Origin of the sequence: Pseudomonas sp. GM25 (assembly GCF_000282255.1) — a bacterium.
GTDB classification, from domain to species: domain Bacteria; phylum Pseudomonadota; class Gammaproteobacteria; order Pseudomonadales; family Pseudomonadaceae; genus Aquipseudomonas; species Aquipseudomonas aphyarum.
On sequence record NZ_AKJQ01000051.1, the window covers coordinates 1 to 56,774 of the forward strand.

General features: G+C 59.6%; 53 protein-coding genes and 1 pseudogene (1 of these 54 running past the window's edge). 37 read left to right on the top strand and 17 right to left on the bottom strand.

All coding sequences use genetic code 11. From position 1 onward, the window contains the following. Positions 1–55: 55 nt before the first annotated feature. From PMI24_RS20965 to PMI24_RS20995, 7 genes are all read left to right on the top strand, one after another. Complete coding sequence (locus PMI24_RS20965) at positions 56–982, top strand: carbohydrate ABC transporter permease (protein ID WP_039768250.1); 927 nt, start codon at positions 56–58, stop codon at positions 980–982. Between the two features lie 8 nt (positions 983–990). Further along, positions 991–1,821, top strand: coding sequence for a carbohydrate ABC transporter permease (locus tag PMI24_RS20970; RefSeq protein WP_007957423.1), 831 nt, complete (start codon positions 991–993; stop codon positions 1,819–1,821). A 23-nt stretch (positions 1,822–1,844) separates the two neighbouring features. Next, entirely contained in the window at positions 1,845–2,948 is a 1,104-nt protein-coding gene (locus PMI24_RS20975; protein WP_007957424.1) for an ABC transporter ATP-binding protein, read from the top strand. 16 nt (positions 2,949–2,964) lie between these two features. Next, positions 2,965–4,440, top strand: a complete 1,476-nt coding sequence (locus PMI24_RS20980; RefSeq protein ID WP_007957425.1) for a mannitol dehydrogenase family protein — start codon at positions 2,965–2,967, stop codon at positions 4,438–4,440. Between the two features lie 123 nt (positions 4,441–4,563). Further along, entirely contained in the window at positions 4,564–6,060 is a 1,497-nt protein-coding gene (xylB, locus tag PMI24_RS20985) for a xylulokinase (RefSeq protein ID WP_007957426.1), read from the top strand. Positions 6,061–6,073: 13 nt separating this feature from the next. Further along, positions 6,074–7,012 (top strand): carbohydrate kinase family protein, encoded by a 939-nt coding sequence (locus tag PMI24_RS20990; RefSeq protein WP_007957428.1) that lies wholly within the window; start codon positions 6,074–6,076, stop codon positions 7,010–7,012. Between the two features lie 44 nt (positions 7,013–7,056). Beyond that, the gene (locus PMI24_RS20995) at positions 7,057–7,677 is read left to right on the top strand and encodes a transglycosylase SLT domain-containing protein (RefSeq protein ID WP_007957430.1); all 621 of its coding nucleotides are present in this window, start codon (positions 7,057–7,059) and stop codon (positions 7,675–7,677) included. A gap of 60 nt (positions 7,678–7,737) precedes the next feature. Here the strand turns inward: PMI24_RS20995 and PMI24_RS21000 are convergent, their stop codons facing one another. Continuing rightward, positions 7,738–9,039, bottom strand: coding sequence for an OprD family porin (locus PMI24_RS21000; protein ID WP_007957432.1), 1,302 nt, complete (start codon positions 9,037–9,039; stop codon positions 7,738–7,740). Positions 9,040–9,400: 361 nt separating this feature from the next. Between PMI24_RS21000 and PMI24_RS21005 the strand changes: the two genes are divergently transcribed. The 5 genes from PMI24_RS21005 (at position 9,401) to PMI24_RS29830 (ending at position 16,271) form a co-directional block, all read left to right on the top strand. After that, positions 9,401–11,473 (top strand): type VI secretion system Vgr family protein, encoded by a 2,073-nt coding sequence (locus tag PMI24_RS21005; protein WP_007957433.1) that lies wholly within the window; start codon positions 9,401–9,403, stop codon positions 11,471–11,473. Further along, complete coding sequence (locus tag PMI24_RS21010; protein WP_007957434.1) at positions 11,470–12,318, top strand: DUF4123 domain-containing protein; 849 nt, start codon at positions 11,470–11,472, stop codon at positions 12,316–12,318. The genes PMI24_RS21005 and PMI24_RS21010 overlap by 4 nt, the downstream gene beginning before the upstream one ends. Then, on the top strand, positions 12,315–13,175 hold the full coding sequence (locus tag PMI24_RS28965) for a hypothetical protein (RefSeq protein ID WP_007957435.1): 861 nt from the start codon (positions 12,315–12,317) through the stop codon (positions 13,173–13,175). Before PMI24_RS21010 ends, PMI24_RS28965 begins: the two co-directional genes overlap by 4 nt. Beyond that, positions 13,168–14,037, top strand: coding sequence for a hypothetical protein (locus PMI24_RS28970; protein WP_007957436.1), 870 nt, complete (start codon positions 13,168–13,170; stop codon positions 14,035–14,037). The genes PMI24_RS28965 and PMI24_RS28970 overlap by 8 nt, the downstream gene beginning before the upstream one ends. Positions 14,038–14,981: 944 nt before the next feature. Continuing rightward, the gene (locus PMI24_RS29830) at positions 14,982–16,271 is read left to right on the top strand and encodes a lipase family protein (protein ID WP_431768363.1); all 1,290 of its coding nucleotides are present in this window, start codon (positions 14,982–14,984) and stop codon (positions 16,269–16,271) included. Positions 16,272–16,330: 59 nt separating this feature from the next. Here PMI24_RS29830 and PMI24_RS21020 read toward each other — a convergent pair whose 3' ends face one another. Beyond that, positions 16,331–16,627 (bottom strand): hypothetical protein, encoded by a 297-nt coding sequence (locus PMI24_RS21020; protein WP_007957438.1) that lies wholly within the window; start codon positions 16,625–16,627, stop codon positions 16,331–16,333. A 485-nt stretch (positions 16,628–17,112) separates the two neighbouring features. Between PMI24_RS21020 and PMI24_RS21025 the strand changes: the two genes are divergently transcribed. Both PMI24_RS21025 and PMI24_RS21030 read left to right on the top strand, forming a co-directional pair. Next, positions 17,113–17,382, top strand: a complete 270-nt coding sequence (locus PMI24_RS21025; RefSeq protein ID WP_007957439.1) for a DUF2790 domain-containing protein — start codon at positions 17,113–17,115, stop codon at positions 17,380–17,382. Between the two features lie 90 nt (positions 17,383–17,472). Beyond that, on the top strand, positions 17,473–17,871 hold the full coding sequence (locus tag PMI24_RS21030; protein WP_007957440.1) for a hypothetical protein: 399 nt from the start codon (positions 17,473–17,475) through the stop codon (positions 17,869–17,871). Here PMI24_RS21030 and PMI24_RS21035 read toward each other — a convergent pair. Beyond that, on the bottom strand, positions 17,868–18,134 hold the full coding sequence (locus PMI24_RS21035) for a DUF1652 domain-containing protein (RefSeq protein WP_007957441.1): 267 nt from the start codon (positions 18,132–18,134) through the stop codon (positions 17,868–17,870). The two genes, PMI24_RS21030 and PMI24_RS21035, sit on opposite strands and share 4 nt — an antisense overlap. A 371-nt stretch (positions 18,135–18,505) precedes the next feature. Between PMI24_RS21035 and eco the strand changes: the two genes are divergently transcribed. Then, positions 18,506–18,991 (top strand): serine protease inhibitor ecotin, encoded by a 486-nt coding sequence (eco, locus tag PMI24_RS21040; protein WP_007957442.1) that lies wholly within the window; start codon positions 18,506–18,508, stop codon positions 18,989–18,991. A gap of 26 nt (positions 18,992–19,017) precedes the next feature. Here eco and ilvA read toward each other — a convergent pair. Then, a pseudogene (gene ilvA, locus PMI24_RS21045) lies at positions 19,018–20,007 on the bottom strand (threonine ammonia-lyase, biosynthetic); the annotation flags it as partial. A 252-nt stretch (positions 20,008–20,259) separates the two neighbouring features. Here ilvA and PMI24_RS21050 point away from each other — a divergent pair. Further along, on the top strand, positions 20,260–20,598 hold the full coding sequence (locus tag PMI24_RS21050) for a DUF2834 domain-containing protein (protein WP_045121837.1): 339 nt from the start codon (positions 20,260–20,262) through the stop codon (positions 20,596–20,598). Here PMI24_RS21050 and PMI24_RS21055 read toward each other — a convergent pair. Together PMI24_RS21055 and PMI24_RS21060 are read right to left on the bottom strand one after the other, a co-directional pair. Then, positions 20,579–21,502, bottom strand: a complete 924-nt coding sequence (locus PMI24_RS21055) for a magnesium transporter CorA family protein (protein WP_007957448.1) — start codon at positions 21,500–21,502, stop codon at positions 20,579–20,581. The two genes, PMI24_RS21050 and PMI24_RS21055, sit on opposite strands and share 20 nt — an antisense overlap. A 7-nt stretch (positions 21,503–21,509) precedes the next feature. Next, complete coding sequence (locus PMI24_RS21060) at positions 21,510–23,084, bottom strand: RimK family protein (RefSeq protein WP_007957450.1); 1,575 nt, start codon at positions 23,082–23,084, stop codon at positions 21,510–21,512. A gap of 92 nt (positions 23,085–23,176) precedes the next feature. On the opposite strand from PMI24_RS21060, the gene PMI24_RS21065 reads away from it, so the two are divergent. Beyond that, positions 23,177–24,280 (top strand): GNAT family N-acetyltransferase/peptidase C39 family protein, encoded by a 1,104-nt coding sequence (locus PMI24_RS21065; RefSeq protein WP_007957451.1) that lies wholly within the window; start codon positions 23,177–23,179, stop codon positions 24,278–24,280. Positions 24,281–24,285: 5 nt separating this feature from the next. Here the strand turns inward: PMI24_RS21065 and PMI24_RS21070 are convergent, their stop codons facing one another. Then, a complete protein-coding gene (locus PMI24_RS21070; protein ID WP_007957452.1) occupies positions 24,286–25,431 on the bottom strand; it encodes a PQQ-dependent sugar dehydrogenase in 1,146 nt (381 codons plus the stop codon). Between the two features lie 50 nt (positions 25,432–25,481). Beyond that, positions 25,482–25,823 (bottom strand): hypothetical protein, encoded by a 342-nt coding sequence (locus tag PMI24_RS21075; protein WP_007957453.1) that lies wholly within the window; start codon positions 25,821–25,823, stop codon positions 25,482–25,484. A gap of 207 nt (positions 25,824–26,030) precedes the next feature. Between PMI24_RS21075 and ku the strand changes: the two genes are divergently transcribed. Continuing rightward, positions 26,031–26,891, top strand: a complete 861-nt coding sequence (ku, locus tag PMI24_RS21080) for a non-homologous end joining protein Ku (protein ID WP_007957454.1) — start codon at positions 26,031–26,033, stop codon at positions 26,889–26,891. 42 nt (positions 26,892–26,933) lie between these two features. Here ku and lpxO read toward each other — a convergent pair whose 3' ends face one another. After that, entirely contained in the window at positions 26,934–27,833 is a 900-nt protein-coding gene (gene lpxO, locus PMI24_RS21085) for a lipid A hydroxylase LpxO (RefSeq protein WP_007957455.1), read from the bottom strand. Positions 27,834–28,223: 390 nt separating this feature from the next. On the opposite strand from lpxO, the gene PMI24_RS21090 reads away from it, so the two are divergent. Continuing rightward, the gene (locus PMI24_RS21090) at positions 28,224–29,810 is read left to right on the top strand and encodes an ABC-F family ATPase (protein WP_045121838.1); all 1,587 of its coding nucleotides are present in this window, start codon (positions 28,224–28,226) and stop codon (positions 29,808–29,810) included. 145 nt (positions 29,811–29,955) lie between these two features. Further along, complete coding sequence (locus PMI24_RS21095) at positions 29,956–31,143, top strand: MFS transporter (protein ID WP_007957458.1); 1,188 nt, start codon at positions 29,956–29,958, stop codon at positions 31,141–31,143. Between the two features lie 4 nt (positions 31,144–31,147). Here PMI24_RS21095 and PMI24_RS21100 read toward each other — a convergent pair whose 3' ends face one another. Both PMI24_RS21100 and PMI24_RS21105 read right to left on the bottom strand, forming a co-directional pair. Continuing rightward, entirely contained in the window at positions 31,148–32,185 is a 1,038-nt protein-coding gene (locus PMI24_RS21100; protein WP_007957461.1) for an alpha/beta hydrolase family protein, read from the bottom strand. Between the two features lie 236 nt (positions 32,186–32,421). Then, complete coding sequence (locus PMI24_RS21105) at positions 32,422–33,033, bottom strand: FMN-dependent NADH-azoreductase (RefSeq protein WP_007957463.1); 612 nt, start codon at positions 33,031–33,033, stop codon at positions 32,422–32,424. 127 nt (positions 33,034–33,160) lie between these two features. Between PMI24_RS21105 and PMI24_RS21110 the strand changes: the two genes are divergently transcribed. Both PMI24_RS21110 and PMI24_RS21115 read left to right on the top strand, forming a co-directional pair. Continuing rightward, on the top strand, positions 33,161–34,069 hold the full coding sequence (locus tag PMI24_RS21110) for a LysR substrate-binding domain-containing protein (RefSeq protein ID WP_007957466.1): 909 nt from the start codon (positions 33,161–33,163) through the stop codon (positions 34,067–34,069). After that, positions 34,066–34,425 (top strand): MmcQ/YjbR family DNA-binding protein, encoded by a 360-nt coding sequence (locus PMI24_RS21115; protein ID WP_007957467.1) that lies wholly within the window; start codon positions 34,066–34,068, stop codon positions 34,423–34,425. Before PMI24_RS21110 ends, PMI24_RS21115 begins: the two co-directional genes overlap by 4 nt. On the opposite strand, the gene PMI24_RS21120 is transcribed toward PMI24_RS21115, so the two are convergent. Together PMI24_RS21120 and PMI24_RS21125 are read right to left on the bottom strand one after the other, a co-directional pair. Beyond that, the gene (locus tag PMI24_RS21120; protein ID WP_007957468.1) at positions 34,422–34,850 is read right to left on the bottom strand and encodes a DUF1294 domain-containing protein; all 429 of its coding nucleotides are present in this window, start codon (positions 34,848–34,850) and stop codon (positions 34,422–34,424) included. The two genes, PMI24_RS21115 and PMI24_RS21120, sit on opposite strands and share 4 nt — an antisense overlap. Further along, complete coding sequence (locus PMI24_RS21125; protein ID WP_045121839.1) at positions 34,847–35,677, bottom strand: undecaprenyl-diphosphate phosphatase; 831 nt, start codon at positions 35,675–35,677, stop codon at positions 34,847–34,849. Before PMI24_RS21125 ends, PMI24_RS21120 begins: the two co-directional genes overlap by 4 nt. Before the next feature lie 304 nt (positions 35,678–35,981). On the opposite strand from PMI24_RS21125, the gene PMI24_RS21130 reads away from it, so the two are divergent. The 9 genes from PMI24_RS21130 to PMI24_RS21170 all read left to right on the top strand — a co-directional run bounded on the left by PMI24_RS21130 (position 35,982) and on the right by PMI24_RS21170 (position 44,138). Next, positions 35,982–37,616: a methyl-accepting chemotaxis protein gene (locus PMI24_RS21130; RefSeq protein WP_007957470.1), complete on the top strand. Its 1,635-nt coding sequence runs from the start codon at positions 35,982–35,984 to the stop codon at positions 37,614–37,616. 82 nt (positions 37,617–37,698) lie between these two features. Further along, on the top strand, positions 37,699–38,262 hold the full coding sequence (pnuC, locus tag PMI24_RS21135; protein WP_007957471.1) for a nicotinamide riboside transporter PnuC: 564 nt from the start codon (positions 37,699–37,701) through the stop codon (positions 38,260–38,262). Next, complete coding sequence (locus PMI24_RS21140; RefSeq protein WP_007957472.1) at positions 38,259–38,783, top strand: AAA family ATPase; 525 nt, start codon at positions 38,259–38,261, stop codon at positions 38,781–38,783. Before pnuC ends, PMI24_RS21140 begins: the two co-directional genes overlap by 4 nt. Before the next feature lie 357 nt (positions 38,784–39,140). Then, entirely contained in the window at positions 39,141–39,590 is a 450-nt protein-coding gene (locus PMI24_RS21145; RefSeq protein WP_007957473.1) for a hypothetical protein, read from the top strand. A 1-nt stretch (position 39,591) separates the two neighbouring features. After that, entirely contained in the window at positions 39,592–40,164 is a 573-nt protein-coding gene (locus PMI24_RS21150; protein WP_007957475.1) for a hypothetical protein, read from the top strand. A gap of 68 nt (positions 40,165–40,232) precedes the next feature. After that, a complete protein-coding gene (locus PMI24_RS21155) occupies positions 40,233–41,255 on the top strand; it encodes a hypothetical protein (protein ID WP_007957476.1) in 1,023 nt (340 codons plus the stop codon). 62 nt (positions 41,256–41,317) lie between these two features. Next, positions 41,318–41,998: a C39 family peptidase gene (locus tag PMI24_RS21160; RefSeq protein WP_007957477.1), complete on the top strand. Its 681-nt coding sequence runs from the start codon at positions 41,318–41,320 to the stop codon at positions 41,996–41,998. Positions 41,999–42,041: 43 nt separating this feature from the next. Then, the gene (locus tag PMI24_RS21165) at positions 42,042–42,788 is read left to right on the top strand and encodes a hypothetical protein (protein ID WP_007957478.1); all 747 of its coding nucleotides are present in this window, start codon (positions 42,042–42,044) and stop codon (positions 42,786–42,788) included. Positions 42,789–42,833: 45 nt separating this feature from the next. Beyond that, on the top strand, positions 42,834–44,138 hold the full coding sequence (locus PMI24_RS21170; RefSeq protein ID WP_007957479.1) for a transporter: 1,305 nt from the start codon (positions 42,834–42,836) through the stop codon (positions 44,136–44,138). Positions 44,139–44,220: 82 nt separating this feature from the next. On the opposite strand, the gene PMI24_RS21175 is transcribed toward PMI24_RS21170, so the two are convergent. Further along, the gene (locus PMI24_RS21175) at positions 44,221–45,546 is read right to left on the bottom strand and encodes a sigma-54 dependent transcriptional regulator (protein WP_007957480.1); all 1,326 of its coding nucleotides are present in this window, start codon (positions 45,544–45,546) and stop codon (positions 44,221–44,223) included. 345 nt (positions 45,547–45,891) lie between these two features. Between PMI24_RS21175 and PMI24_RS21180 the strand changes: the two genes are divergently transcribed. The 3 genes from PMI24_RS21180 to nhaB all read left to right on the top strand — a co-directional run bounded on the left by PMI24_RS21180 (position 45,892) and on the right by nhaB (position 49,310). Then, entirely contained in the window at positions 45,892–46,158 is a 267-nt protein-coding gene (locus PMI24_RS21180; RefSeq protein WP_007957481.1) for a hypothetical protein, read from the top strand. 285 nt (positions 46,159–46,443) lie between these two features. Next, positions 46,444–47,733, top strand: a complete 1,290-nt coding sequence (locus PMI24_RS21185; protein WP_007957483.1) for a hypothetical protein — start codon at positions 46,444–46,446, stop codon at positions 47,731–47,733. A 74-nt stretch (positions 47,734–47,807) separates the two neighbouring features. After that, positions 47,808–49,310, top strand: coding sequence for a sodium/proton antiporter NhaB (nhaB, locus tag PMI24_RS21190; RefSeq protein ID WP_007957501.1), 1,503 nt, complete (start codon positions 47,808–47,810; stop codon positions 49,308–49,310). A gap of 44 nt (positions 49,311–49,354) precedes the next feature. Here the strand turns inward: nhaB and PMI24_RS21195 are convergent, their stop codons facing one another. From PMI24_RS21195 to gnd, 3 genes are read right to left on the bottom strand one after another with little or no spacing between them, the layout of a single operon-like run. Continuing rightward, positions 49,355–50,164 (bottom strand): Cof-type HAD-IIB family hydrolase, encoded by an 810-nt coding sequence (locus PMI24_RS21195; protein ID WP_007957505.1) that lies wholly within the window; start codon positions 50,162–50,164, stop codon positions 49,355–49,357. After that, positions 50,161–51,684 carry a glucose-6-phosphate dehydrogenase gene (gene zwf / locus PMI24_RS21200; protein WP_007957506.1) on the bottom strand — a complete coding sequence of 508 codons (1,524 nt, stop codon included), beginning with the start codon at positions 51,682–51,684 and terminating at the stop codon, positions 50,161–50,163. Before zwf ends, PMI24_RS21195 begins: the two co-directional genes overlap by 4 nt. Continuing rightward, positions 51,681–52,661, bottom strand: a complete 981-nt coding sequence (gene gnd, locus PMI24_RS21205; protein WP_007957507.1) for a phosphogluconate dehydrogenase (NAD(+)-dependent, decarboxylating) — start codon at positions 52,659–52,661, stop codon at positions 51,681–51,683. Before gnd ends, zwf begins: the two co-directional genes overlap by 4 nt. A gap of 272 nt (positions 52,662–52,933) precedes the next feature. Between gnd and PMI24_RS21210 the strand changes: the two genes are divergently transcribed. The 3 genes from PMI24_RS21210 to PMI24_RS21220 all read left to right on the top strand — a co-directional run. Next, on the top strand, positions 52,934–53,116 hold the full coding sequence (locus tag PMI24_RS21210; protein ID WP_007957508.1) for a DUF6026 family protein: 183 nt from the start codon (positions 52,934–52,936) through the stop codon (positions 53,114–53,116). A gap of 212 nt (positions 53,117–53,328) precedes the next feature. After that, entirely contained in the window at positions 53,329–55,080 is a 1,752-nt protein-coding gene (locus PMI24_RS21215; RefSeq protein WP_007957509.1) for a phosphoethanolamine transferase CptA, read from the top strand. A 144-nt stretch (positions 55,081–55,224) separates the two neighbouring features. Beyond that, positions 55,225–56,774, top strand: partial view of a TonB-dependent siderophore receptor gene (locus PMI24_RS21220; protein ID WP_007957510.1) — the 5' portion only. Its footprint extends 697 nt past the window's final position; the window shows 1,550 of its 2,247 coding nt (coding positions 1–1,550); its start codon is at positions 55,225–55,227; its stop codon lies off the right edge, out of view.

The following is a 56,774-nucleotide window of genomic DNA, read 5'->3' on the forward strand; positions in this document are numbered from 1 at the left end:
AAGCTCGCTCCCACCGGGGATCTCCATAGGTCTGTATGACTCGGTTGTGATCACCATGAATACTTCAACTGCCAAAGCCCACATCGACCTGTCGCAACCCCGGCGCAAAAGCCGTGTGGCCAATCCCGGCTGGTTTCTGGTCAGCCCTTCGGTGGCCCTGTTGCTGCTGTGGATGATCGTGCCGCTGGGCATGACCGTCTATTTCTCGATGATCCGCTACAACCTGCTCGACCCGGGCACCAACGAATTCGTCGGGCTGGAAAACTTCACCTACTTCCTGACCGACTCCGGCTTCATGCCCGGCGCCACCAACACTTTGCTGCTGGTGGGCAGCGTGCTGCTGATCAGCGTGGTGTTCGGCGTATTGATCAGTGCGCTGCTGGAGGCCAGCGAGTTCTTCGGTCGCGGCATCGTGCGGGTGATGCTGATTTCGCCGTTCTTCATCATGCCCACGGTCGGTGCACTGATCTGGAAGAACCTGATTTTCCATCCGGTGTCCGGGATCCTCGCCTACATCTGGAAACTGTTCGGTGCGCAGCCGGTGGACTGGCTGGCCCACTACCCGCTGCTGTCGATCATCATCATTGTGTCGTGGCAATGGCTGCCCTTCGCGATCCTGATCCTGATGACCGCCATGCAGTCCCTCGACCAGGAACAGAAAGAAGCCGCCCGCCTCGACGGCGCCGGCCCGATCGCGATCTTCTGGCACCTGACTTTGCCGCACCTGGCACGGCCGATTGCCGTGGTCGTGATGATTGAAACCATCTTCCTGCTGTCGGTGTTCGCCGAAATCTTCACCACCACCAACGGCGGCCCCGGCTACGCGTCGACCAACCTCGCCTACCTGATCTACAACCAGGCGCTGGTGCAGTTCGACGTCGGCATGGCCTCGGCCGGCGGCCTGATTGCCGTGGTCATCGCCAACATCGCCGCGATCATTCTGGTGCGGATGATCGGCAAAAACCTGACTGACAAAGCCTGAGGCCTGCCATGACTCTTCAACAATCCCGCCGGCTTCAAAGCCTGCTGCTCGGCACGCTGGCCTGGGCCATCGCGATCATCATTTTCTTCCCGATCTTCTGGATGGTGCTGACCAGTTTCAAGACCGAAATCGACGCCTTCGCCACGCCGCCGCAGTTCATCTTCACGCCGACGCTGGAGAACTACCTGCACATCAACGAGCGCAGCGACTACTTCAGCTTCGCCTGGAACTCGGTGGTGATTTCCTTCAGCGCCACGGCTCTTTGCCTGCTGATTGCGGTGCCGGCGGCCTACTCGATGGCGTTCTACGAAACCCAACGCACCAAGGGCACGCTGCTGTGGATGCTTTCCACCAAGATGCTGCCGCCGGTGGGCGTGCTGATGCCGATCTACCTGCTGGCCAAGAGTTTCGGCCTGCTCGACACGCGCATCGCGCTGATCGTGATCTACACGCTGATCAACCTGCCGATCGTGGTCTGGATGGTTTACACCTACTTCAAGGACATCCCCAAAGACATCCTCGAAGCCGCCCGCCTCGACGGCGCCACCCTCGCCCAGGAAATGCTCCGCGTGCTGCTGCCGATCGCCAAGGGCGGCCTCGCGTCGACCGTGCTGCTGTCGCTGATCCTGTGCTGGAACGAGGCGTTCTGGTCGCTGAACCTGACCTCGTCCAAAGCCGCGCCGCTGACCGCGTTGATCGCCTCCTACTCAAGCCCTGAAGGATTGTTCTGGGCCAAGTTGTCGGCCGTCTCGACCCTGGCCTGCGCGCCGATCCTGATCTTTGGCTGGATCAGCCAGAAACAACTGGTTCGCGGCCTGTCGTTCGGCGCCGTCAAATAAGAATTCGCATGAGGAGCGCCACCATGGCCAACCTGAAAATCAAGAATCTGCAAAAAGGCTTCGAAGGTTTTTCCATCATCAAGGGCATCGACCTTGAGGTGAACGACAAGGAATTCGTGGTGTTCGTCGGCCCGTCGGGCTGCGGCAAATCCACCCTGCTGCGACTGATCGCCGGCCTTGAAGAAGTCAGCGGCGGCACCATCGAACTGGACGGACGCGACATCACCGAAGTCAGCCCGGCCAAGCGCGATCTGGCGATGGTGTTCCAGACCTACGCGCTGTACCCGCACATGACCGTGAAGAAAAACATGTCGTTCGCTCTCGATCTGGCCGGCGTTCCGAAGGCCGAAGTCGAGAAAAAAGTCGGTGAAGCGGCGCGCATTCTGGAACTGGGCCCGATGCTCGAGCGCAAGCCGAAACAACTCTCCGGCGGACAGCGTCAGCGTGTGGCCATCGGCCGGGCAATCGTGCGCAACCCGAAAATCTTCCTGTTCGACGAGCCGCTGTCCAACCTCGACGCCGCCCTGCGGGTGCAGATGCGTCTGGAGCTGCTGCGCCTGCACAAGGATCTGAAAGCGACGATGATCTACGTGACCCACGATCAGGTCGAAGCCATGACCATGGCCGACAAGGTTGTGGTGCTCAATGGCGGCAAGATCGAGCAGGTCGGCTCGCCGCTGGACCTTTATCACAACCCTGCCAACCTGTTCGTCGCCGGTTTCCTCGGCACGCCGAAAATGGGCTTCCTCAAGGGCCAGATCACGCGAATCGATGGCGCGAGCTGCGAAGTCTCGCTGGACGCCGGCACCCGCATCACCCTGCCGTTCAATGCGTCGAACCTGAGCGTCGGCAGCGCCGTGACCCTGGGCATTCGCCCGGAACATCTGGAACTGGCGCAAGCGGGCGACTGCACCCTGCAAGTCACCGCCGACGTCAGCGAGCGGCTGGGCAGCGACACCTTCTGCCACGTCAAGACCAACGCCGGCGAAGCCCTGACCATGCGCGTGCGCGGTGATCTGGCGAGCCGTTATGGCGAACAACTGAACCTGCACCTGGACGCTGCCCACTGCCATCTGTTCGATGCCGACGGCGTGGCGCTGACTCGCCCGCTGCGCGCAGCCGCCTGATTTCGAGACTGACCCGATGAAACTGAACAAGCAAAACCTCAACCGCCTCGCCGCCGAAGTGAAACTGCCGGCCTACAGCCTCAGCGACACCCGCCAGGGCATCGCCCACATTGGCGTCGGCGGTTTCCATCGCGCGCATCAGGCGTATTACACCGATGCGTTGATGAACACCGGCGAAGCGTTGGACTGGGCCATTTGCGGCGTCGGCCTGCGCGCCGAGGACCGCCGTGCCCGGGACGACCTCAAGGAGCAGGACTACCTGTTCACCCTGTTTGAACTCGGCGACAGCGACGACACCGAAGTCCGCGTCATCGGCGCGATCCGCGACATGCTGCTGGCCGAGGACAGCGCCCAGGTGCTGATCGACAAACTCGCCGACCCGCAGATCCGCATCGTCTCGCTGACCATCACCGAGGGCGGTTATTGCATCGACGACAGCAACGGCGAGTTCATGGCGCACCTGCCGCAGATTCAGCACGACCTGACGTATCCGCAACAGCCGAAAACCGTCTTCGGTTTCCTCTGTGCCGCACTGGCCCGACGGCGTGCGGCGGGCATTCCGGCGTTTACCGTGATGTCCTGCGATAACCTGCCACACAACGGCGCCGTCACTCGCAAGGCACTGCTGGCCTTTACCGCGCTGCTGGATCCGGACTTGCGCGAGTGGATCGACACCAACGTCAGTTTCCCCAACGCCATGGTCGACCGCATCACGCCGATGACCAGCACCGCGCATCGCCTGCAACTGGCGGACAAACACGCCGTCGACGACGCCTGGCCGGTGGTCTGCGAGCCGTTCGTGCAATGGGTGCTGGAAGACAACTTCGTCAACGGCCGACCGGCCTGGGAAAAGGTCGGCGTGCAGTTCACCGACGATGTTTCGCCCTACGAAGAGATGAAGATCAAACTGCTCAACGGCAGCCATCTGGCCCTGACTTATCTGGGCTTTTTGAAGGGTTACCGCTTCGTTCACGAGACCATGAACGACCCGCTGTTCGTGCGCTACATGCGCGCTTACATGGACTTGGACGTGACCCCGCAACTGGCGCCGGTGCCGGGGATCGACCTGACCGAGTACAAGGACACGCTGGTGGCGCGGTTCTCCAATCAGGCGATTGCCGATCAGCTGGAGCGGGTTTGCTCGGATGGTTCTTCGAAGTTTCCCAAGTTCACCATTCCGACGATCAATCGGTTGATTGCCGATGGGCAGGAGACCAAACGGGCAGCGTTGGTGGTGGCGGCCTGGGCGCTTTACTTGAAGGGTGTGGATGAGAATGGCGACACTTATTCGATTCCGGATCCTCGGGCGGCGTTCTGTCAGGCGTTGGTGGCGGAGGATGCGCTGATTACTGAGCGGTTGTTGGGGGTTGAGGAGATTTTCGGCGTGGCGATACCGCGTTCGCCTGAGTTTGTTGCGGCGTTCGAGTGGTGTCTGAACAGCTTGCGCGAAGACGGCGTGACACGAACTCTGGAAAAAATTCTCGTCGCCTGATCGTTCCCACGCTCTGCGTGGGAATGCAGCCCGGGACGCTCCGCGTCCCATTCAACAGCGGACGCAGAGCGTCCATTGAGGCATTCCCACGCGGAGCATGGGAACGATCTTTGTGGAGAGCATATGACAACCCGGCAACTCTTCCTCGGCATCGACTGCGGCACCCAAGGCACCAAAGCCATCATCCTCGACGCCACCAGCGGTCAGGTGTTGGGCCACGGCGCCGCCGCCCACACGATGATCAGCGGCGCCAACGGTCGTCGCGAGCAAGACACCGCGCAATGGCTGGAAGCCTTCGCCCTCGCCACCCGCCGCGCTTTATTGGCGGCAAATGTCGACGGCCAGTCGATCCTCGGAATAGGCGTTTCCGGCCAGCAACACGGCCTGGTGCTGCTCGACGATCAAGGCCAGGTCCTGCGCCCGGCCAAGCTCTGGTGCGACACCGAAACCACGCCTGAAAACGATCGCCTGCTGACTCACCTGGGCGGTGAACAAGGCTCGCTGGAACGCCTCGGCGTGGTCATCGCGCCGGGCTACACCGTGTCCAAACTGTTGTGGACCAAGGAACAGCATCCGGACGTGTTCGCCCGCATCGCACGAATCCTGCTGCCCCACGACTACCTGAATTTCTGGCTCACCGGCCGTGCGTGCAGCGAATACGGCGATGCGTCCGGCACCGGCTATTTCAACGTGCGCACCCGCCAATGGGATCTGCAGTTGCTGCGTGACATCGATGCCAGCGGCCGTCTGCAATCCGCGCTGCCCGAACTGATCGACGCCCATCAAGCGGTGGGCACGATCCTGCCCGCAATCGCCGAACAACTGGGCCTCAACCCCAACGCACTGGTGTCCAGCGGTGGCGGCGACAACATGATGGGCGCCATCGGCACCGGCAATATTCAACCGGGCGCGATCACCATGAGCCTTGGCTCTTCCGGCACGGTGTACGCCTACGCCGAGGCGCCGAAGGTCAGCCCGGATGCGTCGGTCGCGACCTTCTGTTCGTCGAGCGGCGGCTGGCTGCCGTTGATCTGCACCATGAACCTGACCAACGCCACTGGTGCGATCCGCGAACTGTTCGACCTCGATCTCGACGCCTTCAACGCCTTGGTAGCCAAAGCCCCGATCGGCGCCGAGGGTGTCAGCATGCTGCCATTCCTCAACGGCGAACGCGTGCCTCCCCTGCCCCACGCCACCGGCAGCCTGCATGGCCTGACGATCGATAACCTGACGCAAGCCAATCTGTGCCGCGCTGCCGTCGAGGGCACCACCTTCGGCCTGCGTTATGGACTGGATCTGTTGCGCCAGAATGGTTTACAAAGCCGCAGCATTTGCCTGATCGGCGGCGGTTCGAAAAGCGCGGTGTGGCGGCAGATCGTCGCCGACATCATGAACACCCCGGTGATCTGCACCGAGCAAAGCGAAGCCGCTGCGCTGGGCGCGGCGATTCAGGCAGCGTGGTGCAAGTCGTGGTCGAACGGCCACGAAGACACCCTGGCCGACTTGTGCCAGCGCTGCGTGAAGCTCGACCTGAACAGTGAAACCCTGCCGGTTGCCGCCAATGTCGCGGCTTTCCAGCAGGCCTATGAACGCTATCGACTGCATGTCGCAACCTTATAAAGAGCAAACAACTATGTACCTGGTGTGTGGCGAAGCGCTGTTCGATTTTTTCAGCGAAGACGATGCCGGCGGACAGGCATCGAAAGTCAATTTCAAGGCGATTGCCGGTGGCTCGCCGTTCAACGTGGCGGTGGGTTTGCGCCGGCTGGGCGTGGATTCGGCGCTGTTTGGCGGGTTGTCCACCGACTACCTCGGCCGGCGCTTGCAGCAAGTGCTGCAGGATGAAGGCGTACGCCCGGACTATCTGGTGGATTTCGCTGCGCCGACTACCCTGGCGATGGTCGCGGTGGGCGCCAATGGCTCGCCGCATTACAGCTTCCGTGGCGAAGGCTGCGCTGATCGCCAGTTGAGCCTGGCGCACCTGCCAACGTTGGGCCCTGAAGTGCGTGGTTTGCACTTCGGTTCCTTCTCGCTGGTGGTGCAACCGATTGCTGACACCTTGCTTGCGCTGGTGCAGCGTGAAAGCGGCAAACGCCTGATCAGCCTCGACCCGAACGTGCGCCTCAACCCCGAGCCGAACATCGACCTGTGGCGCGAGCGAATCGCTACGCTGGTGCCGTTGGCGGACTTGATCAAAGTCAGCGACGAAGACTTGAGCCTGCTGTACCCCGAGCAGGATCCGGCGCGCGTCATCGAAGGCTGGCTGCAGCATCGCTGCCAGGTGGTGTTCCTGACCCGTGGCGGTGAAGGCGCGACCGTGTTCAGCCGCGTCCACGGTTCATGGTCGGTGCCGGCAAGCTCGGTGAAGATTGCCGATACCGTCGGCGCCGGCGATACCTTCCAGGCCGCGTTGATCACCTGGCTGACCGAGCATGAGCTGGATTCGGTGGAAGGCGTGCAGTACCTGAGCCGCGAACAGATCGACGGCATGCTCAGGTTTGCCGTACAGGCCGCCGCCCTTACATGCAGTAAAACAGGTCCGGATTTGCCTTATCGCCACCAGTTGACCTGACCGCGTAGACTGGCGCCCTTTTTTGCACGACGGGATGACGGCTTTTGAATTCGGGGCGCACGGTTGGACTGGTGGTATTGGCGGCACTGTTGACCGGTTGCGGAACATCGCCGCTGCGTTCGCCGGAAAACCTCTGCGAGATTTTCCGCGAAAAAAGTGATTGGTACGACGCGGCGCAAGTCACGCAAAAACGCTGGGGCGTACCGATCCAGGTGCCGTTCGCGATCATGTATCAGGAGTCAGGCTACCGCTACGACGCCAAGACGCCGCGCAAATACCTGCTATGGGTGATTCCGTGGGGTCGCGTCACGACGGCCTCGGGTTATGCGCAGGCCAAGGATGAAGTCTGGTCCGACTACCAGAAAAGCACCGGCCGATATGGCGCCGATCGCGAAGACTTCGACGACGCCATCGACTTCGTCGGCTGGTACATGGACAAGACGACCTCGATCAACGGCGTGTACAAGTACGACGCCTACAACCAGTACCTCAACTACCACGAAGGCTGGGGCGGTTTTCGCCAGAAGACCTACGCCAGCAAGGCGTGGCTGCCGCCGGTGGCGCGCAAGGTGCAGAATCGCTCGGACATGTACGGTCAGCAATACGCGGCGTGCAAGGATGATCTGAATCGCGGGTTCTGGAGCCGGTTCTGGCATTGGCTCTGATCGCAGGCCAAAAAAAACCATCACGAGTTAACTCGCGATGGTTTTTTTTTCGGCCCGGATTTACAACACCGAAAAGTTGTAACTCACAATCAACCGGGTCTCATCCACATCCCGGGCAAACTTCTCGTAGTTGGTGCGGTACGTAGCATTACGCAACCGCAGGCTGACATCCTTGAACGTCCCGCTCTGGATTACGTACTTCAGCTCGCTGTCGCGTTCCCACTCTTTGCCTTCCTGATCGCTGCCCGGGACCTTGATGTGATCGCCGTTCACATAACGGGTCAGGAAACTCAGGCCATTGATGCCGATCGCCTTGAAGTCATAGTCATAACGCAGCTGCCAGGAACGTTCCTGGGCGGCGGCGAAGTCGTTGACCTGCACGTAGTTCACCAAGTACGGGTTGCTGCCATCCAGATACGGCATCGAGTTGTCACCGTTCATACGCTGCCAGCCAGCGCTGAAAGTGTGACCGCTGATGCCGTAGGACAGCATGCCGCTCAAGGCGCGGTTGTCGATGGAACCGGCTTTTGCATCACCGCTGTCGGCGCTTTTCAGCAAACGCAGATCGGCTTTCAACACACCGTCACCCAGAGGCTGATTGGCCAAAAGACCCACGAAGTGCTGGCGATAGATGTCTTCCAGCTCGGCGTAGTGGTACTGCGCGGTCAGGCGATCGTTGATCTTGTAGTCGAAGCCGTACATGTCGAAATGATCGGCGGTGGTGTTGCACGCATAACGCTTGTTCTTGCAGTGCACGCGGATGTCTTGCGAATCGGTCGAATCCCGCGCGGTGTACTTGTCCAGACGCGCGGCCATGAAGGTCAGATCCTTAACCTCTTTGGAGGTCAGCATCGCGCCGTTGAACATGGTCGGCAGCAGGCGGCCGTCGTTGTACTTGAGCAGCGGCAGATCCGGCAGCAGCGCGCCGTATTTAAGCACCGTATCGGAGACTTTGACCTTGGCGGTCAGGCCCATTTTCGCGTACTGACCTTTCGAACCGCGCGGGTTCTCGCCGCTGGACGGCAGCAGGCCGCTGTTGCTGCGATCCGGGCTGGAATCGAGCTGGAAACCCGCCATGCCCAGCGCATCGATCCCGAAACCGACGGTGCCTTCGGTGTAACCCGATTGCAGATTGAGAATGAAGCCCTGCGCCGACTCTTCGCGCTTGGACGCGCCCTGATCACTGGAGGTGTGCCCGTCACGGAAGTCGCGGTTGAAGTACACCGTGCGCGACTCGATCTTCGCCGTGGTGTCTTCGAAAAAGCCGCTGGCCTGGACCTGCGCGGTAAAACCGGCGCACAGCACAAAGGCTCCGAAGCCAAGCGACTGGCGCGGGGTGATGAGGGGAAATGGGGGACGCATTGAAAACTCCAACAGAACAACGATTGCGCAGAGGCGCAAACAACCAGAAATAGCTCCCGTCCCGGGTCGATAAAGAACCGGGAGGCAGTGAACACGCGGGGTGAGCGGCAATGATGGCAGATGGCTTTGACGTGCTACAGACGACTTTAGTCTGAAACTGACTGGTTGTTCCCGGATGCCGGATGCGGCGTTCGCGGCAGATCGGTCCATCCGCAAGTACCGGTTTTACTGGGCCAAACCGTGTGTCTAAGGGTTTTCCCTATGGGCTCGGACCACTGCCTCTACGGCATTTGCGCCTTGAACGAGGCGGTTTAATCCTGCACCATCCGCCCACGCTAATCCAAAGGACGGAAATAAAGGCATGCTGGACGCCAACGCTACCCACATTACCCTCACGCTCGAAGGCGCTTCCGCCGACCTGCAAGTCCTCAGTTTCACCGGTCGCGAAGCCCTCAACGAACCGTTCCGTTTCGACATCGAACTGGTCAGCGCCCGTCCCGACCTCAAACTTGAAGAACTCCTGCACAAGCCTGGCTGCCTGACGTTCGGCGCCACTGGCGAGGGCAAGATTCATGGCCTGGTATATCGCATCGAGCAAGGCGATTCCGGCAAGACCCTGACCCGTTACAGCCTGAGCCTGGTGCCGCAACTGGCCTACCTGCGGCACAACCATGACCAGCAGATTTTCCAGCAACTGACGGTGCCGAAGATCATCGCCCAGGTTCTGGAAGATCGCGGGATCCTGGCCAACGCCTACAGCTTCCAGCTCGGCGCCGAATACCCGGAACGCGACTACTGCGTGCAGTACGACGAATCCGACCTGCATTTCATCCAGCGCCTGTGCGAAGAGGAAGGCATTCACTTCCACTTCCAGCACAGCAGCAGCGGCCACAAACTGGTGTTCGGCGACGACCAGACCGTGTTCCGCAAACTGAAACCGGTCAACTACCAGCAAGACTCCGGCATGACCGCCGACAAACCGGTGATCAAGCGCTTCAACCTGCGTCTGGAAACCCGTACCAGCCGCGTCAGCCGCCGCGACTACGATTTCGAGAAACCGAAGATCCTGCCCGAAAGCGCAGTCAAATCCGCGTTCATGCCAGACCTGGAAGACTACGACTACCCCGGCCGCTTCACCACGCGCGAGCGCGGCAAGTTCCTCTCGACCCGAGCGCTGGAACGCCATCGCAGCGACTACAAACTCGCCGAAGGCAAAGGTGACGAACCGACCCTGACCAGCGGCCACTTCATGACCCTGGCCGAACACCCGCGCGCCGAATGGAACGATCTGTGGCTGCTGCTGGAAGTCTTCCACGAAGGCAAGCAGCCGCAAGTGCTGGGCGAAAACGTCACCAGCGACGTCACCGACAACAAGAGCGATTTCCACCAGGGCTACCGCAACTCGTTCGTGGCCACCCCGTGGGACGCCCACTACCGCCCTGCCCTCGAACACCCGAAACCGAAAGTCCTCGGCAGCCAGACCGCCATCGTCACCGGCCCCGCTGGCGAAGAAATCCACTGCGACCAGTACGGCCGCGTGAAAGTGCAATTCCACTGGGACCGCGACGGCCAGGCCGACGACAAGACCACCTGCTGGCTACGCGTCGCCAGCGGCTGGGCCGGCGCTGCCTACGGCGGCATCGCCATTCCGCGCATCGGCATGGAAGTGCTGGTGACTTTCCTCGAAGGCGACCCCGACCAGCCATTGGTGACCGGCTGCCTGTACCACAAGGAAAACGTCGTCCCCTACGACTTGCCGGCGAACAAGACCCGCAGCACCTTCAAGACCCTGAGCTCACCGGGCGGCAAGGGCTACAACGAATTCCGCATCGAAGACAAGAAAGGCGCAGAACAGATCTACATCCACGCCCAGCGCGACTGGGACGAAAACATCGAGCACGACCAGAAGATTCGCGTCGGCAATGAACGGCATGACACGGTCGAAGCCAATGTTTTAAGTGAATTCAAGGTTGAAGAGCACCGCATCACTCATCTGGATCGTGTCAGTGAGATGCGCGCCAACGATCACCTGACCGTGGGCGTGACCCAACATGTGAAGGTCGGCACCGGGCAGTTCGTGGAAGCGGGCACGGAGATTCATTACCACGCCGGCGAAAAAGTGGTGATCGAAGGCGGGATGGAACTGACGGCGAAGGCTGGCGGCAGTTTCGTCAAGGTTGATGCGGGTGGCGTGACCATCAGCGGTGCGGAAGTGAAGGTCAACACTGGCGGTGCGCCGGGGGTTGGTTCCGGTATTCAGATTCTGGACCCGGTCATTCCATGGGCCGCCGCCAAAGACAAGGCAGGCACTCTGCTCGTCCCTGCAGCCGTGCAAATGGCCCTGGCCAAAGCTGCGCGCAAGGCAGGCGACACCCGTTGCCCGATTTGCGAGGCCTGCCGTGAAGGCAAATGTGATCTGGGAGCCGTGGCATGAGTGATGCGCTCAACAACTGGCTGGGCGAACAGTCCCGTCTCGATCGTGTTTTGATCCTCGTGCTCGACAGCCTTGCCGAACCCAACCCGGTCACTTCGTTGTACAGCGCAGGCGTAATGCAGCGCTCGGTGCAGCTCTACCGGCGCACCGAGTACGCCCAGTTCGCCGCCATCAGCCCGTGGCTGAGCGAGCTCGAAAACCCGGGCAACGACGCGTTCACCCAATTGCTGGATGACCCGCAACGCAACTGGGGCTGGATCGGCAGCATGGACAAGGCCGATCTCGACAGCCTGACCCAGCACTGGATCGCACGCATGGTCATCGATGAGGATGGCGACCGCTCACTGCTCCGCTTCCAGGACAACCGCGTACTCGCCCGTTGCCTGGCCAACATGAAAGACACCGAATGGCCGCTGCTGCTCGGCCCGATCAGCAGCGTGCTGTATTGGGATGAGGATCAGTGGAAAAGCGCGGATAACAACAGGCCGGGCATGTATGCGGTGCCGAATCCGGCACCTTGGCTTCGTACTCCCGAATCAGGCGAACAGGCCAGAAGCATCCTGCGTGACAACCTCAAGCGCTGGTTGCTGACTTACCACGTCGACGCCGCCGCTGCACTGGCAGAAACCCGCGTGGTCAGTGAATGGCTGGAAGAACAGATGGATTTGCTTGATGAGTGGGGCTGGCGAACCGAAGAGCAACGACAGCTGATGCTGAGCCTGCGCCTTTCGCCACCCTGCGCAGCTGACATTGCCTGGGAGCCCATCCCAGGGGAAACGCAGGAACAGCACTTTAACCGATGCCAACGCGTGTTCGCTGAGCCGAAAGCAGGTGCCACGGTTTGAAGGCTCGACTGTGGATTGCAGTCGCGGCGGTGCCAATACTCGGTGGTTGCAGCTTTGCGCGTCAGATGGCTGAAAGCAGCGTGAGTTACTACTCGTGGGAGCATTTCACGCTGGTTGCTACTGTGCCTGCCAAATTCGGCTTTACATCAAAAGCCCAATATTCTCCAAAAGCAGGAGAAAGCTGCCAAACGTACAGCCCTGGGTTGGGCGGGTCAGTTACTCGGCAGCAACAGAGATCAGATACTACCGTGGCCAAGGACGTGGAGCAGACGGTATCTACAGATATTCCATTGGAGTTCCATATCGCAGACTGCTCCATGGAGTTGTCCCGAGTAATTTATGAAGTAAACGCTACGTATGGACCTGATGCCTGGGATCATGGCTTAGATGTTGCGGGTGGGCTTTCTGTCAGATCTTCAACGGTCAACACCGACCCAAAGAAAGTGTCGATTGTTATCGAACAAAAAGGTTTGTGCTCATGGCTATTCCAAATCAGCAAGTCCAAAGCAAAGCTAGGTGAGATAGAAAAAATCCTTTCTTGTAATACATCAGATGACAACTGGTCGGCCCCTTCCAAAAAATATGAGCGTCGCAAGCCTGGGGTGACCATAGACAGAAATCAGCTAGCGAACAAAATGGTAAAAATCGAATTTCACCTTTCAAATGAAGAACGTCCAGCAGTCGGCGACACATGGCAAAAGGTTCCAGAGGGTTGGAAACCTTGTCTCGGAAATGGGCCCAGCGATCCCTACGGATTCTGCCGTGGAGACACTAGAAACTTCAGAACTTTCAAAATGAATAAGCGCGAGTGCACCATCTATCCAAATTGCGTTGAACAGGGAGTAGTTCATGACTAGCAAGTATTTTTCATGCGGTGTTCAAGCCGTATTCTTCCTTGCTCTACCATTGATAGGTGCATGCAGCTTTGCGGGACAGATTGCGAAGGACTCTGTTGAAGGGGCTACCAGCTATTACAGCCAGGAACATTTCACGTTAGTTGCCACGATTCCTGCTAAATTTGGTTTCACATCCAAAGCCATCTACTCGCCTAAAAGTGGTGAAAAATGCGAGGCCTACAGCCCGGGCCTCGGTGGAAATGTTACTCGCCAGCAACAAAATTCGAATACAACTGACGCCAAAGACATCGAGCAAACAGCATCCACAGACATTCCGCTGGAGTACCACATTGCTGATTGTTCGATGGAGCTTACGCGCGTTAGCTACGAGGTGAGCGCCAGATACGGGACCGGATCACTGGACCGAGACTTGGAGTTGGCGGGTGGCCTTTCTGTTAGAAAAATGGCCGAAGCAGATACGAAAAGTCGCTCTCCAGAGGTTTTAGAACAACGTGGTCTCTGCGCTTGGTACTTCCAGATAAGCACAGCAAAGATAAAAAAAGGGGAAGTTGAAAAAATTCTATCCTGTGAAGCTACTGGCCCTGAATGGAAATTAACAGAGAACAACTTCAAGCGCAGAAAGCCTGGAGGAGTACTCGCAAGAAACGAGTTAGCGGGCAAGTCAGTTCACGTTGAGTTCAGACTCTCTCCTGAGGAGCAGCCTTATTACGAAGGCTATTGGCTCAAGGTGCCCGGTGGCTGGAAGCCGTGTTCTGGACGCCAGGACTCTAGTCGTGAAGCGCTATGTACTACACCTCCAGAGTTTAAAACATTCAAGCTAAATGGACGTGAGTGCTCCGTGTACCCGAGATGTAATGAATAAGGATTTTTATGCAAAGCCAAGAAAAGTCACTGCTTTCTGATCAAGGGCGTACATGCCCATTGCGAGGAGGCTGGATCAGCTTTCGTTTAGTCGACGAATTCGGAGATGCCAAGCCCTACGCAGGTCTGAGTTATGTATTAACTGACTCGGAGGGCACAAAGTACGAAGGCACCTTGGATGGCGAAGCTTACGTGCGATTAACCGGAACCTACAGTGGCCCGTTAATATTGACACTGTCTACTCCGTACAAGGGAAGTGAAACGATTTATGCTGATCTGCTTAGACGCAAGGACTACAGGGTACCTGTAACAGAACTTCAGGTGGCCGCTGAACAAACACTTAGACGTCCAATCGGCAGCACAGGCAAAACAGGCGCTTACCGCGCCTCGGCCGAAAAAGGCGAATATCACAACGTCGAAGTCCGCGACCTTGTCGAGTTCACCAAGCATCTGCCTCCTGCCGCCAAACTTTCCAGCCCTGTGCCCGCAGGTTGCGCCAAACTCGCCCGTGATTTCGCTGGAGACAAAGTTCCGAGTTTTGGAGTGGGCCTACTTCCAGAGAAACATTACGTTCTCGAAGTGCGCGCCCTGCGCGCGTTTAGGCCACTTTTGTCTTTAGCCCCCGAGTTTAGTGCGCTGAACTTGTATCAACTATCGTTGCTCGCCACATTGAGCTACGGTGCTTTTGGTCAGACGCCAGAAAAACCTGACACAGCCCCCAAAAAAGATTTCGAGTTCACCTATCCCACGCGCGGCACCATTGGCCATGTGCTGAATACCTGCCTTGCTTGCTTCGAAGAGCCGTCAAGTTACGCGGACTCCAAGAAACCATCGTTCCCACTGGTCGAAGATGTTCCCTATTCAAAGCGCCTGGAAATAGTACCTTTCGACCCTGAGCTTTACCCACAAAACGACCCATCTTCCGGTGAAGAACTGGAAACGCCAATGAGCGTGCACTTTTTCAACGATTCGAGAAAGGGCTCCACTGACTGGAAGAATACCGACACCCAGGCCTATGCCACTCACGATGACCGGGTAATTCTTATCGGTGTGAGAGGTACAGCGGAAGGCTGGGACGCCTGGCGTGATGTCGATGCCCAACAAGTGCCGATTGAGGGTGGAACGGGTAAAGCGCACCAAGGTTTCTACGAAGCATTCATGGCGTTGCGTCCATTCATCGAGCGTTACGTTCTTCGCTTCCGCACCGACCAAAAAATCCTCGTCTGCGGCCACAGCCTCGGCGGTGCCATTGCATTGCTGCTCTCCGAATGGCTGCACCGCGAGATCACCGATGACGTCATCCTTTATACCTTCGGTTCTCCCCGCGCCGGTGACAAAGATTTTGTCGAGTCAGCGAGCGGGTTGATTCACCACCGCATCGTCAACCAGAACGACCCGGTTCCCAGCGTCCCGGCTGGCTGGATGGACACCAAAAAACCGATCTGGATCACCGGTCTCGCCGCGACAGTTTCCGGTGTTCTGACGCCAGCCGCAGGCGGAGTGGTCATGGCGGTTGGTATGGGGCGCTTCGGCGGCAAACCTTACTGGCACCACGGCGAACAACGCTATTTCATGCCATTGCAACTGCCCGGCCGACAGCTCTCCTCCGTCCTTTGGACCCCCGGATGCGAAGGCTATGAAGAAGCCGCCATGAATCGCTGTTTGAAGCAGCTGAAAAACAACGACACGCCAGACCGCAAGAGCTTTTTGACTCAGGCGGCCAACGGCGCCGATCACAAGATGCTGGACGGTTATATTCCAGCGTGTTGGGCATCGCTTCGCCGCTGGCAGGACACACAGCAAACCGGCGGCTACATCATCAGTACGACGGAGTCCGATCGTCTGAAGCTCGAAATCGAGACGTATCGCACGGAGTTGCAAAAATGGCAGCGTGAAGCCAGTGCCGAGTTCCCGGGCGGCACAATCGAAAGCCGGCCCCAGGATCGCGCAACTGCGCTGCAACGACGCTCCACCATGTCGGACCTTCAGGATCGCCAGACAGCCATCCGCCAGGCCATTCGACACAATGAAAAAGAACTCAAAGCCCTTGAGGGTACGCTGCAAACGGTGATCACCCTGAGCAAAACGAAACTCACGATGGCGGACCTCTATGGCGATTGCAGCTCACTGCCAGAGCTGCAAACCCACATTGACAGATGGGCTGAACATCGTGAGAACCAGGAGTCTGTGCGTCTCGCGCAAATTCCTTCTTCTATGTCTGCCAGCATGGCTTGAAGTGAAAACGTCGGGTTTAACGGGAAAACGGTCTGTTTCCCGTTAAATCCTTACAGATGTCAGGCAGGTGCAGTCCAGTTCAACATTTTCTGCTGCGCAACCTGCAGCAAATCGCTGCCATCCTGCGTCAGCAGGTACAGCGCATGGGTGATGTGGGGAATGTCCTGGACGTCAGCGTGTTTGAAGCACAGGCAGTGCAGGGTTTCGAGCAGGTCGCTGGCGGCGCGGATGCGTTGCACGGCGGCTTCGAAGAGGTCTTTCGGGTTGGCTTGGGTGTCGATGACCAGCGGTACGCTGTCGGTGACGCCGCTGTTGAGCGGGAGGTAGCGAGCGGAGCTTGGTTTCAGGATTGGCATTGTCATTACTCGATAGGCTTCAATGACCCGCCGACACCGTGACCAAACGATGGGAGGCGGACTGTATGCAAGGCTTGGTCAACTGAGAAACCCGATCAGCTCGCCCGAAGGCGCCCCTGCACACAGCCGCCACAGCAATGTACTCCGAAGACGTGAGTGTCCGCGGCGCGAATCATGGCACAGATGTGTCGAGTTTTTCAGGTGACCAAACCTAAGTCGCTGATTTTGCAGCGACGCCAAACCATAACCGCCCCCCTCCAGCCCCCGAAAGCAGACAAGGCATCCACCCTTGTAGGAATCCGCCGAGACTCCCCCGCGAAACAATCCCCGCCCAGACAGCCGGCGTTCAGCCCGGTTAACCATCGCTTAACGCCGCGGTCAAAAACTCTACTGAACCGCACACCCTCAGCCCCAAGCTGACGCCCAGTGCGGCAGGTTTGGCTTGCAACATGCCGAACTCAATTTCCGTCGCACCGGAGTCCATCATGAACACTCGTCCGTTCCTGCTCACCACCGCCCTCGCCTGCACCGCGTTTGCCGGGCTGGCCCAGGCCAATGACACGCCCGCCAACGCCAAGGCTGTGCCTTACGAATACGGCATGCCGCTGCACGTCAGCAAAGTGATCTCGATGACCGAGCCGCAGACGCAGCAATGCAAGGTCATTACCGCCGACATGAAGTACCTCGACAACGCCGGCAAACCCGAGGAAATCAGTTACCGGAAATTGTCTGACGCCTGCAACTTCCAGAACTGACAGAAAGCTCTGATTTGCGGCTTTGCGGTAGGCGAGTACGGGTTTCGAAGGGTATGCTCGGGGCCCTCCTCACTGCCGCAAGGATTCGCCATGCAGTTGTCGTTTCGCACGCTCTCGACCATCACCTTTTTCCTGTGTTTTCTGCTGTCCCTGGCATGGGGTCTGGCGCCACAGCTGTTGTTGGCGATCTGGAGCATCGAGTATTCGGAGGCAGCCGGATTCGTCGCACGGCGCAGCGCGGTGCTGTTTGCGGCTTTGGGGGTGATGTTTTATCTGGTGCGCAACGCGCCGGTGTCGATCGCACGCAATGCGCTGAGCAACGGCTTTATCGTCGGCTGTTTTGGCCTGGCAGTGCTGGGGTTTGCTGAATGGCTCAACGGCCACGCCGGCCCCGGGATTTTGCTCGCGGTGCTGGTCGAGTTCGCGCTGGGCCTTGGCTTCTTGCAGGCCCGGCGCGTGACGGTCGAACTGGGTGAAACAGTCGGTTAGACGACTCGGGATCGCGGCACTGAATGAGTTGCTGAATGTTGCGCAAGATCCGAGCGCAACCCGGCGATCAGGCCGTTGATTTCGCGACAGCTATTCAGATGACTGGCATCGATGCCACTCACCAGCAGCTCAACCTGATCGGTCTGGTGATCGCCATACACTTTGACGGTCATCGACAGATCCGGGGACAGCGTGCATTGGCAGCGTTTCGGTAGAAAGCTGCTTTCTATGATGTTGCGGAGTTCCAAGGCAGACAGAAACATGGCGAAACCTCTCCTTACTGTGAGACTGCCAATCAAGTATTCACGTTGACCGTTGCCACGGTTTCCCACGGGTGTATCCCCGCTGAATCCTTGGGTGTGACAAGCGGCTGTACTGCGAAATGCCCATTGGAGTGTAGGCGCCCAAACTCGGTGCGCCGCACCAAATGAACGCATAAAACGTGCCTTTCATCGGGTCGCTTTCACCTCCTTTTAAATCAATGGGTTGGCGAAAAGGCAGGCAACTGGCCAGTTGCAAAATGCAAGATTCGATCGTGCAGGCACTGCAATTTGCAAGCGGCTGGCGGTTTGCATTCATCGCCGGTGACAGTGAGAATGCCCGTCAACCAACGTACACCCGCCAGGAGGCTTCAATGGGAAATTTCACTGTTTACGCGACGGCCGGCCTGATGCTCGCCAGCCTGTCCACCCTCACCCACGCCGCCAAACTTGAAGACACCGCGCCCTATCCGAAGGCCGAAGCGGGCTTCACGCGCCAGGTCATCCATCTGCCGCAACAGGCCCAAGAAGAAAACTTCAAAGTCGAAATCCTCGCCGGCAAGACCCTCGAAGTCGACTGCAACCGCCAGCGCCTGGGCGGCACCCTCGAAGAGAAAAACCTCGAAGGCTGGGGCTATCCGTTCTACCGCCTGGAAAAAGTCAGCGGCCCGATGAGCACGCTGATGGCCTGCCCACCCGGCACCCAGAAAAAACGCGCGTTCGTACCGGTGATCGGTGACGGTTTCACCGTGCGCTACAACAGCAAGCTGCCGATCGTGATTTACGCACCGCAGGACGTCGAAGTGCGCTTCCGCATCTGGTCGGCCTCGGACAAGATTGGCGTGGCCATTCCCGAGTAACTTCAAGCCACAACGCCGCACGCCGCCGCTCGTTCAGCGACATGGCGCAAGCTGTCGAAGTTGATATTGGCGCCGGAATCGATGGCGATGAACGTCTGATTCCGTGCGCCGGTTTGTGCCACGTACTGTTTGATGCCCGCGACCGCCAAAGCACCGGACGGCTCGGTGATCGAGCGGGTATCGTCGTAGATATTCTTGATCGCCGCACAGAGTTCATCGTTGCTGACGGTAATGACTTCATCCACGCAGAAGCGGCAAACCTCGAACCCGTAAGCGCCGATCTGCGCCACCGCCACGCCATCGGCGAAAGTGCCCACGTTGGGCAACACCACTCGCTCATCCGCTAGCATGGCAGCCTTCAGGCAGGCCGAGTGCTCCGACTCGACGCCGATGATCCGTACTTCAGGTCGCAGGTATTTCACATACGCCGCGATGCCGGCGATCAACCCGCCACCGCCCACGGGGACGAAGATCGCGTCCAGTGCGCCTTGATGCTCGCGCAGGATTTCCATCGCAACCGTGCCCTGGCCAGCGATCACATCGGGATCGTCGAAAGGCGAAACGAACGTTCGCCCAGTCTGCTCGGCCAGTCGCAGAGCGTGGGCCAGGGCAAACGGAAAGCTTTCGCCATGCAATAGCGCCTCGGCCCCACGACTGCTGACGCCCCGCACTTTCAACTCCGGGGTGGTTGCCGGCATCACAATGGTCGCGGCAATACCCAGTTCCCGCGCCGCCAGCGCTACGCCTTGCGCATGATTGCCCGCCGACGCCGTGATCACTCCGCGCGCCTTTTGCTCGTTGCTCAATTGCACCAGTTTGTTGTAGGCACCACGGATTTTGAAGGAGAACGTCGGTTGCAGGTCTTCGCGCTTGAGCAGAATCCGGTTGCCCAGCGCTTCAGACAGTGCCGACGCCGGTTGCAGCGGCGTGCGCACCGCCAGTTCATACACCGGCGCGGCGAGGATCTTTTTCACGTACTGCTCAAGCAGGGCTTGCTGGGCGGGGCTGTAGCGCATGGTCGTCTCCTGACGTTTTGATTCAGAACCCCGGAGACAGAAAATGAAAACCCGCCTCTAGGGCGGGTTGGGTGCTGCAGTCGTGAGCTAGCCCGCCAAATGAGGAATGGCGGTAATAATGCTTGGCTGGCAGCGCAGTACGGTGGAAGTCATGGGCTCGAAATTAGCCCGACCACTGTTGGCAAGTCAATGGCGATTTTTGCGGCGGGTCTGTAGGCTGGCCTTTCGCTCATCTGCCCAAGGAAGGAATACCTGATGTCCATCGCCCTGCCCCTCACTGCATTGATCGCCTTCAGCGGCTATACCGTTTCCGTGATGCTGCAAGCCGAGCAATCGCTGATCGACTTCGGCATCAGCCTGATGTCGCGGCCCGACACTGCGCAGGTGGTGATCGATCTCTATCTGCTGGCAACCCTGGCGGGCGTCTGGATGTACAAGGACGCTCGCAAGCGTGGGCAGTCGGGCTGGTCCGTGGTGCCTTATCTGTTGCTGACGGCGGTCTTTGTTTCAGTCGGGCCGCTTTTGTACCTGGTGGTTCGGGGCCTGCAGGATCGCAAGCGTGCGGCCCCGGTCATTTCGCCAGACGCCTGAGCCCGAACAGCATCCCGCCCGCCCCCAGCAGCATCGCCGCCAGGAACAACGGGTACGACACCCACCACGGCGTGCCGGCGGTCATCATGCTGAATTCCGACATGCCGCCGATGCTCGCAATCAGGTTGAGCGGCAGGAACACCACGTTGATCAGCGTCAGTTTGCGCAGCAGGTTGTTCATGCTGTTGTTCATCAGGTTGCCCCGGGCGTCGATCAGCCCGGAGAACACCGTCGAATAGATTTCCGCCTGTTTGTAGCACTGGTTGTTTTCGATGATCAGGTCGTCGATCAGGCCGATCGCTTCGCTGCCGAAATGCTGTTTTTCCGCATGATTGCGCAGCCGCGTCAGCACCGCGCCGTTGCTGTGTAGGGCGTTGATGTAATAGATCAGACTTTCGCTGAGATTGAACATCTGCACCAGATGCTGGTTTTGCATCGAGGCGTTGAATTTCTGCTGCAACTCCCGGGCGACCAGTTTGATCACCTTAAGATGCCCGAGGTAGTGATGGATGTTGTTGAACAGCAGGTCCAGCAGCACATCCAGCGGCGTGGTCAGTGGCTGACGTGTGCCGACACCGTGCAGTGGCGTGTCGTCGGTCGCGATGACCAACAACTGGCCCGGTGAGAACAGCAAACCACAGGACGACACCTCGAACGCCAGGCTGCCGCCGCCGGAATAGTTTTCCGGGCGTTTCCAGATAAGAAACAGGTGATCGGGGTGAAACTCGATCCGCGACACCTCGTCCGGGTCGAGCGCCGAGGCCAGCGCGTGTTCATCGAGTTTGAAGTGACTGTGCAGCAAGTCGCGCTCGGCGGCGTCGGGGTCGCTGAACAGCATCACCTCGGCGTCCAGTCGCTCGACCCGCTGCAAACCGCCGTGATTCAGTGCAAAGCTGTTGATCATCGGCCGGTCACCAGGCCTGGCCGCGACGTTTGAGTTCGAGGCGCCGCACGAACTCTTCCAGCACCAGCGAATACAGATCGTCCTGCAAGTAGGCGTCTTCGATGCCGGCATCGAGGTTCGGGTTGTCGTTGACCTCGATCACCACCACCTTGTCGCCGGCCTGTTTCAAATCGACGCCGTAAAGGCCGTCGCCGATCAGGTTGGCGGTTTTCACCGCCAGCTCCACCACTGCGCGCGGCGCTTCGTGAATCGCCAGCGTGCGGCATTCGCCGTTGACGTCCTGGCCCTTGGCCTTGTGGTTGTAGATCTGCCAATGGCCCTTGGACATGAAGTACTGGCAGGCAAAGATCGGTTTGCGGTTGAGCACGCCGATGCGCCAGTCGTACTCGGTGTAGAAGAATTCCTGGGCCAGCAACAGCACCGAGTGTTCGAACAGCTCGGCGGTGGCTTCCAGCAAGGCCTGTTGACTCTCGACCTTGATCACGCCACGGGAGAAGCAACCGTCCGGGATCTTCAGCACCAACGGAAAACCGAGACGTTCGCCGACCCGCTCGAAGTCTTCGGGTCGCTCCTTGTAGAGGATTTCCGTGGCCGGCATGCCCAGTTGATGGCTGTTGAGCAGGTCGGTGAGGTAAACCTTGTTGGTGCAGCGCAGGATCGACGTCGGGTCGTCCATCACCACCAGCCCTTCACTTTCGGCCTTCTTGGCAAAACGATAAGTGTGGTTGTCGACGCTGGTGGTCTCGCGGATCAGCAAGCCGTCGTACTCGGCCAGCCTTGCGTAGTCCTTGCGTTCGATCAGCTCGACATCGATGCCCATGCCCTTGCCGACCCGCACAAAGTTTTCCAGTGCGCGAGCGTTGGACGGTGGCAACGCCTCCTGCGGATCATGCAGGATCGCCAGGTCATAACGCGCCACTTGCGGCGAACGCGGAACACGCCAGATCTTGCGACTGAAGCCATCCAGCGCATTGGCGAACTGGTCTTCCTGATCGTCACGCAACTTGTGCAAGGCGCCGGACTTTATACCTTCGATGTGCCAGCCGTTAGTTCTGCGAAACTCAACTAACAAAATCGGGCACGGAAACACTTCAAACAATTGTCGAGCCAGATCCTGCAACGGCTCGATATGGGTTCTGCCGAAATAAAGTGTCAGCGTAAAACCTTCGGTGTCGCTGTAGAGATGATGGCTGAGGGCTTTTTCCAGGGTTTTATCCAGGTCGTCCAGCGCCAGGCCGTAAAGGGATTTTCGGGTCAGTTCGCTGATGGTGCGTACCGACGGAATCACCTTGTGCCCCCGGGCTTCAGCCAGCAGCGAGCAGTAATAGCCGTGGCCCAGGTACTTGTAGCTGCGGCACAGGTTGATCACCTGCACCCGTTTTCCCGGCTCGCTGTCGGGTGGTTGTTCAAGGTATTCCTGGGCCGTCAGGATATCTTCGCTGGGAAAATACGAGGCCCAGTCTTCCTTGCGTTCGACGATGATCAACACTTGACTGGAAGTTCTGATCTGCGGTTTTAAATAAGTTGCCGGTGGCAAACTTTGACTGGATACTTCGCGCCAATGACCCTGTACCGCTGACATAGAAATTGATCCGTTGGAGAACAAGACCTTTTCTATTAAGCACGAAGTTTTTCGAAAGTCCCGTTTCGTTACGCAACTTTTACGGTGGTCATATGAATGCTGTTGTTCGCCTGGCGGTCGTTGATGATTTGCCAGCGTTGCTCACGCTGGAGATGCACTGTTTCACCACGGACCGACTCACCCGCCGCAGTTTCCAATGGATGATCACCCGGGCCCACGGGCAATTGTGGGTGGCCGAACGCGAGGGTCAACTGGCCGGGTATGCGCTGGTACTGTTTCATCGCGGCACCTCGCTGGCCCGGCTGTATTCGATTGCGATTGCCCCGCAGGCGCGCGGTGGTGGTCTGGGCAAGCAATTGCTGCAACGAATCGAGGCCTGCGCGCTCGAGCACGACTGCGCCTACCTGCGGCTGGAAGTGCGCACCGACAATCCCGCCGCCATCGCCCTGTACGAGCGCAACGGTTACCGGCGCTTTGCGCTGATCCATGACTACTACGAGGATCACGCCGACGCGCTGCGTCTGGAAAAGCGCATTCTCCAGCACCGCGGCTCACGCAACATCAGGGTCCCCTATTACCGACAAACCACCGATTTCACCTGCGGCCCGGCCTGCCTGCTGATGGCCATGGGCGCGTTGCAGGCTGATCGTTTGCTTGAGCGGCGCGAGGAATTGCAGTTGTGGCGCGAGGCAACCACAGTGTTCATGACGGCCGGCCATGGCGGTTGCAGCCCGCAGGGCCTGGCACTGGCGGCCTGGAGTCGGGGTTTCAAAGTGCGTTTGCAACTGAGCATGACCGGGCCGCTGTTTCTCGACGGAGTACGCGATGCGCATAAAAAAGACGTCATGCGCCTGGTCCATGACGAGTTCATGGCGCAACTGAACGACACCGATGTTGATCAATCCATTGGCGTAACGCTGGATTTACCCGAGCTGCTTGCCAACGGTGGTCAACCCTTGGTGCTGATCAGCAGCTATCGCCTGACACGCTCCAAGTCGCCGCACTGGGTGATCGTCACCGACTGTGATGAAGACTTCGTCTACCTGCACGACCCGGATGTCGATCACAGCCAGCATCGCCAGCCCATGGACTGCCAGCACGTGCCGGTCAGCCATGGGGAGTTCGAGAAAATGTGTCGCTTCGGCCGTGGCAAGTTGCGGGCGGCGGTAGTGCTCTACGCTCGCTCACCCGCGTGAAGGGTTCATTTGAGTCCGATCTTGTACAGCGAACCGTCGGACTCATCGGTCAGCACATACAGGTAACCGTCCGGCCCCTGGCGCACATCACGGATCCGCTGTTTCAGTTCGCCCAGCAAGCGCTCTTCATGCACCACCTTGTCGCCGTCGAACTGCAAACGGATCAGCTCCTGCGTCACCAGCGCACCGATGAACACGTTGTGCTGCCAGGGTTTGAAGCGATCGGCATCGTAGAAGGCCATGCCGGTGACACCCGGGGATTTTTCCCAGACATGGTGCGGCCCTACCGTGCCTTCGGCGGTCTTGCCCTTGGCTTCCGGGATCGGTTGCATGGAGTAATTGATTCCGTGGGTCGCCAGCGGCCAGCCGTAATTCTTGCCGCGTTCGATGATGTTCACCTCGTCGCCGCCGCGCGGGCCGTGCTCGTTTTCCCACAACGTGCCGGTCCACGGGTTGAGCGCGGCGCCCTGGGGATTGCGGTGGCCGTAGGACCAGATTTCCGGGCGTACGCCGGACTGGCCGACAAAGGGATTGTCATCGGGCACTTTGCCGTCAGGGTAGATCCGCACGACCTTGCCTTGCAGCTTGTCCAGATCCTGCGCGGTCGGGCGGTCGTTGTTTTCGCCCAGGGTGATGAACAGATAACCGTCCCGGTCGAACACCAGCCGCGAGCCGAAGTGGTTGCCGACCGACAGTTTCGGTTCCTGACGGAAAATCACGTTGAAGTCCTTCAGGGTTGTCAGGTCATCCGACAGGCGCCCGCGCCCCACCGCCGTTCCGGCCTTGTCACCGGCTCCGCCGCCCTCGGCGTAGGACAGGTACACGAGGCGATCCTGTTTGAAATCCGGTGACAGCACCACGTCGAGCAATCCGCCCTGCCCCTTGGCCCAGACATCCGGCACACCGGTGATCGGCGCGGACAGTTTGCCGTCAGCGCCTACCACACGCAGGTTACCGGGGCGTTCAGTTACAAGCATGCCCTGGCGATCCGGCAGGAACGCCAAGGCCCATGGATGCTCGAGGCCTTGGGTAATCGTCGTGACTTCAAGGGTGCCCTGCTCGCTTTGCAGCTCTTTGGGAGCCGCAGCGAACGCCGGGGCGGCGATCAGTGCACTGGCACACAGGCCGGCCAGAAGGGTTTTACGCAACATGCACGATTCCTTTTGTTCGTTTGAAGGGCTGACAGAAGCGGTTCTGCCATTCAACGGTTGCTCCCGCTGTCACGGGCTGGAGGATTGGGAATGAAGGTGGGTGGCGTGCTCGGGACGGAGCGCAGCGGCTGACCATTGCCGATGCCGCGGTTTTCCAGGGTCGGCGGCCGTGGCACGGGCACCGTGTTCGGCCCGCGAACAGGCGGAGCGCTGGGCTGGGTGCCCTGCATGCTGTTGGGGTTCGCCCGACGGATCGGGCTGTTATAAGGATTGTTGCTGTTGCCGGTCGGACTTTGTGCCAGCAACAGCGATGAATGCGTGGTGGCGCCCTCGGCGTGAACCAGCCCGCCACTGAGGGCCAGCAACGCAATGCCAAGCAGGAAACGGTTCATGAACGGCCTCTCTTGATGCACATGTTTTGATGCATTTGGCTTAGAGCCTTCGAGTCCACGCTACGCCCAGGGTTCGGATTTGTTAACCCGTCACCGCTAAACAAGATGTAACACAGCTTGACCTGCCGTTTACCGCCGCCCCCGCAAACAACGGAAACTTTTACGCCGGGCCACGGGTCACCCGAACATCACTCGGAGAACAGCACCATGGCTCGGGCAATCTGGAAAGGCGCAATCAGTTTCGGTCTGGTGCACATCCCCGTGGCGTTGGTCTCGGCGACCTCGTCCCAGGGCGTCGATTTCGACTGGCTCGACAGCCGCAGCATGGACCCGGTCGGCTACAAACGGGTCAACAAGGTCACCGGTAAAGAGGTCACCAAAGAGCACATCGTCAAAGGCGTGCAGTTCGAAAAAGGCCGCTATGTGGTGCTCAGCGAGGAAGAAATCCGTTCGGCGCACCCGGTGTCGACCCAGACCATCGACATTTTCGCCTTCGTCGACAGCGAGCAAATTCCGTTGCAGAACATCGACACGCCCTATTACCTGGCCCCGGACAAGCGCGGTGGCAAGGTCTACGCCTTGCTGCGTGAAACCCTGAGCAAAACCCAGAAGGTCGCCCTCGCCCGTGTGGTTTTACACACGCGCCAGTATCTGGCGGCGTTGATGCCCCTCGAGTCCGCACTGGTGCTGGTGAAGCTGCGCTGGCCGCAGGAAGTGCGCAGCCTTGATGAACTGGCACTGGGCAGCGAAGTGACCAAGCCGCAGTTGGCCAAGGGCGAGCTGGACATGGCCAAGCGACTGGTTGAAGACATGACGGCGGACTGGACGCCCGAGGACTACAACGACGAGTTCGAAAACAAGATCATGGCGCTGGTGGACAAGAAGGCTCATGAAGGCAAGATCGAAGACGTTGAGACGGTTTCCGGTGAAGAAGAGCGCAAATCGGCCGATGTTATCGACCTGACCGAACTGCTAAAGCGCAGCCTCGGCGGGAAAGCCCCGGCCAAACCGGCGAAGAAGACCGCCAGCAAGACCACAGCGGCGAAGAAGACCAAAAAAGCGTCGTGAAAATGAAATCGGGCGACGGTCTTTCAACAGTCGCCCGATTCGTCAGATCAGAATGAAGACCGCCAGCAGACCGCCGAAGATCGCCCACTTTTCCATGTAGTAGAGTTTGCGATTGCGCTTTTTCAGCTCTTTGCCGCGCAGGCGAATCTTGTAGATTTTGGTAAACAAGCGGTTAATGCCGCCGGTGCGGTCACCCGCATCGTTCGGCGCACCCGCCGCCGACATCACGGTGCGGCTGAACCAGCCGTTGAACGCTGCTGCCCAGCGATACTTCATCGGACGTTCAACGTCACAGAACAGGATGATGCGGTTCTGGTCGGTGGTGTTTTCTGCGTAATGAATGAAGGTCTCGTCGAACATCACCGCTTCGCCATCACGCCAGTGATAGTTCTCGCCATCGACGTTGATGTAGCAACCGGCGTCGTTCGGCGTTTCCAGACCCAGATGATAACGGTAGGAACCCGCGTACGGGTCGCGGTGACGCACTAGTTTCGAACCCGGCGGCAATTCTGCAAACATCGCAGCCTTGATCGAGCCGATGCTCTGCACCAGTTCAGTGGTGCGCGGGCACAATTGCAGCGCCGAAGGGTGGCTGTCGCCGTACCACTTCAGGTAGAAACGCTTCCAGCCGGTCTTGAAGAACGAGTTGAAACCGACGTCGTCGTACTGGTTGGAACGTTTGATTTCGCCGGCACGCAGCAGGTTGCGGCCTTCCTCGCGGATTTCTTCCCAGTGCGCCTGCAACGGGCTCAGATCCGGAAAGTCCTTCGGATCCAGGTACGGCGTGTTGGGCTTTTTCGAGAACAGGTAAAGGAAGCAGTTGATCGGTGCCAGAAACGAAGAGTGATCGCTCAGTTGACGACCGATTTTGTGGCGCACGCGACCGCGCAGGTGAACGTATGCAATGGAAATGACATATACAGCGGCAATGATGAGTTTCACGGAAATCGTCACACGTCAGAAGTGAACAAACTGCGCGCCTTTAGGGCTGTGGCCCAAGGTCTGTGGCAGTGGTCTGAAATCAAAAAGCGTCCCGGTGGCGCATCCTTGAGCCCATGCCGTACAAGGCATTAGGTGAATGGATGGCATTTTAGCCACAGTTTGTAACCAATAGTGAACACTCATCTGTGAAAAACTGTCCCGCGATCGCGCCAAACGGCAATCGGGATGTCACTGCCCTATCGTTTAAAGAGCCAGACCAGTACAATCGCCGCCAAACTTTACGCGCCCCCCTTGGTTGATGACGGGATTGTCCCGCCTCAGCGCACTTCGACTCGGGCCAAGCGCTCCGGCTGCACCCTCGCTACTCAGCACGCTTCGCAGGAAAAACCTTTGATTTCTACAGCTAACATCACCATGCAGTTCGGCGCCAAGCCGCTGTTTGAAAACGTTTCGGTCAAATTCAACGGCGGCAACCGCTACGGCCTGATCGGCGCCAACGGTTGCGGCAAGTCGACCTTCATGAAAATCCTCGGCGGCGACCTCGAGCCGTCCGGTGGCCAGGTCATGCTGGAGCCGAACATTCGCCTGGGTAAACTGCGCCAGGATCAGTTCGCCTACGAAGAGTTCACCGTGATCGACACCGTGATCATGGGTCACGAAGAGCTGTGGAAGGTCAAGGCCGAGCGCGATCGCATCTACTCGCTGCCGGAAATGAGCGAAGAAGACGGCATGGCCGTGGCCGAGCTGGAAACCGAGTTCGCCGAGATGGACGGCTACACCGCCGAATCCCGCGCCGGTGAACTGCTGCTGGGTCTGGGCATTCCGCTGGAACAGCATTTCGGCCCGATGACCGAAGTTGCGCCGGGCTGGAAACTGCGTGTTCTGTTGGCTCAGGCACTGTTCTCCGATCCGGAAGTGCTGCTGCTCGACGAACCGACCAACCACCTGGACATCAACACCATCCGCTGGCTGGAAACGATTTTGACGGCGCGTAACAGCACCATGATCATCATTTCCCACGACCGTCACTTCCTGAACAGCGTCTGCACCCACATGGCCGACCTGGACTACGGCGAGCTGCGTCTGTTCCCGGGCAACTACGACGAGTACATGACCGCGGCGACCCAGTCCCGCGAGCAACTGCTGTCGGACAACGCCAAGAAGAAAGCCCAGATTGCCGAACTGCAAACGTTCGTCAGCCGCTTCTCGGCCAACGCCTCGAAAGCCAAGCAGGCCACTTCCCGTGCCAAGCAGATCGACAAGATCCAGCTGGCCGAAGTCAAGCCATCGAGCCGCGTGAGCCCGTTCATCCGTTTCGAACAGACCAAGAAGCTGCACCGCCAGGCCGTGACCATCGAGCAGATGTCCAAGGGCTTCGACGGCAAGACCCTGTTCAAGAACTTCAGCTTCACCGTTGAAGCCGGCGAGCGCGTAGCGATCATCGGCCCGAACGGTATCGGCAAGACCACCCTGCTGCGCACGCTGATGGGCGAACTGACCCCGGACGCAGGTACGGTGAAGTGGACCGAAAGCGCGGAGCTGGGCTACTACGCTCAGGACCACGCTCACGATTTCGAAGACGACGTCAGCCTGTTCGACTGGATGGGTCAGTGGACTCAGGGCGAGCAAGTGATCCGTGGCACCCTCGGTCGCATGCTGTTCTCCAACGACGAGATCCTCAAGTCGGTGAAGGTGATTTCCGGTGGTGAGCAAGGTCGCATGCTGTTCGGCAAGCTGATCCTGCAAAAGCCGAACGTACTGGTGATGGACGAACCGACCAACCACCTGGACATGGAATCGATCGAGGCGCTGAACCTGGCGCTGGAGAACTACCCGGGCACGCTGATCTTCGTCAGCCACGACCGTGAGTTCGTATCGTCCCTGGCCACGCGCATCATCGAGCTGAGCCCGAACGGCGTGACCGACTTCAGCGGCACCTACGACGATTACCTGCGCAGCCAAGGCGTGGTGTTCTGAGTCGAATCGAGCGGTAAACAGGAAGCCCTGTCCTTGTGACGGGGCTTTTTTTTGCGTCTAGGAAAAGATCGTTAGCCTGCTTCCTTTTAATCCAGCGCCAAGCCATGATGCGGACTCTCCCACCGCCGCCCGCGAACGAGTCCTCATGTCTGCGCAGCAACAGCCACCGCAAAGCTCCATGGCGATCACCCTGCAGATCGTCTCCATCGTTTTCTATACCTTTATTGCCTTCCTCTGCATCGGCCTGCCGATTGCGGTGCTGCCCGGCTACGTGCACGAGCAATTGGGTTTCAGTGCCGTGATCGCGGGGCTGGTGATCGGTTCGCAATACCTGGCCACCCTGCTCAGCCGGCCAATGGCCGGGCGCATGTCGGACACCGTCGGCACCAAACGGGCGATTGTGTATGGCTTGTCGGGGATTGTGCTCAGCGGCGTGTTGACGCTGGTTTCAACGCTGCTGCAGAGCTTGCCGTTGTTGAGCCTGTCGATCCTGATCGTCGGTCGCCTGTTGCTGGGGATCGCGCAGGGTTTGATCGGCGTCGGCACCATCAGTTGGTGCATGGGCCAGGTCGGTGCCGAACACACCGCACGCTCGATTTCCTGGAACGGCATCGCGTCCTACGGTGCGATTGCCATCGGCGCGCCGTTGGGCGTGGTGATGGTCGCCGACTATGGCTTCGAAAGCCTTGGCATTGCGTTGTCGCTGCTCGCGGCCGGCGCACTGCTGCTGATCCGCAACAAGCCGTCGGTGCCGGTGGTGCGCGGTGAACGGCTGCCGTTCTGGGCAGTGTTCGGGCGGATTGCACCGTTCGGCGCCAGTCTGAGCCTGGCGTCGATTGGCTATGGAACGCTGACCACGTTCATCACCCTTTATTACCTCAACCGCGGCTGGACCGGTGCGGCGTACTGCCTGACCGTGTTCGGCGTGTGTTTCATTCTGTCGCGGCTGCTGTTCATTTCAGCCATCGGCCGTTTTGGCGGGTTCACCTCGGCGATTGCCTGCATGACCATCGAAACCGTCGGCCTGGTCATGCTGTGGCTGGCGCCTTCGACCGCGTATGCCTTGATCGGTGCAGGTCTGGCCGGCTTCGGTCTGTCGTTGGTGTACCCGGCGCTGGGCGTCGAGGCAATCAAGCAGGTGCCCAACTCCAGTCGCGGCGCCGGGCTGAGTGCTTATGCGGTGTTTTTCGATCTGGCGCTGGCAATTGCCGGGCCGTTGATGGGCGCGGTGGCGCTGAATCTGGGCTATTCGTGGATCTTCTTCAGTGCGGCCGTGCTGTCGGTGACCGGACTGGGATTGACCTTGCTGCTCAAGCGCCGGGCCATGGCGTAAACACTCACTGATCCGCCGTCTGCATCCCCGCGCGGGTCGGCCGGCCCAAGGCATGGGAGAAGAACCGCCCGGCCTCGGAAATCAGGTTGCGGTGGATGTCTTCGCGATCCACGCCATCGGCATCGGTGCACAGCGCCGGCATGGCGAGGATCTGTTCTTCGGTGCACGGTGCCATGAACACGAAGTGCCCTGCCCCGGCCAGTAGTTTGAAATCCGGCGCCGTCGGCAGTTTGCGCGCCAGGGCGGCGGCGTTCTTGTCGAAGGCCACCAGTTTGTCGCCGTCACCGCTGTACAACAGCACCGGCACATGCACATCGGCCAAAGTGTGCCGACCGAATTTCAGACTCAACGGTGCCATCAGCAGCAACGCATGCACGCGCGGATCGGCCACCGGTTGCAGATCGTCGCGGTCGACAATCAACTCACCCTGAGTGTTGCAGGCGTCGCGGTCGTCCGGGCGCTCCTGGCAGTAACGGCGCAGACGATCCAGATCCGGCTGTGCGCCGGACAGAATCAACGCCGTTTCGCCGCCCGCCGAATAGCCGATCACGCCAACCTGTTCGGCGTTCACGTACGGCGCGAGCATGCGATCGCCCAACGTCGCGGTAATGGCTTCGGAAATCTGAATCGGCCGGCCATAGAGATTGCTCAACGTACCGAGGCGGCTGTGATCCTTGGAGTTGTCGCCGGGGTGAATCACCGCCACCACTACAAAGCCCTTGCGCGCCAGTGACGTGGCCAGGTCGTGCAGCGCCAGTGGCGTGCCGGTGTTGCCGTGGGACAGCATCAGCATCGGGAAGCGGCCGATGGCGACTTTGGTGTCTTCGCCAGCCTCGACCGAATAGCCTTCGAGCAGGCTCATGTGTTCGCGGTCGCTGGAGGGATAGAACGCGATGGCGCGCATCGGTTGCAGGTCGAGCGGGTCGAGGAACGTCATCTCGTGATAGCCGACGCTCCAGCGCGGGTGTTGCCCGGGCGCAGCGTGCACTGAATTCAGGCTGCCGAGCAGGCAAATCAGTAACGCTGCACAAAGACGCATCATGGGATGCCCCACCCTGTTGTTACTCAATCGAAAGATCCGTTGTGTTCGACGCCCGAAATTCCGAGGTTCGGTGATCCGGCGCAACGTTGCACTCAGACGTTGATCATCAGACTGCATAACCCGGGCCAGATTATGTAACAGTCAGAAACAAAAAACTCCGTATCTGGCCCTTGCGGAACCAGAATACAGAGTTTTTTTAAGGATTACCTGAACGCGAGCTGCGCTTTACGCAAGCCTTACGCGGCGGCGAACAGTTGCTCGCTGATCTTCGCCTGAGCAGCGCTCATGGCGTTGTTGCGCACTTCTTCGCCGTAGGCCAGGCCTTCAGCACGCACGACTTCGATGTCGGTGATGCCGAGGAAGCCGAAGACCAGTTTCAAGTAGTCTTCATGCGCCACGCCCGACGCCTGACCGGCGTGGATGCCGCCAGCAGTGGACACGATCACCACTTTCTTGCCACCGCACAGACCTTCAGGGCCGGCTTCGGTGTAACGGAAGGTCTGGCCGGCAACGGCGATGCGGTCGATCCAGGCTTTGAGCTGGGTCGGCACGGTGAAGTTGTACATCGGTGCAGCGACGACGATGGCGTCGGCGGCGATGAATTCGGCCAGGGTGGTGGCGCTCAGTTCGGCTTCGTGCTGTTGGGCGGCGTTGCGCAGTTCAGCGGTGGTGCCAGCAGCCACCAGAGTGGTCGACGAGAAGTGGCTGATGGCGTCGGCGGCGAGGTCGCGGTAGGTCACGACAGCGCTTGGCTCGGCGGCTTGCCAGGCTTGAGCCACTTGACTGCTCAGCTGACGGGAAGCGGAGTTGTCGCCCAGAATGCTCGAATCGATGTGCAGCAGTTTCATGTGGAATCTCCTGGAATGAATCGCCGGTGGCGACGGAATGGAGACAATCCTACCGAAGAAACCAATAGCTGATTAGACGGCAACAATGCGATAGTTCGTCCCACTGATAGAACAGTCGGATTTCCAGATGCAAGACCTCAACGATCTCTACTATTTCGCCAAAGTGGTCGAGGCCGGCGGATTCGCCGCCGCCGGCCGCTTGCTGGGCATTCCCAAGTCACGTCTCTCGCGGCGCATCGCCGAGCTGGAAGAACGCCTCGGCGCACGTTTGCTGCAACGCACCACTCGCCAACTGAAGCTGACGGCGGTCGGCGAACGCTATTTGCGTCACTGTCAGGCAATGCTGCTGGAAGCAGAAATGGCCGACGAGACGGTCGCCAGCATGTCCAGCGAGCCTCGTGGACGCCTGCGGGTTTCAAGCCCGACGGGCTTGGCCCATGAAATGCTCCCGGTGGTGATCAGCAATTTCCTTGGCAAATACCCCCAGGTGCAACTGGAAGTGACCCTGATCAATCGCCGGGTCGACCTCATCACCGAAGGCATCGACGTCGCCCTGCGCGTGCGCGAACACGGTGATGAAGAGCCGATGCTGGTGACCCGCCGCCTGCGTCAGGCGCAAATGGTGGTGGTCGCAAGCCCTTCCTTTATACAGGGCGTGGAAATCAATCATCCGCAGGACCTGAAGAACCTGCCGGTGCTGGGCGCGCTGGAAGCGGATCGCATGGTGCATGTGCGCCTGCTCGATCAGCACGGCAAGAGTTGTGATCTGGCGCTGGAAGCCCGGCTGGGCATCGACGATTTCATCGTGCGCAAGGCCTGTGTGCTGGCCGGCCAGGGGTTCACCCTGTTGCCGATGATGTATTGCGAAGCGGAGCTGAACAAAGGCACGCTGGTGCAGTTGCTGCCGGACTGGTCACTGCCCGGCGGCTGGCTGCAAGCGGTGTATCCGCACCGGCGTGGGGTGATGCCGGCGGTGCGCGCGTGGATCGATCATCTGGTCGAATCGTTCAATGCCTGTGGAGAGCGGCTGTTATGAAACAAGGGAAGATGAACGAGCAGGATGTCGCGGATTTCTGTCTGGCCTTGCCCGGTGCCCGGGAGGACTACAAATGGGGTGGCGTGCGGGTGTTTTCGATTGCCGGCAACAAGATGTTTGCCTTGCAGGGATTGCGCGGTGATTCACTGGCGTTCAAGGTCGACAAGGATCTGTTTCTCGGTCATTGCGACCGGCCGGGCATTCACCCGGCGCCGTATCTGGCCCGGGCGCAATGGATCATCATGCACCCGCCCTACCCGCTGGGCGCCGAGGAACTGCAAGGATTGCTACAGCGTTCCCATCAACTGGTGGTGAGCAAGCTGCCCAAGCGCGTGCAGGTCGGGCTGCTGCTCTAGAACAGCGCCAGCAGGTTCGAACCAAGGAACAACTGATCGATCCAGAACACCTGGTGCAACGCCACGATCATCCAGAACAGCACCTGAAACGACACCTTGCGCGTCTTGTGCCGGAAAACCTGTTGAGCGATCAACGCGCCCGGCCAGCCGCCGGCCAGTTCCACCGCGTGCAGGATGTTTTCCGGTGTGCGCCAGGCGTCTGCGCGGGCCTTGCGTTTGTCCGCCCAGTACAGAAAAAACGCCAGCACGCTGACCAGCCCGTAAGCCGTCAGCGGTACCAGGGAAATCCCGCGAAGCCACATCGACAGCGAGCCGAACAACGGCAACGCGCAGACGATCAGCAGCACCACCAGCTTCAATTTCAGATGCTGAATATTGCCACTGGAAGGCCCGCGATCAGGGCGGCGTGCGCGGGAATCACTCATGGCTGGGCGGCCGTCCAGTCGATCCAGCCGAACTGCCAGGTCGCCAGGATCACCAGACCGAAGACGATCCGGTACCAGGCGAACGCCGCGTAGCTGTGGCTGCCGATGAACTTGAGCAGCCCGCGCACCGCGATCATGGCGAAGATGAACGCCGTGACGAAACCGATGGCGAACACCGGGAAGTCGGCCGGAACGAACAGGTCGCGGTACTTGTAGCCCGAATACACCGCCGCACCGACCATGGTCGGCATCGCCAGGAAGAACGAGAACTCGGTGGCGGTCTTGCGCGACAGGCCGAACAACAGGCCGCCGATGATGGTCGAGCCGGAACGCGAAGTGCCGGGGATCATCGCCAGGCACTGGGCGAAGCCGATCTTCAGCGCATCCGTCCAGCGAATCTCGTCGACCGTTTCGGCGTGCACTTCATGCTGACGCTGCTCGGCCCACAACATCACGATGCCGCCCACCACCAGCGCGGCGGCCACGGTGATCGGGTTGAACAGGTAATGGTGAATCAGATCCGCGAAGATCACGCCCAGCACCACGGCGGGCAGGAAGGCGATCAGCAGGTTGGCGGTAAAACGCCGCGCACTCGGCTGGGTCGGCAAACCGATGACCACATCGAGGATCTTGCGCCGAAATTCCCAGACCACCGCGAGAATCGCGCCGAGCTGGATGATGATGTTGAACGCCATGGCCCGCTCGCCTCCGAAATCGAGCAAGTCGGCAACAATGATCTGGTGTCCGGTACTGGAAATGGGCAAAAACTCCGTCAGCCCCTCTACAACTCCTAGAATCAATGCCTGCAAGGCGGTCCAAAGATCCATCAATCCCCCAAAGAGCGATGCCCGGCGGCATGCCCCGATAGTATTTTTTTACGTTCACTGCGTTCAGCGTAGCTGGTTAAAGCTGTACCGATTCCGCACGCACAGGATCCACACGAAACAGTCAAAATTCCGTGAAAAATCAATTTGGATTCAGGTTTTCACGCGCGGCGCCGAAATCCTAACAGACAAGCCGTAATAGCGCTGCCGCGTTATACGACTTGGGTCGCGTATGCCCGGTCACCGAAACGTGGTTGGATGCTGGCGGTGGTTTATTACAAGAAAAAGAATCCGGAGTGACAGCGTTATGAACAGCTTGCGCAGTGTGTCGATCAGCCGACGCTTGTGGCTCATCTTGATTGTGGCAGTGGTCATGCTGCTGACGTTGGGCGTGTTGATGCTTAAACAGATCCACGATGACCTTTACCACGCCAAGGCCCAGAAAACCCAGCATGTGGTGCAGACCGCCAGCGGTTTGCTGACTTACTACCAGGGCCTCGAAGCTGCGGGGACACTGACCCGCGACGTGGCGCAGAAACAGGCGCTGACCGCCATCCGTGGCCTGCGCTATGACCAGAACGATTACTTCTGGATCAACGACCTCACACCCGTGATGGTCATGCACCCGACCAACCCCAAGCTTGAAGGCCAGAACCTCTCGGCGATCCGCGACCCGGACGGTTTTGCGGTGTTCAACGAAATGGTCGCCATCGCCAAGGCCAAGGGTGCCGGCATGGTCGACTATCGCTGGCCCAAACCCGGCGCCAGTGAGCCGGTGGCCAAGACTTCCTACGTGAAACTGTTCGAGCCGTGGGGCTGGGTCATTGGTTCGGGCGTGTACGTCGATGATGTGCAGGCCGAGTTCCAGGGTCAGGTGATCAAGGCGTCGGTAGTCGGGCTGGTCATCGCGGTGATCATGGCGCTGCTGGTGATCCTGATTGCCCGCAGCATCGTCCGTCCGTTGCAGGAAACCGTGAACGCCATGGCCAACATCGCCAGCGGCGAAAGCGATCTGACCCGCAGCCTCGATACTCACGGCCAGGACGAAGTCACTCAGTTGGCCCATCACTTCAATGCCTTCACCGCCAAACTGCGCCGGGTGATCGGTGACTTGCAGGTGTCCGCCAGTGCCTTGGGCCAGTCGTCCAGCGATCTGGGCAATGACGCGACGCAAGCCCAGCAACGCAGCCAGCAGCAGTCGCAGCAGATGGAACTGGTGGCCACCGCCGTCAACGAAGTGACCTACGGCGTGCAGGACGTGGCGAAGAACGCCGAACACGCCGCCAGCGAAATGCGCGACGCCGAAGCCCAGGCCCAGCAAGGCCAGATCAACATCGACGGCAGCCTGCAACAGATCGACAAGCTGTCCGGCACCATCGATCAGGCCGTCGAAGTCATCCGCACGCTGGCGACCGAAAGCACGCAGATCGGCAGTGTGCTGGAAGTGATCCGCTCGATTGCCGAGCAGACCAACCTGCTGGCCCTCAACGCCGCGATTGAAGCGGCTCGCGCCGGCGAACAGGGTCGCGGGTTTGCGGTGGTCGCCGACGAAGTGCGTTTGCTGGCGCAGCGCACGCAGAAGTCCACGGCGGAAATCCAGACGATGATCGAACGTCTGCAAAACCATTCCGAAGCCGCCGTGAAGGTCATCGGCGACAGCAGCAAGGCTTCGCAACTGACCATTGAACAGGCGGGTCTTGCCAGTGCCAGCCTGAATGCCATTGGGCAGGCCCTGCGTAACCTCAATGGCCTGAACGCCTCGATTGCCAGCGCAACGCTGCAACAGGCGCACGTGGTCGAAGACATCAATCAGAACGTCACCCAGGCGGCGGGGTTGTCCCACAGCACCGCACTGGCGGCCGAGCAATCGAGCGTGGCCAGCGTGCGTCTGGGCCAACTCAGCGAGCAACTGAACGGTTTGCTGCGTCAGTTCCGCGTCTGATCGTCCTTGCAGGTGGGAACTCGTTTCCCACCTGTTTTTCGGTACAATCCGCTCCCTCTTTTATTCCCCCCAAGGATCCTGCATGTCCGGGCTTGAACTGTTTGCGGCCGCCCTCGGTGTGATCGCCGTGTGGCTCACGGTCAAACAGAATCCGTGGTGCTGGCCGATCGGGCTGGTCATGGTGTCGCTCTACACCTGGGTGTTCTTCGAGGTGAAGCTGTATTCGGACATGCTGCTGCAAGTCGTTTATGCCGGGCTGCAAATCTATGGCTGGTGGCAATGGACCCGGGCCGGGACGATGCATGACGGGCGCGAGGTCAGCCGGCTCGACAATCGCTCGATTGCGCAAGGGCTGGCCATCGGCGCGGTGGGCAGTCTGCTGCTGGGCGCGGCCATGGCTCACTGGACGGACGCTGCGCAACCGTGGCTCGACGCGGCGCTGACCGGTTTCAGTCTGGTCGCGCAATTCTGGATGGCCCACAAACGTCTGCAATGCTGGGCGTTGTGGTTCGTGCTGGATGTGATCTTCGTCGGGCTGTTTCTCTATAAAGGGCTGTACCTCACGGCGGCGCTGTATGCCCTGTTCACCCTGATCGCAGTGCAAGGCTGGCGCGAATGGCGTGCCGATCCGGCGTTGCAACGATGAAAGTAATCGTTCTGACCGGCCCCGAATCCACGGGCAAGAGCTGGCTGGCGGCCGGAATCCAACAGCAGTTCGGCGGTTTGCGCGTAGACGAATATGTGCGCTGGTTCATCGAGCAGAACCAGCGGGATACTTGCCTCGCCGATATCCCCGAGATCGCGCGCGGCCAGTTGCAATGGGAAGACGAGGCACGCGCGCAAAAGCCACGACTGCTGATTCTCGATACCCATCTGTTGAGCAATATCCTGTGGAGCCAGACCTTGTTCGGCGACTGCCCGGTTTGGTTGGAAACCGAATTGCTGGCGCGTCATTACGACCTGCACCTGCTGCTCTCCCCCGAGCAGATCGAGTGGACGGACGATGGTCAGCGCTGTCAGCCCGACCTGAGTGAACGGCTGGCGTTCTTTGAGGCTACCCGGGCCTGGCTGGAAACACATCGCCAGCCCTTGCAGATCATTCAGGGCAACTGGGTCGAACGCCAGCAGCAAGCCTTCGACGCGGTGCGCGCCCTGCTCGCGGACTGACCCGGTTTTCGGGGCGTCTGCCCCGCCGCCTTCCCCTGTTTTGGGGCCAAAGTGTCCGTTCCTGAAACACTCCTGCGGGTGCAAAGTGCCCGTCTCAGCGCCCTTCATCCCTTTGTCATGCGACTTGTTACGCAGCTGAAACACCTGCGCGCAAACCCTTGTTCCAGAGCTTTGCAATGGCTTTAGGGGGTTGCGAAGGCAGTGACTTGTTTCAACGATGAAACAGCTTTTGTATCAGACCTGCGCTCATTCAAGCCAACGCATTGAAATTCAAAGATATTTCAAAAGCGGCACAGCTTTCGCTCTCTCCTTCACAACGCTGACCAGGCCCAGCCCACTGAAGAAGGAATTGCCGCCGTGGGAAATATCAAAAAAGCCTTTACCTGCCTTCTGCTGATCGGATCAGCCGCCAGCCCTTTTCTCAGTTTCAACGTTCAGGCCGAAGGCAATGGCGTGATCGTGCTCAATCGTGACGTCCAGCCGATCCCGATCGGCCGCAGCGGCGGCAAAGATCCCTACCCGACGACCGTCAATGCCAACCCTGCCGGGCGTATCAACAACGCGATGGCCAGCACCGAACTCAGTGACGGTGAATTTGCCGGTGTCGCCAGCGGCTCCTCGATTCGCAACGGCATCGTGACCCCGAATTCGAGTGTGCCTGGCTTGAACACACTGACCAACCCCAACGGCATGCCGGGCATGAGCGCCGGTCACGGTGGCGGTTCCGGTGGTGCGATTTCCAATACCGTCAACCGTGCCATGAGCACCGGCCTTGCTCCGTTGACCCGCATGGCCGGAGGCCAATGACATGAATCGCTCCCTGCTCCTGATTGCCCTCTTCGGCTGCGCCAGCGCCATGGCCGATCCCAGCTCCGTGGACAACGCGAACATTCAGAACTCCGGCATCCAGTATCACGGCAATTTCAACGTCAACCAGGCCGCCGGCGATCAGATGCAACAGACCAACACCAAGGCGATCGCCATTGGCACCGAAGCCACTGCGACCACCAGCGTCATCCAGCGAATCAACACACCCGCTGCCCGCACCGGCGACGCCAGTGCAACCATCGGCGGCAACTCTTTCAGTAATGGCAACGGGATCCTGGGCGTGAACCAGGGCGCCGGGGCCAACAACCAGATGGCCAACGTTACGCGCGTCAGCATCAGTGCTGCCCCGCAGAGCGTTGACGATAGCGCCCTTTCCCAACAGAACGTGGCGTTGTTACCGAGCTCAGGAGCAACTGGTACCTCACCCAGCAGTCGCCAGGTCACGACAAGTGATCAGGCCTTCACCGGCAGCCGAGGGGTAATCCAGGTGAACCAGAGTGCCGGGGTGGGGAACCGCATGGCTAACACCCTGAGCATCCGGGTCGCAGACTGACCCAAATAAAAAGCAGTGCAATTAGAAAGTACCAACACTTAACCAACTAATAAGCACGGAGAAACACCATGAAACCTACAATGGCCCTCAAACCACTGGTTTTCGCACTCGCAGCAGTGATGGCAATCGCAGCACAGGCAGGCGGTCGTGATGATGACAATCACGGTCATGGTAACGGGCACGGCAATGGTCATGGCAACCATGAACCAAAAGGCCCAACCCTGGAACAACTGCTGCAAATCGGCGCTGGCGCCGGGGCTGCAGTGCTCGATGTCCAAAACAGCCAAGGCAACGGCGTCCTGAACCAGGGCACCAAAAACGATGCCAAGGTCGAAAACTCGGCTAACGGCGGCAACGGCAACCTGGGCATGAACAACGCCGCAGGCGATGGCAACCAACAAGACAACGCGGCTGCTCTGGCCACCGCTGACGAAAGCTTCATCTTCGGCAGCGCCGTTGCGGTTTCCAGCGCAACTCAGGTCAACAACGCCAACACCGTCTATAACTACTCCAGCACTGCCAACGCCAACATGAACAATGTGGGTAACGGCGGATCCGGCAACATCGGTGTGAACAACACTGCTGGCGACTTCAACCAACAGAAAAACAACCTGGCAATTGCTGTGTCCGGTGGTCGTGTAGCTAACGCAGCAGCCGCTGCGAACCAAAGCTCCACTGGCTTGAGTGTTTCGAACTACGGCACTCAAACCTACAAAAAAGACACCCTCACTGGCACTGTCAGCGCTGTCGGCGCGTTCGTGGCCGCAGGTACTGCAACCACCAAAGATGACGATCACGGTCACGGCGGTGGCGGCGGCTATGGCAACAACGACCGGGGCCATGGCGGTAACGGCGGCGGCAAAGATCAGAAATCTGACTTCGTAGCCGTGGGTGTATTCGGTCTGGCTGGCGTGACCACTCAACAAGTGCTGACCCCAGACGGCTGGAAAAACCCAGTTACCAACACTGCTAACGTCAGCAACGTAGGTAACAACTTCAACGGCAACGCTGGCTTCAACAACTCTGCCGGTATCGGTAACCAACAAAGCAACTCGCTGTCCATCGCTGCAGGTTGCAAAGCCTGCCTGTAATCGCGATCGAAACGAAAGCCCCGGAAACGGGGCTTTTCCTCAGTCCCAAAGGCGTATCGATCATGCGTAAGACTGCCCTCCTCGCTCTGCTTTGCTTCTGCGGCCTGACCCAGGCTGCCCAGATGCCCGTTGCCGCCCTGCCTGGCGGCACGCTCGTCTACAAGAACGTGCAAAGCATTCGTGAGCGCAAGTTTGCCGACATCGTCGAACAGAAAACCGACTTCAGCTGCGGCGCCGCCGCACTGGCGACGGTATTGCGCCAGGCCTATTGGCTCGACGTCGATGAGGAGCACATCATCAAAGGCATGCTGGTCAACGCTGACCAGGACCTTGTTCGTACTCAGGGTTTTTCCATGCTGGACATGAAGCGCTACATAGAAAGCATCGGCATGCGCGCCAGGGGCTACAAGATTCCGCCGGAAAAGCTCGACGCAGTCACGATCCCGGTGGTGGTACTGATGGAAATTCGCGGCTACAAGCATTTCGTGGTGATGCAGCGTGCGGACAAGGATTGGGTTTACATCGGAGACCCGGTTTTAGGACACAAACGCTACTCCCATGATGACTTTGTCAAAGGTTGGAACGGCATTGTCTTTGCCATCGTCGGCCCCGGATATGACAAGGCCAATGCCTTGCGCAGCCCTCCGGTACCGGTGACGGCCAAAAACAAGCTGGATGCCTTCAACCCGGTCAAAGATGCTGAATTGATGGACTTCGGGTTCATACAGAGCGACTTCTTTTAATCGCCGATTACAAGAGTGGGGCTGGATGTCCCGGGAGCAGCAGATGAAAACCTCATACTGGCTGGCCGCCGCCTGCCTGGCAGCGAGCGCGTCAGGCTATGCCAATGCAGGATTCAAACCCATCGAAATCAAGGACCAGGAGCTCGCAGAGCTACGCGGTCGCTACGTCATGCCGGGCCGGATCATCAGCTTCGGTGTCGTCATGAGCAGTACCTGGCGCAACGCCAGTGGAGATCTGATCGGGGCCTCGGCCACGATGCAATTGCAGGCAGCTTCGGTAAAACCTGAATTCTACGTCTCGACCATCAAGGAACACGGCAATGGCAGTACCCCGGAACTGGGGACTGGCTCGGTCGTGGGTGGCGCGGGACTCAACTCAAGCCAGGGCGTGACGCAGAGTGTGCGCGCCGCTGGCGACGGCAACTCCGCCTATAACAACGTTGCGATCAACGTCAAAGAAGCCAGTCAGGCACCTGCCCTGATGCCCGCCCAGGGCCAGGCCTTGATGGCCGGCCAGACCATCTCCGGCAGCAACGGCGCCGGCAGCGTCGCGGTTTCAGCCACAAATGGCGGTGTGCAAATGGCCATTCAGGCCTCCGGCAATCAGGGTACAGCCTTGCAACAGGTCGCCCAGGGCGGATTGCTGCAAAACACCCGTTTGCTGGGTAACGCGAACGTAGTCAACAACCTGACACAACTCAACGTTGTCCTTAACAATAACGGCATGAGTGCCGGCGCACTGGACTGCAACCTGACTCAACTCAGGGCACTACGCAACATCGGATATTGAACTACGCTGAGTCTCGATCATTGGGCTTAAAGGGACGGCTTATTCATGTATCGATCAGTATCACTGCGTGCCGCTGTATGTTTGAGTACTCTTCTACCCGCGGCGATGTTGCAAGCAGCACCCGATGCGGATGTAGAAGCCCTGAAACAGGAACTTCTGGAGCTGAAGCAACGATACGAAGTGCAGCAAAAGGCCCTGGCGGTGCTCGAACAACGGGTCCGCCAGGTCGAAGAACAACCCGCCTCTCCGCCCCCAAAACGCCTGGCCAAATCGCCTTCGGACATGAAAGGCAACCGGGTCGCCACCGGCACCGGGGCTGCGGCAGCGTCGGGGGGCGCCGCCGGGGGCAGCGGTGCATCCTATGGCCAGTCGCTGGCCGATGATTCGCAACCGGCACAGAGCGTGTCCAACCTGTACGACGAAGCCAGCGGTTTCTTTGGCGGCGGCAAGTTCAGCTTTGAAACCGGCGTGACCTACTCGCGCTACGACACCCGCCAACTGATCCTCAACGGCTTCCTCGCCCTGGACTCGATCTTTCTGGGCAACATCAACCTCGACCGGATCAAGGCCGACACCTGGACCCTCGACCTGACGGGACGCTACAACTTCGACAATCGCTGGCAGTTCGACCTGAACGTGCCGGTGGTTTACCGTGAATCGACCTATCAGTCGGGCGGCGGCAACGGAGGCGCCTCCAACGTCACCACAGAAGAGGACGTAAGCCGCGACCCGACCATCGGCGACGTCAACTTCGGCATTGCGTACAAGTTCCTGGACGAGTCGGTCAACACCCCGGACGCCGTGGTGTCCTTGCGGGTCAAGGCGCCTACGGGCAAGGATCCGTTCGGGATCAAGCTACGCCAGACCGATGCCAACTCGAACCTGTTCGTGCCTGACACCCTGCCCACCGGCAATGGCGTCTGGTCGATCACCCCGGGCATCTCGCTGGTCAAGACGTTTGACCCGGCCGTGCTGTTCGGCAGCCTGTCCTACACCCATAACTTCGAGGAATCGTTCGACGACATCAGTTCGACCGTCAACCAGAAAAACCCGGGCAAGGTACGCATCGGCGACAGCTTCCAGATCGGCGCAGGTGTTGCCTTCGCACTGAACGAGAAGATGAGTATGTCGTTCTCCGTATCCGACCTGGTGCAACGCAAGAGCAAGCTGAAACAGGATGGCGGGGATTGGGAATCGGTGGTGTCCAGCGACGCCAACGCCGGTTACTTCAACGTCGGCATGACCATCGCGGCCACCGACAACCTGACCATCGTGCCCAACCTGTCCATCGGCATGACCGACGATGCCCCGGACTTCTCCTTCAGCCTGAAATTCCCTTACTACTTCTAAACCGCGACACCATAAAAAGGCCCGCTGCGACTTGCATCGCAGCGGGCCTTTTCAGCTTCCTGTCTTCAGGAAGCACCGCGCCCTAGCGGATCTGGTGCTTGTGCAGCAAACGGTAGAACGTCGGCCGGGAAACCCCCAGCACTTTGGCGGCAACACTGAGATTGTCGCTGTGCCGGTTCAACACATCGCATAACGCCTGGCGTTCGGCACGGGTCTTATAGTCTTCCAGCGTGCCCATGGGTGCCGCGATCGACTGCTGGCTGATCAGTCCCAGGTCACGGGCCTCGATCTGCCGCCCTTCGGCCAGCACCAGGCCTCGGCGCACGCGGTTGGCCAGTTCGCGGACATTGCCCGGCCAGTCGTGCTTGCCCATGGCGATCAGCGCGTCTTCGCTGAAACTGCGCGGGCGACGGCCGGTTTCGTGGCTGTAGAAGTGGGAAAAATGGTTGGCCAGCATCGACAGATCGCCGTGGCGCTCGCGCAACGGCGCGGTCACCACCTGCAACACATTAAGCCGGTAGTACAAGTCCTCACGAAAGCGCTTCTTCTCGATGGCGGCTTCGAGGTCGACGTGAGTCGCCGCCAGTACCCGCACATCCACCGGGATCGGCTGGCTGCCACCAACCCGTTCAATGTGTTTTTCCTGAAGGAAGCGCAACAGATTGGCTTGCAGTTCCAGCGGCAGATCGCCGATTTCATCGAGAAACAAGGTGCCGCCATTGGCCGCTTCAATACGCCCGACCTTGCGCTGATGAGCGCCGGTGAACGCACCTTTCTCGTGACCGAACAGCTCGGACTGGATCAAGTGTTCGGGAATCGCCCCGCAGTTGATCGCCACAAACGGTTTGCTGTGGCGTTGCGACTGCCGGTGCAGGGTGCGGGCGACGAGTTCTTTACCGGTACCGCTTTCGCCGCGAATAAGCACTGGCGACTCGGTGGGCGCCAGTTTGCTCAGCAGCTTGCGCAGCTCACGGATCGGTTTGCTGTCGCCCAGCAGCTCGTGTTCCGGCTGATCGACGTGAATCGTGCCCTGCCCGCGCAGGCGCGCCATGCCGAACGCCCGGCCGAGGGTGACCTGCACCCGCGACACGTCGAACGGCAAGGTATGGAAATCGAAAAACCATTCGCAGACGAAGTCGCCGACGTTCTGCAAGCGCAGCACTTCCTGATTCAGCACGGCGATCCATTCGGTGCCACTGCGGCTGATCAGCTCTTTGACGGCTTCGGGACGTTCCAGGTGAAAAGGTTGTAACCGCAACAGGCCGACATCGCAGCTTCGGTCGGCGGCATTTTCCAGGCTACAACTGTCGACGTCCCAACCCACGGCACGTAAACCCGGGAGCAATCGGTGACAGTCGTCGCACGGGTCGACGACCAATAAACGTCTTAATGCAGGCGCTTCGCTCATGACTGTTCCTTGGCGCCAAATTTTAGGAAATGATCGTAAAAACAGTCATTTGGCAAACCTGACTGTTACATTAGCAAGAATTTGACGGCGTCTTGTATCGATTGCTTATAGGTGTACAAGTGAAGCAGTTATAAGAACCCGCTTTATTAGTTAGCTATCGACTTGATTCTTTCGCCAGGCTTTCAAAACCTGTCTGAATATTGAGTGTATGAAAGAAAGTCGAAATTTCTTCAGATTCTGTGTGACCTGCCAGCGGGTTGCGTGCATCAGTACAAGTAACTCGCCGAACGGTAAGCCCAACCGACGGCACATCACTTGATTGGGCACTAATAGAGAGAAGACCCCATGACCGCCCCGCTCCGTATCAACGAAGCTCTTTTGATTGCCAACCGCGCATTTAAACCTTTTCAATGCGTCGCCTGGGCCCCACAAGACGGCAATGGCGAACTGAGCCTGACCGTCATTGACCGTACCAACTCCCAGATCGGTCGCACCCAGATCCCGAGCAGCGCCTACTCCGATCCGGCGCAACTTGAATACCTGCTGCAACAGGCCCGCGCCGAGCTGAGCGAAGAAGGTTACGCGTTGCAATCCTGGTCGATGCCACACTGATATTTGCGGGTAATGCGGATGACGCTCAAGTCATCCGCCCTCTTCTGTTAGTTGCGAATCTTTTTCCAACTTCAGTCTTTTTGTACAACTTTCCTCAATACTTTCGCGCCTGAATGCTTGGCAGGCTTGCGACTGGTTCAAAAAGACACTGTTCTGGCACAGTGCGACCCTCCACCTGTTAGTTCTTACAGTTGTACTAACGCGTATTCAGGGATTGAATGTTTCGCTCATGCAGTTACCCGTTCCGCCTCCCGGAAATCGGTCGACTCGCAAGGAGAAGCATGCATGTCATCCCAGATCGCCATAGCGCTGCCGACGCTTGCGAATAACGCCGGACAACTCGACAAGACCTTTTCCAGCAGCGGTGTGGCGCAGGTCTACTTCGCCGGCAGTACGTCCAGCCTGACCCAGAGCGTGGCGCTCGATGCGCAAGGCCGGATACTGGTCGCCGCCAAGGTGGGCACTGCTCAAGGCAGCCGTTTCGGTCTGGCCCGCCTGCTTGAAGACGGCTCGGCGGATCTGGGATTCGGCTTTCAAGGCAGCGTGATCGGCCGGTTCGCTGCCGGTTTCGAAGCCACCGGCAGCAAGGTTCAAGTCCTGCATGATGGTCGGATTCTGCTGGCGGGTCTGCACTACGAATCGGAACATCGCACCCTGCCCGCCTTGGCTCTGTTCGATGCCCAGGGCCGCCCTGACCCGGATTTTGGTGACAACGGCCGGCAAATTGTCCGCCTGCCCGGCGACCTGTCCATGGGCACCCGCGATGCCTGGCTCCCGCCGGGCGTTCCGGGCGCCGAAGCCTGTGATTTCGCGGTGCAGCCCAACGGGCATATCCTGCTGATCGCCAACCATCACTTCGAACTGGCCGATCACGTCGGCATACTGATTCGCCTCAAACCCGACGGCCGCCTGGATCCCTCCTTCAACGGTCGCGGATTCGTCATGGTTCGCCACTTGCTGCTCAATACCTGGCTCGGCGGCCTGCTGTTGCAAGAAGACGGAAGAATCGTGGTGGCCGGCTCCATCGATTTCCCACAGGAAGGCCTGCTCGCCCGCTATCTGCCGGACGGGCGGCTCGACGAACGTTTTGCGGTGGACGGTTTCCTGGCCTTCAAAGTCCAGGGACGCAGTGCGCTGGTCAATCAAGTCATCGAATCGGCAGAGCATCTGCATTGTTTTGGCAGCAGTCGCGATCCGATTCGATGCATGGCGCATTCTGTTCATGGCAACGGTCGCCCCGATCTGCACTGCAACGGTGGTCAGCCGCATTTGCTGGAAATAGGCCCCAGCGGCTGCCAGTGGAGCGCAGCGCAAGCGATGCCGGACGGCCGCACCCTCGCGGTCGGCGCGACCATCGGCGGGGTTGAAGCCGACTTCATCGTCGCCCGCTATCTGGCCAACGGCAGCCTTGATCGAAGCTTCGGTTCCGGAAATGGCTGGTTGCGTACGCGGCTGGGGCGCAGCCTCGATACCGCCACTTCAGTGGCGATACAAGCGGATGGCGAAATTCTGGTGGGCGGTTATTCGCTGGATGGCAACTACCGCGCCGTGGTCGCGCGTTATCTGAATCAATGATGCGAACCTTCCCACACTTGATCTTGCCCATCGCTTACGGCAACTTGCGCGCTTCTTAAAACAAGGAGCAACCGATGTCCGGTTCGATGGCCCAGGCGTTCGCGCACAATTTTCTCGGGCATTCGCCCCGCTGGTACAAGGCGTGCGTCGTCGGTTTTCTGATTCTCAATGCGCTGGTGCTGTGGACTGTCGGCCCGGTCGCGGCCGGCTGGTTGCTGGTGATCGAGTTCATTTTCACCCTGGCCATGGCGCTCAAGTGCTACCCGCTGATGCCCGGCGGCTTGCTGCTGATCGAAGCGCTGCTGCTGAAAATGACCACGCCCCAGGCGCTGTACGAAGAGCTGCAGCACAATTTCCCGGTGATTCTGCTGCTGATGTTCATGGTCGCCGGCATCTACTTCATGAAAGACCTGCTGCTGTTCCTGTTCTCGCGTCTGTTGCTGGGCGTGCGTTCGAAGGCGCTGCTGGCCCTGATGTTCTGCTTTTTGTCGGCGTTTCTTTCGGCGTTTCTCGATGCGCTGACCGTGACCGCAGTGATCATCAGCGCTGCCGTAGGCTTCTATTCGGTTTACCACCGGGTGGCCTCCGGCAACGATCCGCGCCAGGACAGCGAATTCAGCGATGACCAGCATCTGCCTCAACTGCATCACGAGGACCTGGAACAGTTTCGCGCCTTCCTGCGCAGCCTGTTGATGCACGGCGCCGTCGGCACTGCATTGGGCGGCGTCTGCACCCTGGTCGGCGAACCGCAGAATCTGCTGATCGGCCATGAAATGGGTTGGCACTTCGCCGAGTTTTTCCTGAAGGTCGCGCCGGTTTCCCTGCCGGTTCTGGTCGCGGGGCTGGTGACCTGCATCTTGCTGGAGAAACTGCGCTGGTTCGGTTACGGCACGCTGCTGCCGGACAACGTACGCGCCGTGCTGGCCAACTACGCCGCCGAAGACAATGCCGAGCGCACGCCGCGACAACGCGCCGCCCTGCTGGTACAAGGCTGCGCTGCGCTGATCCTGATTGCCGGGCTCGCGTTCCATATCGCTGAAGTCGGCTTGATCGGCCTGATGGTGATCGTGCTGATCACGGCTTTCACCGGCATCACCGACGAACACCGACTGGGCAGCGCCTTCAAGGACGCCATGCCGTTCACCGCACTGCTGGTGGTGTTCTTCGCCGTGGTCGCGGTAATTCACGACCAGCAACTGTTCGCGCCGCTGATCCAGTGGGTGCTGGCGCTGCCGGCCGATCAGCAGCCGGGGATGCTGTTCATCGCCAACGGCCTGCTGTCGGCCATCAGTGACAACGTGTTCGTGGCCACGATCTACATCACCGAAGTGAAGCAGGCGTTCCTGTCCGGGCACATGAGCCGCGAGCATTTCGAGACACTGGCGATTGCGATCAACACCGGCACCAACCTGCCGAGCGTGGCGACGCCCAATGGCCAGGCAGCGTTCCTGTTTCTGCTGACGTCGGCGATTGCGCCGCTGGTGCGGTTGTCGTACGGGCGGATGGTGTGGATGGCGTTGCCTTACACCGTGGTGATGGGATTGCTCGGCTGGTACGCCGTGAGTTACTGGCTGTAGAAACAACAACGGGAGCCTTGGTGCTCCCGTTTTTTATGCCTCGATCAACGTGGCAAGAGGTACTTTTCGATGGCCTGCGCCACGCCATCCTCGGTGTTCGGCCCCGTCACCACGTCGGCCTGACGCTTCACCGCATCCTCAGCCTGCCCCATGGCAATCGACAACCCGGCAACATGGAACATCGCCGGATCATTGCCGCCATCGCCAATTGCGGCGGTCTGCGCCAGCGGTACGCCCAAGTGCTCCGCCAGGGTTGCCAGTGCGGCACCCTTGTTGGCGTCCATCGCAGTCACATCCAGAAAAACCGGTTGCGAGCGCGACACCTGCGCCAACCCTTCGACCTTCGGCAGCAATTGCGCCTCCAGTTCGATCAGCAATTGGGTGTTGTTGCTGGTCGCGACGATCTTGTCGATGCGTTCCAGATACGGCTCGAAGCTCTCCACTACCACCGGCGGATAACCGAGCCCGTGCTGCTCGCGCGGCACCATCGGCCCGTGCGGATCCTTGAGCAGCCAGTCGCCACCGCTGAACACCCAGATTTCGACGTCCGGCTGATCGGCGAACAATGCCAGTGCGGTCAGCGCCGCCGTCGCGGGCAGGTAATGCGCAACCAGAATGCTGCCATCCGGATTGACGATCGTGCCGCCATTGAACGCCGCCGTCGGCAGATCGACACCCAGCGCTTCGATCTGCTGCAACATGGCTTTGGGCGGACGCCCGGTGGCCAGGCTGAACAAAACGCCCGCCTCGCGCAACGCACGAACTGCATCGATGGTGCGCTGGCTCAGGCTGTGATCGGGCAGCAACAGCGTGCCGTCCATGTCACTCAACAGAAAACGGATCGGCTCGCTCATCCGAGACCATGCCAGACGCGACCATCGCGAGTCAGCAGGTCATCGGCGGCTTTCGGCCCGTCTTCGCCCGCGGCGTAACTCTGCACGCTCGCGTCCTGTTGCCAGGCGTCGAGGAACGGCTGCACCGCGCGCCAGCCGTTCTCGATGTTGTCAGCGCGCTGGAACAGCGTCTGGTCACCGGTCAGGCAGTCGTAGATCAGGGTTTCGTAGCCGGTGGACGGCTGCATTTCGAAGAAGTCCTTGTAGGCGAACCCCAGCTCGATATTGGCCATGTTCAGCGCCGGCCCCGGCCGTTTGGCCAGCAGGTCGAACCACATGCCTTCGTTGGGCTGGATCTGGATACGCAGGTAGGTCGGCTGCAATTCGTCGACCTCGGTGTCCCGGAACTGCGCATACGGCGCCGGTTTGAAGCAGATGACGATCTCGGTGTCGCGCACGCTCATGCGTTTGCCGGTGCGCAGGTAGAACGGCACGCCGACCCAGCGCCAGTTGTCGATCATCACTTTCAGCGCCACGTAGGTTTCCGTGGTGCTTTCTGGGGAGACGTTGTTCTCATCGCGATAACCGGCCACCGGTTTGCCAGCAACCTCACCGGCGCTGTATTGACCGCGCACCGAGTTTTCCCGTGCTTCTTCGGTGGTCCAGGGCCGGATCGCACCGACTACCTTGGCCTTCTCGCCCCGCACCGCATCGGCGCCGAACGCGGCCGGCGGCTCCATCGCGACCATGGCCAGCAACTGGAACAGGTGATTGGGCACCATGTCCCGCAGGGCGCCGGTGTGTTCGTAAAAACTGCCACGGGTTTCGACGCCGACGGTTTCGGCGGCGGTGATCTGCACGTGGTCGATGTAGTGGTTGTTCCAGAACGCTTCGAACAGGCTGTTGGAGAACCGGCTGACCAGAATGTTCTGCACGGTTTCCTTGCCCAGATAGTGATCGATCCGGTAAATCTGCTTTTCCGACATGACCTTGAGCAGGCAGGCGTTCAACGCCTCGGCGGTCTGCAGGTCGGAGCCGAACGGTTTTTCGATCACCACCCTTCTGAAGGCTTCCGGGGTTTCTTCGAGCAAACCGGCGCTGCCTAGACGGCGCACCACTTCGCTGAAGAAACGTGGCGCGGTGGCCAGGTAGAACACCGCATTGCCAGTGCCGCTGTCGGCGATTTTCGCCGCCAGGGCCGAATAAGTGCTGTCGTCCAGGAAGTCGCCCTGGACGTAGCTGATGCCTTTGGCGAGCTTGGCCCACAAGGCCGGATCAAGCATCTGATCGCCCTTGCCGACTTTCGCTGCCACTTCGGTGCGGATGAAGTCTTCGAGCTTTTGCGCGAAGGCTTCATCGGTGATGGCGTTGTGGTCAACGCCGACGATCCGCAGGCCATCATCCAGCAGGCCGTCGCGACTCAGGTTGTACAGCGCCGGCATGAGCAGGCGCTTGACCAGATCACCGTGGGCGCCGAACAGAAACAGCGTGGTCGGTGGCGCGGGTTCTGCCTTGGATTTCCTGCGGATCGTATGGGTCATTTCTTCGGTGTCTCCACGTGGCCGCCGAAGCCGAAGCGCTGGGCCGAAAGAATCTTGTCGCCGAAAGTGCCCTGGCCGCGCGAGCGGTAGCGCGAGAACAGCGAGTTGGACAGCACCGGTACCGGCACTGCTTGTTCCATGGCCGCTTCGATGGTCCATTGACCTTCACCGCTGTCCGCCACGGAGCCCGAGAAACCGTCGAGTTTCGGATCGCTGGCCAGCGCATCGGCGGTCAGGTCGAGCAACCACGACGACACCACGCTGCCACGACGCCAGACTTCGGCGATGTCGGCCACGTTCAGGTCGAAACGCTGATCTTCCGGCAGGCGCTCACTGGATTTGGTCTTGAGGATGTCGAAGCCTTCGGCGAAGGCCGCCATCATTCCGTACTCGATCCCGTTGTGGATCATCTTGACGAAGTGACCGGCACCGGCAGGACCTGCGTGGATGTAGCCGTGCTCGGCGCGGTGGTCATCGGACTTGCGGTCCTTGGTGCGCGGGATGTCGCCCATGCCCGGCGCCAGCGCGGCGAACAGCGGATCCAGACGCTTAACGGTCTCGGCATCGCCGCCGATCATCATGCAGTAACCGCGCTCCAGGCCCCAGACGCCGCCGGAGGTGCCGACGTCGATGTAGTGCAGGCCTTTCTCGGCCAGGGTTTTGGCCCGGCGGATGTCGTCCTTGTAGTTGGTGTTGCCGCCATCGATGATGGTGTCGCCCGCCTCGAGCAGATTGCTCAGGGTTTCGATGGTGTCTTCAGTCGGTGCGCCGGCCGGCAGCATGACCCACACCGCACGCGGCTTGGCCAGGCCTGCGACCAGTGCAGGCAGGTCGGCGACGCCGGTAGAGCCCTCGGCGGCCAGGGTGTCGACAAAGGCGGTATTGCGGTCGTAAACAACGGTGGTGTGACCGTTGAGCATCAGACGTCGCGCAATATTGCCGCCCATGCGGCCCAGTCCAATAATCCCGAGTTGCATGTGCTGATGCTCCTTACTACAAATAAAAGTGTGTCAAAGGTATAGCCCAACGCGACTAATGGAGGTTAGTCCAGAGCGTCGGGTTGAAGTTTCCGTGCATTGTGCCCGATCCAGACTGATAACGTCTGGAAACGTGCCGAAGACACAACGACCATGAAAAATAAAAAAGTTCCATTCACGAGCAAAAGAAATCAAAATCGGCGCCGATAGCAGGTCAAGGCCCGAAACCGGGGCTGATCTGCAGTTGAGACACGCCATTTGCGAGGTGAGCAATGGGCACAGTACACACAGCAATGCCGCCACAAACCCTGTACGTCACCATCCGTCGCGATGAATTGCGGCAGTTGAAAGATGAACGCGATCAGCTCAAGCAGGAACTCGCGCAATTGCGCCTGCTGACCCAGGGCGCCGAGCCACAGCCTCTGCCGCGCGTACAGCGCTCGCCTCACGCCTGATCTCCCCGCCCGCTTCGGGAGCGGCCATTGCCGTTCCCGACATGCTGCACCTCCAGCCGATTCCGGCAACTAACAAAGTTTTCACATTCGCTTGTTGATACTCCGGCGCATTCTGGCCGTGCGTGTCTGCGCATGGCCTCCGTTCGTCGGGTTCATGCGCCGGTTGCATGAAGCGCCCGGCGGTGGATGTGACGACTGAGCTGGAGTGCTGAATGGCGGTGTTCAAACGCAGCAATACGACTGCGACAGGTTTCGACTGGGCCGGTTTTCTCTGGCTGTTCGTGTTTTTCTGGTACTTCTCCGGTATCACCCAACTGCTGATCCAGTTGACGGGCACCTCTGGGTTCACCGGCTTTCGCCAGGCCTTCGTGATGAGCGCCGTGTGGCTCGCGCCGATGCTGCTGTTCCCCAAACGCACCCGTCTGCTCGCCGCGCTGATCGGCGTGGTGCTGTGGGCCTGCTCGATGGCCAGCCTGGGTTACTTCTTCATTTACCAGCAGGAATTCTCCCAGAGCGTGATCTTCATCATGTTCGAGTCGAACGTGTCCGAAGCCGGCGAGTACATGACCCAGTACTTTGCCTGGTGGATGGTCCCGGCGTTCCTCGCGCACACCGCGTTCGCGTATTTCCTGTGGACCCGCCTGCGTCCGGTGTACCTGCCCCGTGGCCGCGCATTCGTCGCCGCCATGGCGATTCTGGTGGCCGTGATCGGTTATCCGCTGGTCAAGCAGACAATGCGCACCGGCAGCTTCGCCCAGGGCTTCGAGAAATTCGAAACCCGCATCGAGCCGGCTGTGCCGTGGCAGATGGCCGTGGCTTATCACCGCTATCAGGAAACCCTGGCCGACATGCAGGGCATGCTGCACAGCGCGAGCAAGATCCCGCCGCTGAAAAACCTCAAGGACTCGGGCGCCAACCAGCCGGCGACCCTGGTGCTGGTGATCGGCGAATCCACCAACCGCCAGCGCATGAGCCTCTACGGTTACCCGCGTAAAACCACGCCGGAACTGGACAAGCTCAAGGATCAGCTGTCGGTCTTCGATAACGTCATCACCCCGCGCCCGTACACCATTGAGGCGCTGCAACAGGTGCTGACCTTCGCCGACGAAGAAAACCCGGACCTGTACCTGTCCACGCCGTCGCTGGTCAGCATGATGAAACAGGCCGGCTACAAGACCTTCTGGATCACCAACCAGCAGACCATGACCAAGCGCAACACCATGCTCACGACGTTCTCCGAACAGGCCGACGAGCAGGTGTACCTGAACAACAACCGCAACCAGAACGCCGCGCAGTACGACGGCGACGTGATCGAACCGTTCAACAAGGCCCTGGCCGACGCGGCGCCGCGCAAGTTGATCGTCGTGCATCTGCTCGGTACGCACATGAGCTACCAGTACCGTTATCCGCCGAGCTTCGACAAGTTCCAGGATCGCAACGGCGTTCCGGCCGGCGTGCGTGACGATCAGGTGCCGACCTACAACAGCTACGACAACGCGGTGCTGTACAACGATTTCGTGGTCTCGAGCCTGATCAAGGACTACGCCAAATCCGATCCGAACGGCTTTTTGCTGTACCTCTCCGACCACGGTGAAGACGTGTTCGACTCGGTGGGCCACAGCACCCTGGGCCGCAACGAAAACAAGCCGACCGCGCCGATGTACACCATTCCGTTCATGGCCTGGGCGTCGCCGAAGTGGCGTGAAAACCACGACTGGAGTTTCGCCGGGGATCTGAGCCGGCCGTACAGCAGCTCGCACCTGATCCACACCTGGGCGGATCTGGCCGGCTTGAGTTTCGATGAACTCGACCGCAGCAAGAGCCTGGTCAGCGACAGCTTCAAGCCGCGTCCGCTGTTGATCGGCAACCCTTACGAGCGCGAACAGCGGGCCCTGATCGACTTCAGCCTGATGAAGCCGAAAAAACCCGCCGCCACGACCACGGAAGTGGTGCTGCAGGAATAAAAAAAAGGGCCGGAAACGGCCCTTTTTTCATATCGGCGAAACATCTTCAAATAACAATATTTCTCGTTTGACACTAAATCGCACTGCCCGCTTTCGTCTTTGAGCAAACGGAATTTTTCCCTCGATGACAAGGAGTCGGCTGCGATGTTCGCGCCCATCACCCGTTCCATGACCCTCACCCTGGGCCTGTGCAGTGTTGCACTGAGCCCGGATCTGCTGGCTGAAACCGACACAGAAAAACAGTCGCCCCCCGCTGCGCCGGCCCTGGAGCTGGCCTCCACCAGCGTCACCGCCCAAGGCCTGGGCAGCACCACTGAAAACACCCACGCCTACACCACCGGCGCCATGAGCACGGCGACACGGTTGAACCTGTCGATCAAGGAAACCCCGCAGTCGGTGTCCGTGGTCACTCGCCAGCAGATGGATGATTTCAAACTCGGTACATTGTCCGAGGCCATGAGCCAGACCACCGGCATCGTGGTGCAACACAACGACTCGGATCGGGTCAGCTATTCGTCCCGCGGCTACTCGATCAACAATTTCCAGATCGACGGGATGCTCAACACCTTCCAGTACATGAAGTCCGATTCGGACACCATCATCTACGACCGCATCGAAGTCGTGCGCGGCGCCACCGGCCTGACCACCGGCGCAGGCGATCCGTCGGCAACCATCAACATGGTGCGCAAACGCCCGACCGCCCAATGGCAGGCTCAGGCCGGTGCGAGCGGCGGCAGCTATGACGATTACTACAGTTACGTCGATGTCGGCGGCCCACTGGCGTTCGATGGGCGCCTGCGCGGTCGCAGCGTGCTGGCCTATCGTGACCAGGGATCGTTTCGCGACAAGTACGCCCTGCAACGGGAAGTCGGCTACGGCATCCTCGAAGCCGACCTGACCGACTCCACCGTGCTGGCCGTCGGTTACGACTATCAGGACAAACAGGTACAAGGCTCTTCGTGGGGCACCTTGCCGTACTGGAATGCCGACGGCAGCAAGGCCAGCCTCGGACGCTCGACGAACATGGCAACCTCCTGGAGTTCCTGGCCGCTGCGCGACAAGACCGCGTTCGCCACCCTCGATCAAGCCCTGGCGGGCGACTGGCACCTGAAAGCCGCCTACACCCACCGCAAGAGCGATACCGACGGCAAGGTCTACTACGCCGGCGCCGGTTTCCCCGAGCCCGATCGCAGCGGCATGACCGCCTACAGCTCGCACATGATCGGCCCGCAGCGCATGAAGGCGTACGACTTCAACCTGTCCGGCCCCTACTCGCTGCTGGGTCGCGAACATCAGATGATGATCGGTTATGGCGAAGCCGAACGCAGCTCCAGCTCGCCGTACACCGTTGACGGTCCGGTGGCGCGCAACTACAGCACCATCCGCGACTGGAAATACATGGGCGACATCGCCAAATTTCCGGACACAGTGACCGGGTTAACCAGTGCCAAAGACAGCACGCAACAAAAAGCCGGCTATCTGGCGACCCGCCTGAGCCTGACGAACGACCTTCACGCCGTGCTCGGCACCCGTTACGGCAGCTGGAAGGCGTCAAAAACGGCCAACACCTTCGACGACAACCTGCAACTGGAAAGCGTCGATGCCAGCCGTCAGCAGCACAACGACATGTGGACACCCTACGCCGGCCTGCTCTATGACCTGACGCCGGAGTACACCGTTTACGGCAGCTACAC

Excerpts from the sequence above, each read along its gene's own strand:
- PMI24_RS20965 (WP_039768250.1), top strand. The coding sequence starts at position 56 with ATGAATACTTCAACTGCCAAAGCCCACATCGACCTGTCGCAACCCCGG.
- PMI24_RS20970 (WP_007957423.1), top strand. The coding sequence starts at position 991 with ATGACTCTTCAACAATCCCGCCGGCTTCAAAGCCTGCTGCTCGGCACG.
- PMI24_RS20975 (WP_007957424.1), top strand. The coding sequence starts at position 1,845 with ATGGCCAACCTGAAAATCAAGAATCTGCAAAAAGGCTTCGAAGGTTTT.
- PMI24_RS20980 (WP_007957425.1), top strand. The coding sequence starts at position 2,965 with ATGAAACTGAACAAGCAAAACCTCAACCGCCTCGCCGCCGAAGTGAAA.
- xylB (WP_007957426.1), top strand. The coding sequence starts at position 4,564 with ATGACAACCCGGCAACTCTTCCTCGGCATCGACTGCGGCACCCAAGGC.
- PMI24_RS20990 (WP_007957428.1), top strand. The coding sequence starts at position 6,074 with ATGTACCTGGTGTGTGGCGAAGCGCTGTTCGATTTTTTCAGCGAAGAC.
- PMI24_RS21000 (WP_007957432.1), bottom strand. The coding sequence starts at position 9,039 with ATGCGTCCCCCATTTCCCCTCATCACCCCGCGCCAGTCGCTTGGCTTC.
- PMI24_RS21005 (WP_007957433.1), top strand. The coding sequence starts at position 9,401 with ATGCTGGACGCCAACGCTACCCACATTACCCTCACGCTCGAAGGCGCT.
- PMI24_RS21010 (WP_007957434.1), top strand. The coding sequence starts at position 11,470 with ATGAGTGATGCGCTCAACAACTGGCTGGGCGAACAGTCCCGTCTCGAT.
- PMI24_RS28970 (WP_007957436.1), top strand. The coding sequence starts at position 13,168 with ATGACTAGCAAGTATTTTTCATGCGGTGTTCAAGCCGTATTCTTCCTT.
- PMI24_RS29830 (WP_431768363.1), top strand. The coding sequence starts at position 14,982 with ATGAGCGTGCACTTTTTCAACGATTCGAGAAAGGGCTCCACTGACTGG.
- PMI24_RS21020 (WP_007957438.1), bottom strand. The coding sequence starts at position 16,627 with ATGCCAATCCTGAAACCAAGCTCCGCTCGCTACCTCCCGCTCAACAGC.
- PMI24_RS21025 (WP_007957439.1), top strand. The coding sequence starts at position 17,113 with ATGAACACTCGTCCGTTCCTGCTCACCACCGCCCTCGCCTGCACCGCG.
- PMI24_RS21030 (WP_007957440.1), top strand. The coding sequence starts at position 17,473 with ATGCAGTTGTCGTTTCGCACGCTCTCGACCATCACCTTTTTCCTGTGT.
- PMI24_RS21035 (WP_007957441.1), bottom strand. The coding sequence starts at position 18,134 with ATGTTTCTGTCTGCCTTGGAACTCCGCAACATCATAGAAAGCAGCTTT.
- eco (WP_007957442.1), top strand. The coding sequence starts at position 18,506 with ATGGGAAATTTCACTGTTTACGCGACGGCCGGCCTGATGCTCGCCAGC.
- PMI24_RS21055 (WP_007957448.1), bottom strand. The coding sequence starts at position 21,502 with ATGATCAACAGCTTTGCACTGAATCACGGCGGTTTGCAGCGGGTCGAG.
- PMI24_RS21060 (WP_007957450.1), bottom strand. The coding sequence starts at position 23,084 with ATGTCAGCGGTACAGGGTCATTGGCGCGAAGTATCCAGTCAAAGTTTG.
- PMI24_RS21065 (WP_007957451.1), top strand. The coding sequence starts at position 23,177 with ATGAATGCTGTTGTTCGCCTGGCGGTCGTTGATGATTTGCCAGCGTTG.
- PMI24_RS21070 (WP_007957452.1), bottom strand. The coding sequence starts at position 25,431 with ATGTTGCGTAAAACCCTTCTGGCCGGCCTGTGTGCCAGTGCACTGATC.
- PMI24_RS21075 (WP_007957453.1), bottom strand. The coding sequence starts at position 25,823 with ATGAACCGTTTCCTGCTTGGCATTGCGTTGCTGGCCCTCAGTGGCGGG.
- ku (WP_007957454.1), top strand. The coding sequence starts at position 26,031 with ATGGCTCGGGCAATCTGGAAAGGCGCAATCAGTTTCGGTCTGGTGCAC.
- PMI24_RS21095 (WP_007957458.1), top strand. The coding sequence starts at position 29,956 with ATGTCTGCGCAGCAACAGCCACCGCAAAGCTCCATGGCGATCACCCTG.
- PMI24_RS21100 (WP_007957461.1), bottom strand. The coding sequence starts at position 32,185 with ATGATGCGTCTTTGTGCAGCGTTACTGATTTGCCTGCTCGGCAGCCTG.
- PMI24_RS21105 (WP_007957463.1), bottom strand. The coding sequence starts at position 33,033 with ATGAAACTGCTGCACATCGATTCGAGCATTCTGGGCGACAACTCCGCT.
- PMI24_RS21110 (WP_007957466.1), top strand. The coding sequence starts at position 33,161 with ATGCAAGACCTCAACGATCTCTACTATTTCGCCAAAGTGGTCGAGGCC.
- PMI24_RS21115 (WP_007957467.1), top strand. The coding sequence starts at position 34,066 with ATGAAACAAGGGAAGATGAACGAGCAGGATGTCGCGGATTTCTGTCTG.
- PMI24_RS21120 (WP_007957468.1), bottom strand. The coding sequence starts at position 34,850 with ATGAGTGATTCCCGCGCACGCCGCCCTGATCGCGGGCCTTCCAGTGGC.
- PMI24_RS21125 (WP_045121839.1), bottom strand. The coding sequence starts at position 35,677 with ATGGATCTTTGGACCGCCTTGCAGGCATTGATTCTAGGAGTTGTAGAG.
- PMI24_RS21130 (WP_007957470.1), top strand. The coding sequence starts at position 35,982 with ATGAACAGCTTGCGCAGTGTGTCGATCAGCCGACGCTTGTGGCTCATC.
- pnuC (WP_007957471.1), top strand. The coding sequence starts at position 37,699 with ATGTCCGGGCTTGAACTGTTTGCGGCCGCCCTCGGTGTGATCGCCGTG.
- PMI24_RS21140 (WP_007957472.1), top strand. The coding sequence starts at position 38,259 with ATGAAAGTAATCGTTCTGACCGGCCCCGAATCCACGGGCAAGAGCTGG.
- PMI24_RS21150 (WP_007957475.1), top strand. The coding sequence starts at position 39,592 with ATGAATCGCTCCCTGCTCCTGATTGCCCTCTTCGGCTGCGCCAGCGCC.
- PMI24_RS21155 (WP_007957476.1), top strand. The coding sequence starts at position 40,233 with ATGAAACCTACAATGGCCCTCAAACCACTGGTTTTCGCACTCGCAGCA.
- PMI24_RS21160 (WP_007957477.1), top strand. The coding sequence starts at position 41,318 with ATGCGTAAGACTGCCCTCCTCGCTCTGCTTTGCTTCTGCGGCCTGACC.
- PMI24_RS21165 (WP_007957478.1), top strand. The coding sequence starts at position 42,042 with ATGAAAACCTCATACTGGCTGGCCGCCGCCTGCCTGGCAGCGAGCGCG.
- PMI24_RS21170 (WP_007957479.1), top strand. The coding sequence starts at position 42,834 with ATGTATCGATCAGTATCACTGCGTGCCGCTGTATGTTTGAGTACTCTT.
- PMI24_RS21175 (WP_007957480.1), bottom strand. The coding sequence starts at position 45,546 with ATGAGCGAAGCGCCTGCATTAAGACGTTTATTGGTCGTCGACCCGTGC.
- PMI24_RS21180 (WP_007957481.1), top strand. The coding sequence starts at position 45,892 with ATGACCGCCCCGCTCCGTATCAACGAAGCTCTTTTGATTGCCAACCGC.
- PMI24_RS21185 (WP_007957483.1), top strand. The coding sequence starts at position 46,444 with ATGTCATCCCAGATCGCCATAGCGCTGCCGACGCTTGCGAATAACGCC.
- nhaB (WP_007957501.1), top strand. The coding sequence starts at position 47,808 with ATGTCCGGTTCGATGGCCCAGGCGTTCGCGCACAATTTTCTCGGGCAT.
- PMI24_RS21195 (WP_007957505.1), bottom strand. The coding sequence starts at position 50,164 with ATGAGCGAGCCGATCCGTTTTCTGTTGAGTGACATGGACGGCACGCTG.
- zwf (WP_007957506.1), bottom strand. The coding sequence starts at position 51,684 with ATGACCCATACGATCCGCAGGAAATCCAAGGCAGAACCCGCGCCACCG.
- gnd (WP_007957507.1), bottom strand. The coding sequence starts at position 52,661 with ATGCAACTCGGGATTATTGGACTGGGCCGCATGGGCGGCAATATTGCG.
- PMI24_RS21210 (WP_007957508.1), top strand. The coding sequence starts at position 52,934 with ATGGGCACAGTACACACAGCAATGCCGCCACAAACCCTGTACGTCACC.
- PMI24_RS21215 (WP_007957509.1), top strand. The coding sequence starts at position 53,329 with ATGGCGGTGTTCAAACGCAGCAATACGACTGCGACAGGTTTCGACTGG.